Genomic DNA, 57671 nt, shown 5'->3' with positions numbered 1-57671 from the left:
TAACAGTGAATGCTATTGCACCTGGATTTATTCAGACAGATATGACAGATGAGCTGACAGTAGAGCAGCAACAAGCTATCATGTCGCAAGTTCCGATGGAACGATTAGGGCAAGCACAAGAAATTGCCAATGCAGTATTGTTTTTGGCCTCGGATTCAGCCGCTTACATCACAGGCGAAACATTGCATGTGAATGGCGGCATGTACATGGTTTAAGAGCGATAGGTAGGTAACTACCTTCATTTGAGTCAGTGTTAGTGATAATTCAATGTCATTTTTTGTGGTTAGACCACAAAATCTAAGCTTGCATTGTTATCTAATTCGAATAAACTACTCGCAATCTTACGCAAGTGCGTAATTTGAATAGGAAAGAAAACTAATGAGCAACATCGAAGAACGTGTAAAGAAAATCATCATCGAGCAACTTGGCGTTAAAGAAGAAGACGTTAAATCAGCTGCTTCTTTTGTAGACGATTTAGGCGCTGATTCTCTAGACACTGTTGAATTGGTTATGGCTCTAGAAGAAGAGTTTGATACCGAGATCCCTGACGAAGAAGCTGAAAAGATCACTACTGTTCAAGCAGCGATCGATTACGTTTCTAAGAATCAGTAATCAAGAATTCACAAAAACAGGCGGCATTTATGCCGCCTGTTTTTGTTTAAAGCATTTGTAAACGCTCGTTCCATTTAATTGCACTAGAACACCCTTCCTTATATCTCTTTAGCTTTATCGCAATAATGGCATCGTGGCAGATTTTATTTAAAGGTGAATATCATGTCTAAACGTCGTGTCGTCATCACAGGTCTCGGTCTTGTGACTCCTGTGGGTAATGATGTCGAATCTTCTTGGAATGCCTTATTGGCTGGTCACAGTGGTATTGCTCCTATTATTAAGTTTGATGCGAGTGAATATAGCACTCGTTTTAGCGGCTCAGTCAAAGATTTTGATATCGAAAAATACTTAACCAAAAAAGATGCCCGTAAAATGGATTTATTTATCCAGTACGGTATGGCTGCGGGTATTCAAGCGGTGCAAGATTCTGGCCTCGATATGAGCCAAGAGAATCCCGCTCGAATCGGTACCGCGATTGGTGCAGGTATGGGCGGCATGTGGTTAATTGAACAAGGTCATTCGGCTTTGCTCAATGGCGGACCGCGCAAAGTGTCACCATTTTTTGTCCCTAGTACCATTATCAACATGATAGCGGGTCATTTGTCGATTATGTATGGCATGACAGGTCCTAACTTTGCAGTGACAACGGCTTGTACTACGGGTGTACACAATATCGGTTTTGCCGCACGTACTATTGCTTATGGTGATGCCGATGTAATGGTTGCCGGTGGCGCTGAAGATGTGACTAGTCCATTAGGTGTTGCAGGTTTTAGTGCAGCTAAAGCATTGTCTACTCGTAATGACGATCCCAAAGCAGCCAGTCGTCCTTGGGACAAAGACCGTGACGGCTTTGTTATTGGTGATGGTGCCGGTGTCATTGTGATGGAAGAATATGAACGAGCTAAAGCCCGCGGAGCTAAAATTTACGGCGAGTTAGTTGGTTTTGGTATGAGTGGTGATGCATTCCACATGACATCGCCACCTAGTGATGGTGCGGGTGCTGCGGCGGCAATGGTTAATGCCATTAATGATGCTCAAATTGAAAAAGAGCAAGTGGGCTATATTAATGCCCATGGCACATCTACCAATGCGGGTGATAAAGCTGAAGCTGCAGCTGTAAAGTCGGTATTTGGCCCTTATGCTTATGAGGTGCTGGTGAGTTCGACTAAATCAATGACCGGACATTTATTAGGTGCCGCGGGGGCGGTAGAGGCCATTTTCACTTTGCTTGCGCTGCGCGATCAACATGTTCCACCAACGATTAATTTAGACAATCCAGATGAAGGTTGCGACTTAGATTTTGTTGCCCATACATCTCGTCGCCATCAATTTGATTATGCTTTATGTAACTCATTTGGTTTCGGCGGCACCAATGGTTCTTTATTATTCAAAAAAATCGATTAGTTTCGTTAAGCTAAAAAAAGCGCCTCTGGCGCTTTTTTTGTAATAACACAAAGTGTATCGTTATTTATAGGTACATCTTGCGATCATCAGGAGGTTTTATGGCCGGTAAAGATAGACAACTTACACTACGTTTTTTGGCTGAGCCTGCAGATGTCAATTTTGGTGGAAAGGTGCACGGCGGTGCGGTTATGAAATGGATCGATTTAGCCGCTTATGCCGCAGCCGCAGGATGGAGTGGTAAATACTGTATTACGGTTTACGCTGGTGGTATTCGCTTTGTTAAACCTATTCACGTAGGTAATATTGTTGAAGTGACTGGTAAAGTGATTTATACCGGTACTACTTCGATGCATATCGCTATTGACGTTAAAGCCGGTGACCCTAAAGAGTCAGAACGTCATTTAACCACCCATTGTATTGTCATTATGGTTGCTGTAGATGATGACGGTAATCCTATCTCAGTTCCAGAATGGATCCCCACTACCGCTGATGATATTCGTTTGCGTGATAGTGCTATGCGATTAATGGATATGCGTAAACGTATTGGGGCTGAAATGGAAGCCCACGTTAAACCTTCAGTTGTTTAAATAAAGAGGATGATATGGCCAAAGTAGCATTTATTGGTTTAGGCGTTATGGGATACCCTATGGCGGGACATTTAGTTAAGCAAGGGCATGATGTTACTGTGTACAACCGCACTGCCAGTAAAGCTCAACAATGGGTTGAACAGCATGGTGGTAAGGCTGCAGATACGCCAAAAGATGCAGCTAAAGGTCAAGATATTGTTTTTACCTGTGTGGGTAATGATGATGACTTACGCCAGGTCGTCTTAGGTGAACATGGTGTCGTTCATGGCATGCATGCGGGGGCCATTTTAGTTGACCATACTACGGCTTCTGCCGATGTTGCCCGTGAAATTGCTGCATATATTGAGCCGCTAAGTATCGCTTTTTTAGATGCGCCTGTTTCTGGTGGTCAAGCGGGTGCCGAGAATGGTGTATTAACGGTAATGATGGGTGGCGAGCAAGCGCATTTTGATACAGTTAAGCCTGTTATTGAAGCGTATAGTCGTTGCGCTGAGCTATTGGGGCCTGTCGGTGCGGGACAATTAACCAAAATGGTTAACCAAATCTGTATTGCTGGTGTGGTGCAAGGTTTAGCGGAAGGACTTCATTTTGCTAAAAGTGCCGGTTTAGATGGCTTGAAAGTGATTGAGGTCATCAGCAAAGGTGCAGCGCAAAGTTGGCAGATGGAAAACCGCTATCAAACCATGTGGCAAGGTAAATACGATTTTGGTTTTGCTATTGATTGGATGCGTAAAGATTTAGGCATTGCCCTCGATGAAGCTCGTCGCAATGGCAGCCATTTACCCGTAGCTGCGTTAGTTGATCAGTTTTACTCAGAGGTTCAGGCCATGAAAGGTAACCGCTGGGATACCTCTAGTTTACTTGCTCGTCTGGAAAAATCGCGTGATTAGTATTCTTAATTTGTTGTAATAAAGTGCTATTACAGTAAAAAGCTCCGATTTTTATCGGGGCTTTTTTATTGACGATAAATAAGTAAATCGTCATTTATCTGCGTTCGTCTTTTTAATGCTAGTAAATTTATTGAATAAAAACCATCGAGTTACATGATGTAGCGCACATATTCAAAGTATTAACGCTGCTATTATCATTCCATCTAAATTAATTTTGCTTAAAGTGGATTGATTAACTAAGTTTATATTGCCCATCAATTTTAGACTATTTTATAAGTTGTTTAATAAATCGTTGGTAAATCATTTATAAACTAGGTTGTTGAGTAAGCCATAAGTAAAGTGTTGTGCTGCAGTGTGATGACCCGCGTCAGATAAAAAGAATGTGGGCATACGCTAAATTGGAGGAATGAATAGTGAACAATAAACTACTAAGCACATTGTTTGCGGCTGGTTTTGCGGTAATGATGATGTCTTCTGCATCATTTGCTGCTGATCAGACGCTCGCAGAGTTTCACGTTGAGATGGGTGGTTGTGAAAACTGTCATGCTAATGAAGAACCGTCTGCTGATGGTGCTTATGAATTTGAACAATGTCAAAGTTGTCATGGCACACTAGCCGAAATGGACGAAAATCATAAACCACATGATGGTGTCTTAATGTGCGCAGATTGTCATGCACCACATGAAGCCAAAGTAGGTGATAAACCAACATGTGATACATGCCATGATGATGGTCGTACAGCAAAATAAGCTATCTTTGATGGCAAAAAATACCGACATTTTGTCGGTATTTTTGTTTCTATTAGACGAATGTTACCGTGTTATTGTTGCTAGAAATATCTTCTTGTCACTGAATAAAGAGTATCCAATCAAGTTACGCTTATCAAAAGTGGTCCTGGCATAGACCTTTTCTGCTCATTAACCATCATCTAGATAAGTAATCTCAATAACGTTTTTATATGACTTAGCCGTGTCAATTTGACTGGGCTAGTGGAGATAATGGCTCAAAACTGTCACGTCATTTTTATTTTATTAGCTTAAAGTTAGGCATTCTTCAATCAAGTTAACTAGAATGAGATAACGTCAATAATCAATCGCCAATCAGTACTAAGCACTAGTATTAAGGTCTATTTTTGATTGTTTTCATTATTCTTTTGACTGATATGCAGACGAGGCCATGGTTGTTAGTATTACCTTGTTTGAATATAGGTTTAGCATTGAAGGCTGTTGATTTAATCACATGGAGTGTATCAAATGTTTAAAGTCGTAAATTGGATGATAGTATCGAGGTCTGAGTTATTAGTCGATTTGCTCGATTGCCGATGGCCACAAGAGTTTTTGGTTAAATTAACTAAAACCCAGCCTAGCAATATGGCTAAAATGTTAGCAGTTGAACCGATTGTGATAGTTTTTTTTGACCTATCAACCATCGATTTACAACAAGCCTATCAATTACAACGCCTGATTGAACGTGAATATTGCTCCATTCATACTGTGTTTATCAATTTCCCTAAGCAGCTTGATACCCGATTCCTTATTCATCCTTTAACGATAGGGGTGTTTTATACTGATAGCAGCCTTGCAGAAATTAGCATTGGTTTAAATGACATAATGAAAGGTCGAAGAGTCATACCTCAGGATTTATTACGTTCAATGGTGGACGATGATAATCATGATGATAATGAGCAGTTAACAATCCGCGAACGTGAAGTGCTACAAACTTTGCTAACTGGCAGTACCAATTTAGACATAGCTAACCAATTATTTGTAAGTGAATCAACCATCAAAACGCATTTATATCGCGCCTTTAGAAAAATCGGTGTGTCTAGTCGTGGCCAAGCAATTGCTTGGGCGCAAACTCACATGCATGAAGTAAGGTTATAAGCACTTGCTTGTCGGTTCATCATATGGCGAAAAAACACAAGATAAAAAGAGGTATTCAGAGATACCTCTTTTTATTTTTGAGTGATTAACCAAGCCACAATGATATTTTAGATGCATCTTTGATGCTAAGGGAAATAGTATCTAAAGCGGCTTCACTAATTGGCAAGGTTCCTTGCATCAGTTCATCACGTCTAAACCAGTGTAGGCTGATTTGCTCACCAACAGTCAAGCTTTGCAATTGCTGTTCAAATTGTGCTGTAACTTGTAAATTATCTGCTGCAATTAATAAATCACCCGCACTAAGACCCGCTTGATGGGCCGGACTGTGTTGGATGACGCTCAACACTTTTAAGCCCAATGATTCCGTTTTTGTTCTAGCACCAAAGCCAATGTTAAAGCCTTTAGCATCACCGCCACCTAAATCTGTGTTACCTTCGCTTGCTCGAAGCGTCATAGACACCCCAACCTGAGCCAGTAAGGCTTCAAGCGGTATATCATCACAGCTATTGAGGTAAGCAAATACATCATCACATGGACGTTTTAGGATGGTTTCAACAATCCGTTGATGGCTGAGCGGATCGGTACCGACACCGGTTAAGCCGTATTGTTGCCAAAGCTGACGCATAACATCGTCTAAACTTTTTTGCCCCTGGGTTTCAATGCGAAGGGTTAAATCTAAAAATAACCCAAATAGTGCCCCTTTGGTGTAATAGCTGACAATGGCATTAGCGGCATTTTCATCTTGCTTATAAAACTTGGTCCAAGCATTAAAACTTGACTGTTTTAGGGTTTGCTTAAAACGACCTTGACCTCTATATACTCGGGTCATAATTTGGCTAAGCAAGGTAAGGTAAGCGGCTTGATCAATACATTGAGATTTAAAGGTAATTAAATCATCATAGTACGAAGTAATCCCCTCATATGCCCATAGTTGCTCTGTGTAAGACTCTTGCGATAAATCAAATGGGCTAAATTCAGCCGGTTTAATTCGTTTCACATTCCATGAGTGAAAGTATTCATGGCTGCACAGTGACAAATAAGTGCGGTAACCTTTATCGACTGGTGCTTCTAATGACTGAGGTAAATCATTACGTGAACACATTAGTGCAGTTGAGGCTTTATGCTCTAAGCCACCAAAACCATTGTCTAAAACAGTGGTCATAAATACATAGCGTTCAAAAGGAGCTGGCGTGCCAAATAAATTGATTTGGTATTCGCATATGGCTTTAAGGTCTTTGGCTAAGCGAGCCATGTTGGCTCTATGCTTACCACTTAATACGATATCGTGAGGCACGCCGGCTACATAAAATGTCTCTATGGTTAGCTCGCCCATTTCAACCGGATGATCGATTAAGTCGTCATAGTTTTCCGCGCTAAAATCACCAAAGCCGAATTGCTCGCCAGTGGTTCGAGTCATGCTGGTGGCCAAGGTCCAATGGGATAATTCAGCTAGTGCTGGTGTTGCAATTGTGACTCTATGAGATTGAGATTCCAGCCCTTTGGCGGCTAAAAACACACTACTGCCATTGAAGAAGCCATGATTAGTGTCCAAATGTGCAGTGCGGACAGACAAGTCCCAAGCATAAATTTGGTAGCATAAGGTAATATGGCTACCCTGATTATTTAACTGCCAGGTTTGTTTGTCTAATTGAGTAACGGATAGCGGTTGTTGATTTTCTTTAGCATCAATGTCAATTATGTTTTTAGCAAAATCGCGGATCATGTAGCTACCGGGTAGCCAAGCGGGTAAACAAAAAACTTGTGATGGAGATGCTTCAGAGACAGTTAACGTGACTTCAAATAAGTGTGCTTTTGGATCGATCGCATGGATATGGTAATGCATAAAGAATTCCGAATAAGTAGGCGAGTCACAATCAAAACGATTGAGCTATAATCGACAATGCTGCCAAAAATGCCGACGTTAAGCAAACGAATCCCATTTTGAGCAAAAGATTATCCATAATGAGCGGTTTTACTGGAGTGATAGTTCAAAGAATTGATAGTATTATCAAAAGCAACAATGCAGTTATTTAATGAGGGCCCCAAAATGGCTGAAGAAACCATATTTAGCAAAATTATTCGTCGTGAAATTCCAGCGGATATTTTATATCAAGATGATTTAGTTACTGCATTTAGGGATATTGCACCGCAAGCTCCTACCCATATTTTGATTATTCCTAACCATCTAATCGCCACGACTAATGACGTTAAGGCCTCTGATGAACAAGCATTAGGCCGGATGATGACGGTCGCGGCTAAACTTGCTGATGAAGCCGGTATTGCACAAGACGGTTATCGATTAATTATGAATTGTAATAAACACGCTGGCCAAGAGGTTTATCATATCCATATACATCTTTTGGGCGGTAAGCCGTTAGGCCCAATGCTGAGTCGTGACTAATGAAAATCAACAGCGATTTTTTTCCGTTAACCGAAGTGGCCAGTCGATTTGTTAATCAGTTAGCTCAATGCCGCCGTTTAGGGCTTACTGTCCAAGAGGCCAGTGAGCATCACGTGCTTATTGAGTTACCTTACAGCCAAGACATCATTGGTTATCCTGACACCGGGGTGATCCATGGCGGGGTGATTACCACCCTAATAGACACCGCCTGTGGCACGGCAGTGGTATGTGCAATATTAAAAAAATATCAATCGTTAGAATTGTCACCGACACTGGATTTACGGGTCGATTACATGAAACCTGCTGAGCCGCATAAATCGGTTTATGGGTTTGCAGAATGCTATCGATTATCGCCAAGCGTGGCTTTTACCCGCGCGATAGCTTACCAAGACAGTATTGATGAACCTATTGCTCACGCTGTGGGATCGTTTATGCGCATTAGCCCAGAAATGGTTGGTGAATCGTTTCGGCAAGCATTAATGGGTAATTTGCCGGAGACGAAATCATGAGTGAACCAAGCAATATCAGTACGCAAACGGGTTTAGATGTTCAAGATGTGGTCAAACGGGCCATAGAGTTAAATGATTATAGTTATCTTCTTGAAAAAGTACCTTACTCACAATTTATAGGTATGTCTGTGGCGCGTTTTGGCGATGAAATGGTATTTAAATTACCCGCTAAAGATGACAATATTGGTAATCCTATATTACCTGCTATTCACGGTGGTGTGCTTGCTGGGTTTATGGAAATGTCAGCTATTGTGCAGTTAATGGTGTTTATGCAAGCTAAGAAAGTGCCTAAAATTGTCGATTTTTCAATTGATTATTTACGCGCAGGTTTGCATCAAGACACCTTTGCTGAATGCAAAATTACTCGCCAAGGTCGTAGAGTAGCAAACGTCAGCATGAACTGTTGGCAAACCAACCGCAAGCAGCTGATTGCGACAGCACGAGCACATTTTCTACTGGATTAGTCATGATGTGCTGCTGTGTTAGAGACAAGTTCAATTGCATCTATTTATTAAGGGAATATTGTATGAAAACATCATTACTATGTCTTATCGCTTCTGCGCTGTTACTTTCGGCTTGTGCGCATAATACTGCGGGTATCTCTGCTAATTCTAGTGGCCAACTTAGGGTTGATAATACCTCATTTGCTCGTGACGTTAACGTGACCGATGTTTCATCACTTATGGTCGCGGACTTAATCAAAGCGTCAGCATTGATTCAAAGCCAATCGAGTACTGATTTGCGTATTCAATACAAATTCACTTGGTTCGATGCGAGTGGATTTACCGTTGAAGATGAAGCAAGCAGCTGGAAATCAGTTAAGTTACATGGCAAGCAGCAGTTACAAGTCGGTGCGGTTGCGCCCAATTCGCAAGTCACCCGATTTGAGGTCTATGTGAGGCAAGCATTCTCCAATTAGACTCCATTATCATTAGCTTTAAGCTTATTTATGACAATAATCGATGTGATTTAGTGTGAGGGTTAATTAATTGCATTGTTGAGTTATCAAATTGTGTCACTGCTCGTGTATTCATATTGAAGTTAGTTTATAATCGAGACCGCCAAGGGGTGTTCAGTAAAACCTGAACTGAGATGTCTGTATGACGAACCCTTAGAACCTGATCCGGCTTATACCGGCGTAGGAATGGGCCACACTATAACTCGGTGCACCTCTTATTCGCTACTCTTGCCGGATCTCAAAATTACTATTTGAGGTCCTATGTTCACGAAAAATTCTATTAGATTACATCACACCCCCATTGCCTTAGCGGTGATTACAGCCATAAGCTCACCTATTGCTATGGCTAAAACCGCTGATGTTGAACGCGTAACACCTGAATATGAAAAAATGGAAGTCATTGTCGTTAATGCTGATTTTAGTAATATCAGCCTTGAGAAAATGCCCTCCAGTGTCACCGTTATTGATGCGCAACAATTAGAAGATGAAGGCGCACAGCATTTTGAAGATGTGCTCAATTCGATTGCTAACTTTAATTGGTCTGGTGGTAGCTCTCGACCTAAATACTTCCAAATTCGAGGTGTTGGTGAGCAAGAGCAATATCAAGGTGCACCTAACTCATCAGTTGGTTTTGTGGTCGATGACATCGATCTATCAGGCCTTGGCATGGTATCGAGTATGTACGACATGCAACAGGTTGAAGTGTTGCGTGGTCCACAGGGGACTCAGTATGGTGCCAACGCATTAGCCGGATTAATTTACCTAAAAAGTAACGATCCTACAGAGTCGTTTGAGCATGGCGCAAAAGTCAGCTTAGGTGACGATAACCTGCGCACTCTGTCAGGATTCAGCTCCGGCCCGCTTAATGATTCAGGCAAACTACTCTACCGGGTATCGTTAGAGCAACATAACCAAAATGGTTATCGTGACAATCTTTATCTTAATCGCGACGATACCAATGAGCGTGACGAATTGACTGCCAGAGCGAAGTTACGTTGGTATGCGACTGACGATTTGCAAGTTGATTTAACCTTGTTACATGCAAACTTTGATAATGGCTACGATGTGTGGACATTAGACAATAATCCCAGCAATACTTTAACTGACCAACCTGGCGTTGATACGCAAAAAACCTCCGGTGCTGGGATTAAATTTATTTATTCTGGTATACCAACATTTGATTTCACGTCGTTAACCTCGTTTGCGCAAACCGACCACCATAATGGTTATGATGGCGATTGGGCTAATCCAGAATATTGGGCAAGCAAACAATGTGCAGCTTATGATGACTCTGGTGCCGTTAATGGCAGCGAACCTTGTGTTTACGATTATACCTGGGATAAAAAGGGCGACCGTAAAACCTTTACCCAAGAATTTCGTCTATCGTCAAAAACCGCTGGGCGTATTTTCGCCGGCAGCACCGACTGGTTAGTTGGCGTGTATGCGATGAATTTACAAGAAGATAATGACTTGTATTCAGAGTACAACACTTATCCAGATGAAGTGCTGCAGTCCAGTTACGATGCGACCAATTATGCGGTATTTGCTCAATTAGACAGCCATTTAGGTGATGAATATTTATTGTCTACAGGACTTCGACTTGAACGTCGTGACAGTGATTATAGTGACAGTAATGAAGATAATTTCGCCCCATCAGAAGATATGTGGGGCGGGCATATTGCGTTATCAAAAGCCATTAATGCTGACCACAATGCCTATGTACGTATTGCCCGCGGTTATAAAGCGGGTGGTTTTAATATGACATTACCAGCTCAATTATCAGACAAAAAAGAGTTCGATACTGAGATCCTATATAACTATGAATTGGGCTTAAAATCGAGCTGGTTTGACGGTGAAGTCGATTCTACATTTGCGTTATTTTATATGGATCGCCAAGATCAACAAGTCGCCGCGTCGTTACAAGATCCCGATAGCCCCCAACGGTTTATTCTATTTACTGAAAATGCAGGTAGCTCGAATAACTATGGTGCAGAACTCGATGCTAAATGGTATTTAACCGAGAATATTGAGTTTTATGGCAGCTTTGGTTGGTTAGAAACCGAATATGGTCAATATCAATACAGCGATAAATATGGCTCAACTGTCGATTTGTCTGGCCGTGAACTGGCTCATTCACCTAACGTTACCTACAGTGCCGGTATGACCTATGTTGCTGACTCTGGTTGGTTTGCCAACGTGAATGCCAGTGGTAAAAGTCAGTTTTATTACTCAGACAGCAACGAGTCCAAGTCAGATGCTTATACCATTTATAATGCCCGTGTAGGTTATGAAACGCCAACTTGGTCGGCTTATTTATGGGGCCGTAATGTGTTTGATGAGCAGTATGGCGTGCGTGGTTTTTACTTTGGCAACGAGCCAGATCAAGGCTGGGTAGATAAACAATATATTCGTTACGGTGACCCTCGCCAGTTAGGTGTGACCTTAGAAGTCCAATTTATGTAATTAAACAAGGCCGCTGTAACTTAATTTACAGCGGTGTTAATTAAGGAATTAACATGAAATTAACAGCAGAAATCAGCATGTATCCGTTGAATGAAAATTATCTTGATCCGATTAAGTGGTTTATCGGCAGACTAGATAGTTATAGCAGTATTGAACGAGTCACTAATGCGATGGCAACACAGGTGTGTGGCGAGTATGCGGATGTAATGTCGATGCTAGCCATTGAAATGCAAGCGGCTCATCAGAAATGGGGCAAGGCTGTGTTCGTGTGTAAATTTATCGGTGGTGAACTTGACCTTGCACATAGCGAATAACATTCATGAATGATTTATTGTTAACGCTGCAACAAGCCTTGAGTGAGGCGTCATTAATGACGTTTTGGGAGGCGATTGCGGTTATGTTAGCCTTGGCTTACTTAATTCTGGCGATGAAGACCAATATTTGGTGCTGGTCTGCCGCATTCGTTAGCACTGCGATTTACACGGTATTATTTTGGAATGTTTCCTTGTTGATGGAATCGGTGCTCAATATCTATTACATGGGGATGGCGGTATACGGTTATTGGTTGTGGTTACATGTACCAGACTTGCAGCATAGAAATTCCCACAATATTGATTCACATAATAATACTCATCACACCATAGATACTCACCAGCTGAATATAACCAGTTGGTCTTGGAGTGCTCATGCCGTTGTGATTAGCGTAACATCATTGGTTTCTATGCTGGTGGGGTATGTTATGGCCAATTATACCTCGGCAGCATTTCCCTATGTTGACGCGGCAACCACGTGTTTTGCGGTAGTAACAACCTACTTAGTCGCCAAAAAAGTGTTGGAGAACTGGCTTTATTGGGTAGTCATTGATTTTGTGTCTATCTATTTGTACTTCCAAAAAGGCTTGATGTTGACCTCTGGGCTGTTTGTTTTATATGTCGCGATGGCCTTGGGTGGCTACATCATGTGGCGCAAGAAATATCGTCACAATATAATACAGCAACAGAATACCATCCAAGAAGTGGTTGGCGCATAGCCAACCACTTTCCCTTTTTAATAGAGTAAATATCAGATGCCACAAGCCTTGTTATCTCTGCCTAATGAGATACTTGATATGATTGAGCAAACGATGCCAGTCCCATTGTTTCAGCAACTTGCTGCACAATGTACGGCGGTAATGGTTTTTAATACAGGCATGAGCAATATTAATATTAAGCTCTGTTGTAACGATGGCGATAAGGTATTAAGAGTCAATCAAGCTCACAGTAATTGGTGTGATAGAAAGCTTGAAGTGGCCTGTTGGCAAGTCGCGATGGCAGCTAACATTGCACCGGCCCTGATTTGGGTCAGTGATAATAATCAAATATATTTAAGTGAGTTTATTGATCAGCAAAACATGGATTGGTCGATCTTGTTTACAATGCGTGGTCAGGCATCGATTCGACAAGCAACAAAGACGCAGATTACAGCAGTGGATGCGGTGCCTTTATTAAGCGAATTATTTCGAACGCTCAGTGGATTACCCATACCGAATAAAAGTATGACTGTGAGCACTCAGTGGCAACAATACGCACATCAATTAGACTCATTAAGTGCATCTCAAACCAATTTGCAGTGGCAACACGCTTGGCAGCAATTATTGCGCTTAAATGGCCTTGTTCGACAGTGGTTATCGCAGCTGGAGGCTTGTGTGTTGCTGCCTGCTTTTTGTCATCGAGATTTGACCCCGCATAATTTACTACTCAGCGGTCATCAATCGCAGCGCTTATTATGCATTGATTATGAATACGCGGTGGCCAGTCATCCGTTATTTGATTTAGCCAGTGTGATCGCCACACATGAGTTATCATCAAGGCAAGTAAATCAATTAGTTGATAGCGTTATCTTGCAGTATTGCCAAACCTCTAATCTTACAGATGTTGCTGCAGCTAAAGCGGCATTACCAGCAGCCATCAATTGTTTTTGGCTATTTTCAGCGATGTGGGCATTATTAATGGCCGCCAAAGAACCACAAAAATCCACACAATACATACATTACTTTACAAAATATTTTACATTAATGACTTGCTAATATGCCCTGATAACGTACAAATAAGATAAGTTTTGCAAAGGGAATCATTTGTGTCTAAAAAATTAATTATCCTGCTGTTAAGTAGTTTATTTTTTGTTGGCTGCTCAACTAAAGTAAGTTACTTCTTTTTGGATTGGGCGATTGAGTGGGAAGTTGAAGAATACGTAGACTTAACCTCAGAGCAACAAGACAAATTTGATCTCATTGTTGAGTCTTTTCTCGTCTGGCATCGCCAGCAAGAGTTGCCACGTTATCGTGATCAACTGTCATTATTATCAAGCTTAACCAATCAGCAGACCATGACGCCAGAGTTATGGCTTGAACAAGTCTCAATGGCAAAAGCTCATTGGTATCGTATTTTCGATTTTGTTATGCCAGATCTGTTACCTCTTATTGCGAGTCTAAGCGATGAACAAGTGGAGCAGATTTTAGTGCAGCTGAAAAAAGAACAGCGAGAGTTAATTGAAGAATATGCAGGTAAAGATCAAGCCGAATTGATAACCGACTCAGACAAAAGAATCGTGAAGCAATTATCTGAATGGACAGGGAATGTGACAGATGAGCAAAAAGGTATTATTCACCAAGCCAATACTGAACGTTTAGCAACATTAGATATGTGGTTAGAGTATCGCCATGAGTGGTTGAGCCAATTTGAACAAGCACTGAAACGCCGCCAGCAAACAGAATATTTTACTCAACAAATGACGTTGTTGATGGTTTCACCTGACGAGCTAAAATCTCAAGTCTATCGAGATAATGTAACTGAAAATACCCGAAAATTCGGTTCAATGTTGATTACTTTAAATCGCACTTTTAGTCCAAAACAACGTAAGCATTTCGATAAAAAACTAACAGAGTTAGTGGATGATTTAACTGAGCTTCATTTAGACAAATAAACAAGCATCTAATGAGTATCATAGCCTCAGCTGAAATCTTTTCTATTCTTCGCGGGTCTCTTGAAGTAATAACGAGATCAGTAGGGATGATTATGCAAATGCTTAGCGGGTTATATCAACAGTTTTTAAATGTCATTAAACACATTCAAGGTTTTGCGCCATTAGCGTTGAGAATTTATTTAGCACCTGTGTTAATGCAAGCCGGTTATAACAAATTATCACATTTTGAAGACTCCGCCGCTTGGTTTGGTAATCCAGATTGGGGATTGGGTTTGCCTATGCCTGAAGTCATGGTAGCAATGGCAGCAGGTACAGAATTGTTTGGTGGTTTTTTACTGCTAATCGGACTTGCTACTCGCATGGTTGCAATGCCTATGATGATGACCATGTGCGTAGCCGCTTTTGCGGTGCACTTACCTAATGGTTGGTTAGCCATTGCCGATCCCAGTTCGTGGTTAGCAAATGAGCAAGTATTAGCATCAGCGGAAAAGTTGGCTGCGGCCAAGTCTATTTTACAACAGCATGGTAACTATGAATGGCTTACCAGCTCAGGTAACTTGGTTATCCTTAATAATGGTATTGAGTTTGCTATGACCTATCTCATCATGTTGTTTGCTCTCTTTGTACTAGGGGGCGGGCGCTACACCAGTGTTGATTATGTTATCGCTCAGCGTTTTTTAAAAAATGCCTGACTAGGATCTGTTTTAATTGAGTCCAAAAAGATCAACCCTGTTTTGAATATATCCCACCCAATAGGTGGGATATTTGTTAATATCGGTACCTGAATTCATTCCAAAGGAGCGTATCTTGGACGCAACACAACTACTCCTGACTCGCCAGTCTACACCACGCCTAATTGCCCCAGCACCAAATGCTGAGCAACTTACATTATTGCTCAATGCCGCTGCAAGAGTGCCTGATCATGGATCATTGAACCCATGGGAATTTATTATCGCAATTGATGATGGTTTAGCTAAATTGGCAGACATTTTCGTTGACGCCGCTAAAATAACGGGAGCCGATGAAGCATTTCTCGCCAAAGTGGCCAATATGCCTTATCGCGCCCCCATGGTCATTACTGTGGTTGCAAAAACACAAGTACACGATAAAGTCCCCATTTTGGAACAGCAAATTGCAGCTGGTTGCGCCACAATGGCAATGCAACAAGCCGCTTTTGCCATTGGACTCGGTGCAGTATGGCGCACTGGTGATTTTGCTTTTGATGCTAATGTACACCAACAATTAGGCTTGTCTAAGCAAGACCAAATTGTCGGTTTTTTATATGTGGGAACACCTGCGGTAACTGCGCCAATAAAACCACTAAAAGAAGGTCAGCAATTCGCTCGCTATTTATAAGCTAAGCCAATACAAGATATGAGCCTTACTTTAACGAATATAAAATGAGGCTCGTTTTGGCGATTCAATAAGCTAATAAAAGCATTTATGTCAATGGCTATTCGTAGAACTCAAGTGGGATCATGTTCTGATAAACATAATAACCTAACGGCCCCATTAACAAACTGAGTGAAGACCACACAATCCGTTGGGCATTTTTGATATGTGCTTTCGACGTTAAGGCTCGATAGCAAAAGTGAATATGTAAAATCAATAATGCAATAAGCATTAAGACTAACGTAATGTCCATATTATCCATGTCATGTTCCTTTGCGTTCCAGCAATGACTTAGTTAAGTATAAGTTTACAATTGAAATCTGTAGTTAAAAGAATAAAAATCCATTTTCTTTAACTGCTATTCATTGTTTATGTTATTTAATTTACTTGAAAAATAAACCAATTCATAGCCTGTAAACCATTAAATATTCATAATTTTTTAATTTTTGCACTAAGGTATGACGCGTCCATCATCATTCGTTGAATGTTTGAACTGGATCTTATTTTGTTGTGGTAACCACAATGGATATTTGTACATCGCCAGAATAAATAATCGGCTATTGACTAGCGTGGCCAACCAAGTATGGACTTTAGGGTAGGGCATGCCGTTAAACCATGCAGGTTCAACATTAGCAAATTGCCTAATAAAGGGAAAAATAGCAAAATCGGCTAAAGTAGGCGTGTCGGTACACAAATACAGGTGTTTTTGTAACTGATTTTCCAGTAACTGAATAAACTGCTCAGCGTGTTGTCGGTAGTATAGTTGACTGTATTCAGGGTACCTGTCTGCATACTTGTATTTATCTAGCCAAGGCTTAAAGTCACAATCGTTAGTATTTATGAGCCTTGTCGTTGTGGGCTTATCTAACCATGACAATAGCGATTGATACTCGCCAGGCGTTAAGTGATGGGTTGCAATATCAGGATACTCAGTTAATGCATAGCGCATGATATCAATGCTTTCACTGATCACTTGGTTGTCCTGTGTGACTAATACGGGCACAGTACCTTTGGCTGATATCGCTAACATCTCCCTAGGTTTATGTTTAAGTTCAATTTCACGTACTAGTGGGTTTAGCTGGCTTAAATGTATCCCCATACGGGCGCGCATTGCATATGGGCAGCGACGAAAGCTATATAAAATGGCACAATTCATTAGATGTCATATAAAATTAAGTCTTACTAATAGAGTAACGCTTTAGAGATAAAAATCCCAAAATAAAATGCAAATCACAGTGAAAACCGTGGTTGGAATTGTTTTAGTATTTTTTTTAGTGTGATTTAGGTATACTTTCGGCCGTTTTTTTGAGTCTGCACACTGTGTGCGGACCTTATTATATGCACTGGAAATTAAGTTCCAGCTAGCGGAGACGCCACTGTTATGCAAGACACTCATCAACACCTTACTCAACACTCTCAGCCAGAGACATTGCAACCCAGCTCTAAAGTTGCGGTGTGCGCATTATATAAATTTGTTGCCTTACCTCATTTTGAAGCTATTCGTCAGCCATTGCTGACTGTGATGGAACAACATGATATCAAAGGAACCTTATTACTGGCCCAAGAAGGGATCAATGGCACCGTTGCTGGACCCCAAGCTGCGATTGAAGATTTATTGACTTGGTTAGACACACAACCAGGTCTTGATAACATTGTCACCAAGTGGTCTTTTGACGATGAAATGCCATTTTACCGCACCAAAGTAAAGCTTAAAAAAGAAATCGTCACTATGGGCGTTGAAGGTATCGACCCGCGTAAAGTGGTAGGTACCTATGTTAAGCCGAAAGACTGGAATGCCCTGATTTCAGATCCTGATGTGGTGCTGGTTGATACTCGTAATGATTACGAAGTGAAGATAGGCACATTTAAAAATGCCGTCAATCCTGTTACCGAGACGTTTCGTGAGTTCCCTGAGTACGTTAAACAAAATCTCGATCCTGCTAAGCATAAAAAAGTGGCGATGTTTTGTACCGGTGGTATTCGTTGTGAAAAATCGACGGCTTATTTAAAAGAGCAGGGCTTTGATGAGGTGTATCATCTTGAAGGTGGCATTTTAAAATATCTTGAAGAAGTCGAGCAAGAACAAAGCCTATGGGAAGGTGAGTGTTTTGTATTTGATAACCGCGTGGCGGTGAATCACAGCCTTGAAAAAGGTCAATACGATCAGTGTAATGCTTGTCGTATGCCGATAACTGAAGCCGAAAAGCAAACTGATGCTTATGTTCAAGGCGTGAGTTGCCCGCATTGCATCGATAAGGTACCCGCTGAGCAGCGTCAGAGATTTATTGAGCGTGAGCGTCAAGTTCAATTAGCCAAACAACGTGGCGAAGTTCATATTGGCAGTGATGTAAAGCAAGTCATTGATGCACGCCGTCAGCACAAAGAAGCTCAGCGTAAAGCCCAAGAAAATGTAAACAGTAAAGGTTAACCGTTAAACTACAGAGTGAACTAAACAGTTAAAGCCCATCATTGCCGATGGGCTTTTTTGTGGCAGAGCGCCGTTATCATCGAAGCTCACTAAGTTGTCACTGATTGACTAAAAATACATTACAGCGAACCCATTCCTTGATTAACGCTAGATAAATAGCATCAAACTTTTCTTGTAGATGAATCACCTTATCTTGTATTTTTCGCCATTACTGGATAATAAAATTGCGCGCCGTACAGAGGCAACACGAGCCTTAAAAAACTCTCCATGCTACTCGAAAAATACCTAACAACCGTACACGTTCAGTTAATAGACCATGTTTATCGTAGGCTTCTTGCAACACTCAGGCATTAAAGGATAACCAGGATAACTCTTAGTTAATTGAGCAATTTTTAAGCCGAAGATGCAATGAGACCTGTTAGAAGATTGATATGCAACATATTGAATTATCTGTATCTAACTAAAAGTACTAATGGAGAAATACTCTGTGGCACTTAGTTTATGAGGTTTTATGACAGATTTATTGATGGGCTGAGCTTTTCCTTGGTACAAAACCGCATAAATGGTTTAGCAAAGCCGATTATTATGCTATTTTGAGCGCTTTTTTTATTTGAATGACTAAAGGTAGGCCGATGTTTGTTGGATTCGATTATGGCAGTGCTAACTGCGCGATTGGGGTAATGATTGATAATGCAGTGGCGTTATTGCCATTATCAGCGGACTCAGATTTCATGCCGTCAACATTATATGCGATGGACCGCGAGCTAATAGCCGAAGCTGTATATTGGGGCTTACCTGAACATTTAAAAGCGCAGTATTCTCATTTACGCAGTTCGCAATTGATGCGGGCAAAACAAATGCGCCATGAGCTAGATCTGTCACCAAACGAGCAAGCCGTGTTTGTTGGACAAGCTGCAATAGATGCCTATTTGGAGATGCCTGAAGAAGGTTTTTATGTGCGTTCACCAAAATCTTTTTTAGGTGCTAATGGCCTGCGTGTTGAGCAAATTGCCTTATTTGAAGACATTGTCACCTTGATGATGCAGCACGTTAAATCCCTAGCCGATAAGGCATTAAATGCCAAATCACTGACATCAGCGAGCCATGCGGTGATCGGCCGACCAGTTAACTTCCAAGGCATTGGTGGCGAAGAAAGTAATCTGCAGGCCGAAGCTATTTTACGTCTAGCGGCGACGCGTTCGGGCTTTACTGATGTAACGTTTTTATTTGAGCCCTTAGCGGCGGGGATGGATTTTGAGTCAAATCTTAACGATGACAATACCGTGCTTGTCGTTGACGTTGGCGGTGGTACCACTGATTGCTCTGTAGTAAAAATGGGCCCGTCACATATTCATCAACAAGACCGAACGTCGGACTGCTTTGGCCATTCAGGCCAACGTATCGGCGGTAATGATTTAGATATCGCACTAGCAATGACAGGCTTAATGCCAAGTTTTGGTGCTGACACCTTAATGATTAACGGTAAACCTATGCCAAGAACGCCTTTTTGGAACTCGGTTGCGGTAAATGACATCAGTGCTCAACGTGATTTTGTTAGTTTACAGTCGCGCAAATTAGTTGAGCAGTTAATTAAGGAAGCTCAGCAACCTGAGCGATTAGTTCGTTTACAAAAAGTACAAAAAAATCAAATGAGCTATCAAGTTGTCCGTCAAGCTGAAGCGGCTAAGATTAGTTTGTCTGATCATGACACGATTCAATGTCCATTGGATTTTATTGAAAAAGGCTTGTTTGTCCCTCTAAGTGCAGCGCAGTTTGCGCAAGCCATCAATGATCCTCTCGCTAAAGTTGAGGCGTTAATGAAACAAGCAATGCAAACGGCTATCACTAAAGCAGAACAACAAGATTGCGACATGCCAACCACTCCTGATATCGTGTATGTCACAGGCGGTACAGCCCGAAGCCCAGCGATATACGATAGAATTGCGAGTGTGTATCCAAATGCCAAAGTCGTGGTGGGTGATCATTTTGGTTCGGTAACAGCAGGTTTAACTCGTTGTGCTCAAAGCGCATTTTAACGAGATTACATTTAACAGATAAAGGCTCGTTATTATGCGAACAAATAGCCTGTAGGTTAGCAACCTTGTCAGCCAAGGGCTCGACCTTATGAAGCCCTTAATTAAGTGTAATGGGGCGGTGCGAAGATATAGGCAAGCTCTTTTGACGATAATTACTGTCCAATTTTATAAGGTTTACTGATGAAAAAAATACTTACCGCGATATGTTTAGCTACACTTGTTACTGCGTGCTCTGATAACGAAGTTGGTGATGTTTCACTGGGAATGTTTACTACGCAAGATATAAAACTAAATATTTTAAAAGATGAAATTGTCTCTGGTGTAACTTGTCATATCGCCTCAATCGAAGCCAATCTGAGTTTTTCAGACCCAAGTGATAGCTCCATCTCTTGCAGACAAACTGGTGAGATCACTGCGGATATGATTGCACAAATAGATAAGAGTAAATCAGGTGAAGTGGTATTTAAAAAATCAAAAAGTATTTTTTTCAAATCAATGAAAATTAGAAGGATCTTCGATGCTGAAAATCAAACCCTGATGTATGTTTCTTATTCCACTAAAGAAACATCAGGAAGTTTTAAGCATAGTCTTTCGACAGTGCCACTTTGGGGAACCAAAGCCTATGTTGAGCCAATTCAAGTTCAATAATCACCAGGTTAGCGCTAGCTTATGGCAGTCACATACCTTGGTTGACTATTGTTCGTAGCCATTAGATATAACTGCTTGTGAGTTCAATAAGTCGCTATTCACAGATCCTCGATATTGTTTAACATATAAAAAATGCCTGTTAGGGTTACTAACAGGCATTGTTACTTGATTTCGTTTACTTTATGCGTGAATTAACATTCGACGATATTCACCGCAAGACCGCCTTTGGCCGTTTCTTTATATTTGCTGCGCATATCTTTACCGGTTTCCATCATGGTTTTAATCACTTTATCCAGTGAGACTTTATGATTACCGTCGCCGCGCAGCGCCATACGTGAAGCATTAATCGCTTTTACCGCTCCCATGGCATTACGTTCAATACAAGGCACTTGCACTAAGCCGCCAACAGGATCGCAGGTTAAGCCTAGGTTATGTTCCATGCCAATTTCAGCGGCATTCTCAACCTGCTCTACAGTTCCGCCCATAATTTCAGTTAACGCACCGGCTGCCATTGAACAGGCTACGCCTACTTCGCCTTGGCAACCGACTTCGGCGCCAGAAATGGAGGCATTTTTCTTGTACAAAATACCAATGGCAGCAGCGGTTAACAGATAGCGACTACATACATCGATATCCACTTCTTGAACAAACATGTCGTAGTAACACAATACCGCAGGAATAATCCCCGCAGCACCGTTTGTTGGTGCGGTTACGACGCGATCGCCTGCTGCATTTTGCTCATTAACCGATAAAGCAAACAAATCAACCCAGTCCATGGCGGTCAATGGGTCAGTGTTATTGCGTCCTTCTGCTTTTAAGCGGCGGTAGAGCGCGGGAGCACGTCGGCGTAACTTTAAACCGCCTGGCAATATGCCTTCCTTTTGATAACCGCGTTCAACGCAGTTTTTCATGGTTTGCCAAATTTTCCACAAACCTTGCTTGATTTCATCTTCACTGGCAATGCTAAGTTCATTGGCCATCATTAATGATGAAATGCTTAAGCCATTATCACAACACAGTTGCAGCAATTGCAGGGCACTATTGAAGTCATAAGGTGCTTGTTCAATTGGCGTTGCTGGAGATGCATTTTGTTGAGTGATTTCATCTTCATCGAGAATAAAACCACCACCAACAGAATAATAAGTACGTTGATATATGCATTCGCCTTTAGACAAAGCATATAAGGTCATGGCATTAGCATGCGCAGGTAAGGTTTTACGTCTGTGGTAGGTAACACCGTCTTCGCGAGTAAATTTAACCTGACGACCGTCTGCCAAGGTAAGCTTTTGGCTGGTAGACACAGTCTCTAAAATGGCATCAATGGCATCGGTATCGACGGTTTCTGGGTCTTCACCCATTAGGCCTAAAATAACCGCTTTACCTGTGCCGTGGCCTTTGCCTGTTTGACCTAACGATCCAAATAATTCTGTTTGTAACTCGTCGGTATTCGCTAATAAGTTATTATCAGCGACATGCTGTATAAAAATTTTACCAGCTTTCATAGGACCCACAGTATGAGAACTAGAAGGACCGATACCAATTTTGAACATGTCAAATACACTAATCATGTTGTTTAACCCTTGCTGAGTCGTTTATTGTTTTCGTTATAAGTGAGTATAATCGTCACATGTAATGTTGGCGGTTTATCTCTTATTCTTGCTAGAGTATCCCACACATTAATCAATGTTAGTTCATTAGATTTTTTGATGCATTATTTTCACATTAGCCAGTCTTATACTTAATGGGTTATTTGACGTGGTTAACCTGACAAAGTCGTCAGCTTTATAGATAGGAGAAAGGTTTGAGCTATTTAATGATGGATCTTGCAGGTTTAGCAGTCTCTGTGCTTGAAACCGAGCAATTACGGCACCCTCAGGTGGGTGGTATTATATTATTTAGTCGTAACTTTGAAAGTAAAAGTCAACTAATTGAACTGGTTAAGCAAGTTCGTCTAATTCGTCCTGAATTATTAATTGCCGTTGATCACGAAGGTGGTCGAGTTCAACGTTTTCGTGAAGGCTTTAGTTTAATTCCTGCTATGGGTGATATTTTACCTGCTGCTAAAGGCGATTTAACATTAGCTAAACAATGGGCGAAGGAGTGTGGTTTTTTAATGGCTATTGAGCTTTTAGCCTGTGACATCGATTTAAGTTTTGCGCCCGTATTAGACGTAAATGGTATCAGTGAGGTGATTGGTAAACGCAGTTTTAGTGCTATTGCTGATGAAGTTAGCGTGTTAGCCCAACAATTTATTATTGGCATGAATGAGGCCGGGATGGCTGCCGTAGGTAAACATTTTCCTGGTCATGGCAGTGTCGCTGCCGATTCACATATTGCGATGCCTGTTGATCCGCGCAGTAAAGAACAGCTGGAAAATGTCGACATGTTGCCGTTTACCCAACTGATTGGATCACAGCAGTTGCAAGGTGTTATGCCTGCACATGTTGTTTATTCTAATATTGATCCTAATCCTGCGGGGTTTTCACCTTATTGGTTACAGACCATTTTACGTCAACAATTAGGCTTTAATGGGGTTATTTTTTCTGACGATTTAGGCATGAAAGGCGCGAGTTTTGCCGGTGATTATCTTGGGCGGGCTAAAGCGGCATTAGATGCGGGTTGTGACATGATTTTGGTATGTAACGACCCCGTTGGTGTAAAGGCTTTATTAACCGAGTTTGATTGGCCCGCTGCAGAGCCTATGCATACCGCTCTAACGTTAAAAGGCGATGCAGAGCAAACACTAAAGGCACTTGAGCAGCAAACTCGGTGGCAGGCAGCGCAACAATTGGCATCCGATATCACAGCCATGGCGCAGTCGTTATAAACAGTTTCGATAGTAAATGAGCTTGGTATTAAGCAAAAAAACCGGATCAATTGATCCGGTTTTTAATTATCTGCTTGTCAGATACTCAGCTATTAACCTGTATATGGCACAGCTTGATTAGTGGTAGAACGTTCTGTTAAATCAATCGGTTTCACATTAGTGGGTTGAGCCATTTTACGAATTTGCATCACAATACCCAGTTGTGGGTGATCAAAATAATGGATTTCACCACTGCGAACCCGTCGATTTTGGATCAGTGGGATACTTTCTAAGTAAGGCGCCAATTGTTTTTTACCTTCAATGTCTAACGCTGAATATTCGTTAAACTCCAAAGGACTCGATTCCACCATTTTTTGAGTCGGTTTACGCAAGGCCAAATTATTTTCAATATAAAGATAATGACTGAGGTAAATGTTAATTGAGCCGTCTAATTCCCAGACCGGGTTAATCTTCGGCGCTTCATAAACATCACCTAATGCACCAAACTCTGTACCTGGTTTTGTTTCTGCTGGATTTGGCTTTTTAACACTTAAACCATGATATTCAAAACTCTTTGAAAAATCCTTACCACCAAAAATACGGATAGGCTTAGCTCGTCGACGAGATTGCATATTTTGCTGCCAAGTTAAATGCACTAGCCCTTTAACATACGGTTCGCGGCTAATGGTTCTAATTAAGTCACTAAATTGACCTTGGCTATTAGCCAGTAACAGTGGCCCTTGACTTAAGTATGCCTGTTGCGGCGAGCTAGCTCCGATATTAAATGGAACTTGGCTTGGATAGGTGATGGTAGTATTGCTGACAATTGGAGCATTACAGTTGCTAGCACCATTGGTCCAGTCGGTTGAAGTACAACCATTTAAGCCAACGGCCACTCCGGTGATGTCGGTACTGATCACTGGGGTAATAATATCTACCGTATCGTTACTCAGTTTGGGAGGTGCGGCATTTAACCACTTTTCAACAGAGGGTTGTTGGCGTTCAAATACAAACACTTCAACTTCAAACCATGATTCTGCATGGGCTGAAAAGCTGTGGGATAGCGCTGTGATAGCGGCGATAGTAATCGCAAGTTTACGAAGCACTATTTGTCTCCAAAATTTGATGTTTAGCGAACTGTTCAAGCAAGGTACTGATGAGCTCAAGACGCTCTTTGCTTGTTTCAGCAGGAATATTGAACTTTAACTTATTTGGCCCGTCCATTCGATAGATTTGTGGCTGGTTTTGCAACAAACCAATAATAAACATTGGATCGACGTGATTTTCTTGACCAAATTCAACACTGCCGCCTTTAGCGTGCATTTCTATTTTGGCAATACCCAATGCCGTTGCCTGGTGTTTGTATAGCGTGAGCGCCATTAGATTTCGCGTTGGTTGAGGTAACATACCAAAACGGTCGATAAATTCGACTTTAAGCTCATCAAGCATGCTATCTGTTTCGCAGTTAGCAATACGTTTGTAAAGTGACAAACGCATGTTAACGTCACTGACGTAGTCTTCAGGTAATAACGCTGGAATACGTAAATCAATTTCTGCTTTGGCGCTCATCATATAGGCTAAAGAAGGCTCTTTTCCTTCTTTGAGGGCCTTTACGGCAGATTCCAGCATCTCCATGTATAAACTAAAGCCAATTTTTGAAATATGGCCACTTTGTTCATCGCCGAGCAATTCACCTGCACCACGAATTTCTAAATCTTGAGTCGCCAGTAAAAAACCGGCTCCAAGATCTTCCAAGGCTTCAATCGCTTCAAGACGTTTACGCGCATCTGGGGTCATGCGTTTAGGATGCGGGGTCATCATGTAAGCATAAGCTTGGTGATGCGAGCGCCCAACGCGACCACGGAGCTGATGCAGTTGCGCTAAACCAAACATATCTGCTCGGTCAATCATAATGGTGTTGGCACTGGGCACGTCGATGCCGGTTTCAATAATGGTGGTACACACCAGTACGTTAAAGCGTTGATGATAAAAATCAGACATCACTTTCTCAAGATCGCGCTCACGCATTTGACCGTGGGCAGTTATCACGCGCGCTTCTGGCAACAAATCGCGAATGTTTTGTGCGGTTTTCTCGATAGTCTCAACATTATTGTGCAGATAATACACTTGGCCACCACGTAAAATTTCACGCAATATGGCTTCCCGTGTAGTGGCTTTATCATATTCGCGCACAAAGGTTTTAACCGCTAAACGTTTAGCCGGAGGCGTAGCGATAATCGATAAATCTCGCATACCCGACATGGCCATGTTCAATGTCCGCGGAATAGGGGTGGCTGTGAGAGTAAGAATGTCGACGTTGGCTCTAAGTGCTTTAATTTTTTCTTTTTGACGCACGCCAAAGCGGTGTTCTTCATCGATAATCAGTAAGCCAAGATTTTCAAAATTAGCTTCTGATGACAGTAATTTATGAGTGCCGATAACAATATCGACTTTGCCTTCAGATAATTGTTCAACCACATTGCTTTGCTCTTTGGCCGTTCTAAAGCGCGACATGACTTCAATCACTATGGGCCAATCGGCGAAACGGTCGGTAAAGTTTTCATAATGTTGCTGCGCCAGCAAGGTTGTTGGCACTAATACCACTACTTGTTTACCGGCATTCACCGCGACAAATGCTGCGCGCATGGCTACTTCAGTTTTACCAAAGCCTACGTCACCACAGACTAAACGGTCCATAGCTAATGGCGCTTGCATGTCTTCAAGTACCGCAAGAATGGCGCTTTCTTGATCAACCGTTTCTTCAAAGGGGAAACCTTGGCTGAATTGAGCGTATTCTTGTTCATCTATACTCATCGCTTCGCCCGGACGAGCTTGGCGACGGGCATACACATCAAGTAATTCAGCTGCCACATCTCGAATGCGTTCAATGGCTTTTTTCTTGGCTTTTGCCCAGGTTTCGTTACCTAACTTATTAAGATGAGTACTGCCGTCGGCACTGGCATTGTAGCGGCTAATAAGGTGCAGTGATGACACGGGCACATACAGTTTATCGCCACCAGAATATTCCAGTTTTAAATATTCGGCGACTAAGCCGCCGGTATCAAGGGTTTCTAACCCCTGGTATAAGGCCACGCCATGTTCAAGATGCACTATTGGTTGACCGACTTTAAGTTCGGCTAAGTTTTTAACTAATACTTCTGAACTAACTTGTTTTTGTTTTTCGCGGCGACGTTGCTGCGAGATACGTTGACCAAATAACTCGGTTTCACAAATGATGCTCACGGCACCTTTTGTTGTGTCGGTTAGTACACACCCACGCGAGAGAGGGGACACGATTAAACCAATACGGTCTTCGGCGGCTAAGTAATCATTAAGATGATCAAACTGTTTAGGTTTGATGCCAATTTTAGCAAATAGCTCTAATAAGGCCTCACGGCGACCTTCTGATTCTGCACTAAATACCAAGGCTGGGTGCTGTTGACAATATTTTTGTAACGCAATCAGCGGTTGCTTGAGTTTATGATTGGCATTGATGTCGGGCAGTTTTTCAACGTTGGCGACCAGAGTGTGTTTAGGCAGTGCAACTTCGGCCAACGGCTCGCCAGCATTGTTAGTATCGCTAGCAATATACTGCTGTAATAACTGCGTGCGGTTATAGGACTTAAATGCCGAAAATAACTCATCATTAAGCAAGTAAAGTTCTTGTGGTGCCAGTAATGGCCGCAGAGGATCGACTCGTCGGTCTTCGTAACGGACATTCACTTCATGTAAGTGGGCTAAGCTGGCTTTTTCAATATCGCCTAAAGTGATAAGTTGACTATCTTGTGGCAAGTAATCAAATAGTGTGGCGATATCATCGAAAAACAGTGGTAAGTAGTTTTCAATACCGGCAGGCATTAAATTACGACTAACTTGTTGATAAACCGACTCTGCCTCTTTTGAGATCACCTCAAAGCGACGACGATAACGTTGTCTAAAACCTTCAATGGCATTGCTGTCAGTGGGAAACTCTTTCGCGGGTAGCATGCGAATGGCATCACGCGCCATGCCTGAACGCTGGGTATCAACATCAAAAAAGCGGATCGATTCCACTTCATCATCAAACAGTTCTATGCGTAACGGTTGTTTCGATCCGGTAGGGAAAATATCAATAATAGAACCACGAATAGCGAACTCACCGTGCTCATAGACTTGATCAACTAAATGGTAGCCGGTGTCGGTAAGGTGCTGTCTGGCTTGCTGTAAACTGTAAGTATCACCTTTATTAAGCACCATGACATTAGCGGTCATAAATGATTTAGGCGGTAAGCGAACCATTAAAGTGTTTACTGGCACTATCACCACATTATGCTGACTCTGGCCAATATTGGCCAAGGTTTCAAGACGCTGTGAAATCAGGTCTTGATGTGGCGAAAAACTATCGTAAGGCAAGGTTTCACGGTCGGGAAACAAACACACATTGATATTGATGTGATTTAATAAATAACTCAGCTCAACCTCAAGTGACAGCGCACTGGGCGTGTCATGGGTGACAATAATACTGGTACCAGCATGGTTATTAATTAAGTTAGCAAGGGTGATGGCTTGTGAAACCCCACCTAACGTTGCCAAAGTTTGCGTTTGTTGGCCTTTTTTTACACTCGGCGGCGTGAGTACACTAAATAGGTTCATTAAAATCTTTGTCAGTTCCGTTTGCGATCAAGTCGTATTGAATGAGGCGATGCTTCAGCTGCGCTGCCTATCGATAGTCTGTTTGCGTTTTTTGAGCATTTTTTGTTGTACATTCAGGCTTGCTTTAACTAATTGCTCAATATCATCCTCAAGTATTTGACTAAACTCAAGGTCACAGCGCCAATATGGGGTTTCTATGGCATCATCTGTTGCTAAAGGGGTACAGGTTTTTATTTGGCAAATACACAATATGGCAACTAATTCCGTGTGCAGATAAATGTGGGTTTTAACGTGATCATTGATATCCAATGGACGTGATGAAATGATACTCACGCCACTGCCACCAAACTGATCGCCTGTAAATAACTCGCCATCTTGCACTTCTTTTTCAAGCACATGTTGTAATACTAAATCGACTTTGCGTGATTGTAGCTTTAAAAAATCGACCACAGCTTTAGCATCATTGTCTAAATTTCGCAGCTGCAGTAAACAATTGGCTTCAAGACTTTTCACTTCTGTTAGTAGTTTTAACCCAACAGATTGCATGTCTCTAAGCTCATCATCTGTGGGTAAAGCACGCTTTGGATCCCACAAAGTGAGATACACATTAAAGTGGTGAGGCACACTAAAATAAGAATTGCTGTCAGGTATCAAGGTTTGCCTCTTTATTTATCACACTAATAGCCCTATTATCGTGCCCAACTTAATGATTTAGCAAGTCATACACGCTGGCTTGTTGTTTTCATGTCATCATTTAGCCCGATTGTCTGACTAATACGCCTAAACTGGCGCACAGGATTAGTATTTTTTTATGAATTTAGGATTTTCATTTTTTATTGGCTACCGTTACTGGCGAGCCCGAAAAGCGAATGCTTTTGCCTCTTTTATTACCTTTTTTGCAGTGTCGGGTATTTTTTTAGGTGTGGCAGCATTGATCGTGGTGAGTTCGGTGATGAATGGCTTAGAAGGTCAACTCAAAAATCGTATTTTAGGTGCTGTGCCACAGATGACCTTGATCAGTGATATGGGATTTCGTGATTGGCAACAAAGCACCCAGAGTCTGTTGGCTGATAAAGATTTATTACAAAAAATTCGCGGCATTGTGCCTAGTGCAACCACTCAAGCTATGATCCAATCGAGCAGTAATATCCATGCGATTCAGATGTATGGGGTGTATCCAGAACTTGAACAATCCCTGTCGAGCATTGCTTCACATACTTATTCCGATGCCTTTTCAACCTTAAAGGCCGACAAGTATTTAATTGTCCTTGGTGCTGATCTTGCCCGTAAATTAGATGTAAAAACGGGTGACAGGGTCAGGGTGCTAAGTGGTGATGGCGTGGTGTACTCTCCAATGGGCCCAGTACCTAGTCAGCGTAAATTTACCGTTGCGGGTATTTTTGAAATGGGCTCGCAAGTCGATTCGAGCGTGGCCTATGTGCATTACAAGGATGCGCGTAAGTTGATGCGTCAAGACAGTAATACCATAAATGAGCTGCGAGTATATTTGAAAGATCCTTTCTCGGCCCCGACACTAGCATCGAAAGTGGTTGCCGGATTTGCCAAGCAAAATATTGACATTCAAACCCGTGATTGGCGCCAAGACTTCGGTCATTTATTTTCGGCGGTAAAGATGGAAAAAAATATGATGTCATTGATGCTCAGTTTAATTGTGGCTGTGGCTGCATTTAATATTGTGTCAGCATTGGTGATGATGGTCGTGGATAAAACTACCGATGTTGCGGTGTTAAAAACCCAAGGGTTAACGACTACTTCGGTAATGACGATTTTTATTGTCCAGGGCTCCCTTAATGCATTGTTAGGGCTAATGCTTGGTACTATTGCTGGCATAGTGTTAACCCTCAATTTAAATGAAATATTAACCTCGCTTGGCATTTCTATTTTAGGCTTAGGTCAGACTCTGCCGGTGCAATTTTCATTAGCGCAATTGAGTCTTATCATTTTGGGCACATTATTTATGACCTTATTTGCCACCCTTTATCCTGCGTTGTCCGCCGCAAGGGTTCAACCCGCTACCGCTTTGAGATACGAATAATGAGTCAGACACAACAAGTATTACTTCAGGTTCAACACGTCAGTAAGCATTATCATGATGGTGAAGTGACCACTCAGGTATTATCTGGGGTTGATTTAACCGTTTATAAAGGTGAACAGTTGGCTATTGTCGGCAGTTCAGGATCGGGTAAAAGTACGCTTTTACACATTATGGGTACCTTAGATACACCCACATCGGGTAACGTCATGCTAGACGGCGAAGACTTATATCAATTGTCTAGTGCCCGTCAGGCGATAATACGTAATCAAGATTTGGGCTTTATTTATCAATTTCACCATTTGTTGCCAGAGTTTTCCGCATTAGAGAATGTTGCTATGCCGGCATTCATTCAAGGTAGAGATAAAAAGCAAGCTTTGGTAGATGCGCAAAACTTACTCGAGCGTGTTGGCTTAGGCCATCGTTTGCATCATATTCCGGCACAGTTGTCTGGTGGTGAACGCCAACGTGTAGCGATTGCTCGTGCATTAATCAATAAACCTAAGTTGGTATTAGCCGACGAGCCAACCGGTAATTTAGATGCCAGCAGTGGTAACAATGTTTATGCGATGATCCGCGAGTTAGCCCAGCAGTTTGGCACTGCATTTGTGGTGGTGACTCATGATCACAGCTTGGCCGCTAAAATGGATCGTCAACTCACTATGAAAGATGGTGTGCTTCAAGTTACTGCCAATCCACCCGCTGTAGGGTTAGCAGAATGAGTAAGTGGCTGCCGTTAACCATTGGCTGGCGTTTTTTTCGCGCGCGACAGTCTAATGGCTTTATTGGGTTTATTTCTTTTGCGTCGACCGCTGGTATTGCTTTAGGCGTTGGCGTATTGATTGTCGTATTATCGGCCATGAATGGTTTTGAAAAAGAGTTGCAAGAGCGTTTATTAGGCGTGGTGTCACACGGTGAACTTGTTGGTGTTAATCAACCCATTACCGATTGGCATGTTATCGCGAAGAGTGCCTCAAACATGCCGCAAATTACTGGCGTAGCTCCATTTATTCGTTTACAAGGTTTAGTGCAAAAGCCTGGCGGTTTTCAAGGACTAACGGTAAATGGAATTGATATTAAGCATGAGTCAGATGTGTCGAGTATTGCTGATTATATGCCTAATGATGCGTGGCAATCATTGGCGGGTGATAACAACCATATTGTGCTTGGTCGCAGTTTATTGACAAAATTAGGCTTAAAAGTTGGTGATACTTTAGCTATGTATACCCCTGACACGAATAGTAGTCAGTTAACGTCAGCTAAGAGTCATCGCTTTGTGGTATCCGGTGTATACGATTTGGGCGGCGAAATCGAGTCAACCCAAGCGTATGTGTCGCTTAATTACTTAGCAGATTTACTTGAGTTAGGAACCGGCGTTTCTGGTGTGCGAATTCAAGTCAATAATGTCTTTAATGCGGCGAGTATTACCCGTGATTTAGGCTTTGCTCAAGAGCAATATTTATATATTAATGATTGGACTCGCAGTCAAGGGCATTTGTACCAAGATATTCAATTAGTCCGCTTAGTCATGTATCTGGTACTCGCTTTAGTGATTGCTGTGGCTTGCTTTAATATCGTGTCGACACTTGTAATGGCGGTGCGCGATAAAGCGTCTGAAATTGCAATTTTAATGACTATGGGGCTCTCTCGTGGTGCGATTATGACCATATTCATTCTGCAAGGTGCGCTTAATGGAGTTATGGGCTGTGTTATTGGGGGCGTGTTAGGCGTCAGCTTAGCGTATAACTTAAGTGCCATTGCGAGCAGCATTGAACACCTTTTAGGGGTGCAGTTATTGGCTTCTGATATTTATTTTATTGATTTCCTACCATCAGAATTACATTATCAAGATGTGGCAGTGGTGCTATTAATGGGCCTATTTATGAGCCTTATCGCAACCATTTATCCGGCATGGAAAGCGACTAAAATTTCTCCGGCTACCGCATTGGCCGGCAGATAAGCCCTATAAACCAACGAGGTTGATATGGACAGTAATGCTAATGTGCGTCCACTAAAGTGTCCAACGTTAACCTCGGGTAGCTTAATCATCCGGCCATTGACCTTAGATGATTTAATTGCATTTACCGCTTATAGAGCAGATCCTAATGTTGCTCGATATCAGAGTTGGACGGATTATCACTATCAAGACGCACTAAGCTTATTGAATTTAACCAACTACCAAGATTTTGCTAAAGCAGGGCAGTGGTATCAATTAGCCATTAGTGATCAGCATGAGCTGTTAATGGGCGATCTGGCGGTACATTTTATTGATGACACCCAAGTTGAAGTGGGTTTTACTGTCGCTCCAGCATTTCAAGGACAGGGAATTGCAGCACAAGCGTTAACTTGTTTATTGCAATATTTGTTTGTGGAATTATCTCGTCATCGAGTTATTGCTCAAACTGATTGCCTCAATCTAGCTAGTGTAGCGCTTTTAGAAAAGTTGCAGTTTCGTCGTGAAGGTCATTTTATTAACAATGTGTTTTTTAAAGGCGCATGGGGTGATGAGTATCTGTATGCCATGTTGGCGAGTGAGTTTAATACTCAATATTCTGAGCATAAATGATAAAGAAAGCTGTTATGTCTTGTAACCAATGTACTGATTCCGTTTTCAAACAAAAAATTGGTCGCTGTAAACGCTGCATGTGGCAATTGACGTTACTGAGCGCAATTACATGGCCACTTTGGTGGTATTGTTATGCAGATACCCCTAAGAGCGTGGAATCTATCGCGCTACTTTTCTTTGCAGTTAGTTTTAGCGGGTTACTTACGCTGCACTTGGTTGTGTGGACCTACCGCAACCTAACTAGTCCCCGCCGTTAATCTAAATGGTGTTTAATCAGTCCTTTGAACGACTGATTTGATTGTGTTTATTTGTAATACATAAACTATCGACGCTGCGAGTCACAAGAACGTACGCTTTGTTGTGTAAAACAAATTCCCCCTCATAAATCACAGCCTTGCTTAACTAAGCAACAATCACGACAACATCTGTATCTGTTTTTGTTTACCGAACGAGTCTGCATCAGTATTTCGCTTCAGTACCCCGTAGCACTGATCCACCACCAAATCTTCGCTCAGTTGGCCATGCTCAGGATCAAACTCCCTAATGGTGTATGAGTGCTTAATTGCAGCATTAGGATTTGTTAATGTTATATTTACGAAAGTGGATTAACAGACCAAAAAATTGCACGTTTAGCATAGCGGATGGCACAAAACTTAAATCAACAGCTTTAGTTATAAAAAAGACCGCTATTGCGGCCTTAGTGATTTCAGTTGATCAATATATTCAAAGCTTACTGGCCTTTACGCTTTTGCCATTTAAATAAAATTGAATAGCGCCACATACTTTTAATGACAATATAACCGATTAACGCTGACACAATGCCTAATACTAAGCAACCCACCAAAAAGGGAGGACCTATGGTTGACAACGAGGCCTCAATCCATGCCCAAGTGGCTTCAAACTGAAATGCCTGCGCTCTATGTCCGATGATTTTAGCACCTAACAAATAGGCGCCATAAAACATGATAGGCATGGTCAGTGGATTAGTTATCCATACCAGTGCGACAGCAACGGGGAGGTTGACGTTAAATAAAATCGCAAACCCTGCAGCAACCACCATTTGAAATGGCATGGGGATCCAAGCCACAAATAGTCCGACCGCAAAGGCACCAGGAGCTGATTTGCGATTTAATGCCCACAAATTAGGTTTGTGTAATAGTTTGCCAAACACCCGTAAATACTTATGATCACGGAGTGTTTCTGGTTTGGGCATAAATCTTTGTATTAATTTTTTTGGCATATTTGTCGATTAATGTCTTAACTAATTCATTATGAATCGATTTATCTATGGCTTTTGCGCCTGTTCTTTATCAGCGATGTTATGGCCTTCGCTGGCACCTTTATGGTGTTTACCTATTCTATTTTTGGCTATGCTACTTTGCCTTCGCAAAGGGCCACTTATGGCTGGCTGTTTATTCGCCGTCATTTGGCTGAGCCTGTTGTTTCATTGTCTATATATGCATCAATATGCTGAAAAGTCGCAACAAATTGAGTTTAAGGCGCAGATAGTATCACTAGTTAGCCAAAACAGCGACTGGATTAGTTTTGATGTGCGCGTTATTTCTGAAGCTGATCAAGACGCCTTTTTTGATTCTTGGGCGCTTAACAATGTGCAGCGATATTACCGATTAACATGGCAAAAGCCAGATAAAATTGTTGTCGGTCAAATATGGCAATTTAGTGCAAAGTTGAAAGGGATCTCGAGCATACAAAATCAAGGAGGCTTTAATCAACAAAAGTACTTCATTACTCGGCATATTATTGCCAAAGGCCGCGTTAAACAAGCTGAGTTAATTCGTTATGGTGGGTCTTTACGCCAAGATGTTACGCAGAAACTAGCCCCTATATTGGCACAACTTGCTCAGGGCGATATTTTACAAGCGTTAATTTTGGGTGATAAAAGTGCTTTAACCACAGCGCGATGGCAGCAATTGCGTCAAACAGGGGCAGGGCATTTAGTCGCTATTTCTGGGTTACATTTATCGGTCGTTTTTGGCTTGTTTTATGGCATTTTTCTCGGTATAAGCCGTTATGCATTTTCTTGGCAGCATTTAGGTAAAATGCAATTCGCCATGATATTAGCGGGCATATTTACCTTTGGGTATGGCTATTTATCGGGTTTTGCAATTGCTACGCAGCGTGCTTTATTGATGTTATTTCTGTTGCTCATTTTTAGTTTTATTAAGCAGTTTAGCCACCATTGGGATCGATTGGTGTATGCCTTGTTTTTTGTGTTGCTGGTGGATCCTTTTGCATCACTTGGTGCCGGATTATGGTTATCGTTTGGCGCATTGGCCATTATTTTGTTGTCGGTGCAAGCCAATACGGTTGAGCAGCAGGCAGAGATAGGCACTGATTATGTAGCTAAAAGTATTTCTGCATCTTCCTCTAATATGGCTGAGCGATGCGTACAAAAAATCCTAAAACTTAAAGGTAAGCTGCTTCATGGACTCAGTGTGTTGTGGTCAATTCAATGGCGATTAGCGCTGCTATTGGGTGTACTGCAAGGCATTTTATTTGGCAGCATTTCACCTCATAGCATATGGCTCAATATGCTGCTCGTGCCTTGGTTTAGTCTGGTTGTGATCCCATTAACGATACTCAGTTTTTACATTTGGTTAGTGGTGTTGTGCATTTTTTTGTTATTGGGTATCGATAGCGACTCGCAACAACACTTAGGTACGATGATCTTTCAATGGGCGAATATGAGCCTTGAGCCATTTGCCTGGTTGTTACAGCTGAGCGATCATTTGCCAGTAAATCAGTTGCTATTAACTGAACAACAACTGGCTGGATTGGTATTTTCTATTTTTGCGATGATGTTGTTGAGCATTCGTCGTCATGTGGCTAAAAAGCAAAAGAGAATTTACCTTTTTTTCGTTACCATATTGCTGCTGCCAATCGTCATCAATAAGTTAGTGACTCAAGAGATATTGCCTGCGCCATCATCTTCATTAGGCTCAACACCATGGCAGCTTCATGTTATTGATGTGGCTCAAGGCATGGCAGTCGTTTTACAGCAAGGTCGACACGGGATTATTTACGATACTGGTGCCGCTTATGGGGATTTTAGCTATGCACAACGGGCAATAGTGCCTTTTCTTGCCAGCCAAGGTATCCGTTTCATTGATTATATTATTATAAGTCATGATGATAATGACCATGCTGGTGGTGTGCATGTGTTGCGTGAACAATTTCCACTGGCGAGGTTAATTGCTGACTTTACCATAACCTCCAAAGCTTTATCGCTGTCACCAGCAGTTGCACAAGCTTGTAAAGGGCAAATACTCTGGCGCGGTATGCAATTAAACTTCATTGGTAATCCGTTAACGGCCTCGAATGATAATAACAACTCATGTGTGGTTAAATTGTCTGATGGCCTGTCTTCAGTATTGTTAACTGGAGACATTGAAGCCGACAGAGAGCAGACATTAATTACTGCACAGGCTGATATTCGAGCCGATATTTTATTGGTGCCGCATCATGGTAGCCGAACATCGTCTACCCCAGCATTTATCGATAGCGTTAATCCGCAATTAGCCATTTTTACCGCTGGTTTTTCTAATCAGTATGGTTTCCCTAAACCTGAGGTTGTTGCGAGGTATCAACAGCAGGGCTGCAAAATATTACAAACGGGTCATGCCGGCCAAATTAGTATCACTTTTGATCAAGGCGAATATAAAATCGCCACTTACCGCCAACAAATGGCTCCATTTTGGTATAACCGTTTGTTTAGATTTGGTGAGTCACTTAAAGCAGAGTAGAATATCATTTATGTTTGTTAGTTAAGTATTGGATTCAATGTCAGCATCACCTAAAAATGAAATGTGGATCGTTTTCAAACGTTTGATGACCTATGTCGTGCCAATGAAAGCCATGTTTATTATGGCTGTACTCGGCCTTATTACCTATGGCGCTGTCGATGCAGCGTTTATCGCATTTATTAAACCTTTTATTGATGAAGGTTTTAGTCAAACGCCAGCCATAGTGGCAGGAGTCGACTTACCTACTCATGGTGGGTTTAATGCCAATAAAGACATTATGTTAATGGCGCCGATTGCGGTTATTTTAATGTTCAGCTTACGTGGTTTGGCTAACTTTGTGTCGACCTATTGTGTGTCGTTTATGAGTGCACAGCTCATTATGGATATGCGCCAACAAGTGTTTGAGCATTATCTGCGTTTGCCTGTAAGTTATATCGACCGCGAAAATAGCGGTAATTTGATTTCGCGCGTCACCTTTGATACTGAACAAATTGCCCGAGCATCTGGCAGTGCGTTAATTTCAATTGTTCGCGATAGCATGACCGCCATCGGCATGTTAGGCATTATGTTCTACTATTCGTGGAAATTATCCTTATGCATACTAGTGATAGGCCCAATTATGGGCGTTGTCATCAGTATTGTGAGTAAGCGCTTTCGTAAGGTGTCTAAGCAGATCCAGTCTGCTATGGGCGGCGTAACGGCAACGACTGAACAGATGATTAAGGGCCATAAAAACGTATTAGTCTTTGGTGGTCAAAAAACAGAGGTTGATCGTTTCTATCAAGTTAACGACCAGAACCGTTACCAGAATATGAAGCTAGCGGTAGCTCAATCTGTTAGTCAGCCATTGATCATGGTTATTGGATCTTTCGCACTGGCGTTTGTGTTGTATGCCGCCACTTGGGATAGCATGAAAACCGATCTGACCGCAGGTACGTTTGCGGCTATTTTAGGTGCCATGTTAGCCATGCTACAACCGATTAAGAACTTAACCCGAGTTAATGCGGAGTTTCAACGCGGTATTGCAGCTTGTACTACTGTATTTGAATTATTAGATACTCCGCCTGAGCCTGATAATGGCCCGTTCACTATTGATCGCGTTCAAGGCAAACTGACATTTGAAAATGTGACCTTTTCTTATCCTGGGCAAGATAAACCCGCTTTGAACGGCATTGATTTTGAAGTTAAACCCGGTAAAACCATCGCTTTAGTAGGGCGATCTGGCTCTGGTAAGTCCACTATCGCGAGTTTGATTACGCGTTTTTATGGTGGATTATCAAGCGGTGATATTCGCCTTGATGACACCAGCATTTACGATTACCAATTAAAATCATTGCGTAATCAAGTGGCGTTAGTGTCGCAGCAAGTGACCTTATTTAACGACACCATAGCGAATAATATTGCCTATGCTTACCCAGGCGAAGTTACCCGCGAGCAAATAGTTCGCGCTGCTGAGCTTGCTTATGCGATGGAGTTTATCGAGACATTGCCAAAAGGGCTCGATACCCAAGTGGGCGAAAATGGCGTGTTGCTTTCTGGTGGTCAACGTCAACGTATTGCGATTGCTCGCGCTATGTTACGTGATGCCCCAGTATTGATTTTAGATGAAGCCACATCGGCTTTAGATACTGAGTCTGAAAAAGCGATTCAAAAAGGCCTAGATAATCTGCGTCATAACCGTACCTCAATTGTTATCGCTCATCGTTTATCGACAATTGAAAGTGCTGATGAAATCTTGGTTATCGATCAAGGTCGAGTTGTTGAGCGCGGTAATCACAGTGAGTTAATTGCTCAAGCTGGTATTTACGCCAATCTTTATCAGATGCAGTTCAGTCAATAATGATTAGGTGTTTGTAATGCAACAGTTTATTCATCGGATTTGGTATCAAGGTCATCAAGCCAAATGGTTATTACTGCCATTGTCCGGTTTATTTTGGCTCATATCTACTATTCGCCGTGGACTGTTTCGTTTTGGGCTTAAACAGGCACAAGTTTTACCCGTGCCTGTGATAGTGGTCGGTAATATTACCGCTGGTGGCAGTGGTAAAACCCCCACAGTGATTTATTTAATTGAGTTATTACGACAACATGGTTATAAACCTGGGGTGATAAGCCGAGGTTATGGGGTGAATATTGATGGCGTAATGGCTGTTAATCATCATGCCAAAGCCTGTGAGGTTGGTGATGAACCGGCCATGATAGTGGCTCGTACTCAAGTGCCTATGGTTGTTGGCGCCAGTAGAGTTAGTGCCGCTCAGGCTTTACTCTCTGAGTTTGATGTTGATGTCATCATTAGTGACGATGGTTTACAGCATTATGCTTTGGAGCGTGATATTGAAATAGCCTTGGTCGATGGTGAACGCCGTTATGGTAATCATTGTCTATTACCCGCAGGTCCGTTACGAGAAGGTTTGTGGCGTGTAAATTCGGTTGATTTTATCATTAACAATGGCGGTCCGGCTTATGACGGTGAAGTGTTGATGACTTTGGAGCCAGCGCCGCTTTGCCAGATCAACAGTCTTCTGCACCATGAATTTAGTCAGCAGGACAGTGTGGTGGCTATGGCTGGTATAGGTAATCCACAACGTTTTTTTAGTAGTATTAGCCAGTTAGGCTATAAAGTAGTACAAACCGTTGAGTTTGCAGATCATCAGGCTTTTGACGCAAAGCAATTAAATGCGTTATCTGTGCAACATTCATTATTAATGACTGAAAAAGATGCGGTTAAATGTCGCGATTTTGCACAATCAAACTGGTGGTATTTACCTGTAAATGCGAAGCTTAACTCAGAATTTGATCACGCATTGTTGAGCCGACTACAGCAAGTGGCTCAAATTAAAAAAGGATTGTCTCATGGCATTTGATAAAAAATTACTCGAAATTGTGGCTTGCCCAGTGTGCAAAGGCAAGCTTGAATACGGCAAAGAGTCACAACAGCTTATCTGCAAGTTTGATAAGTTAGCTTACCCTATTACCGAAGGTATTCCGGTTTTGCTGGAAAATCGTGCTACAACCTTAGTTTCTGAATAACCCTAGTTACTAAATACCCTTAGTTATTTAATAACGTTAAAACAGTAACTCTGGGTATAATATGATTAAGCGTCCGTTGGACGCTTTTTTTATATTTATTAGGCAAACACATCTAATACTACCTTAATGGCTAATTTACTTTTAGGGCTTTACAGCATAAAAAAAGCTTGCCGATAAAGGCAAGCTCATTAACCTCTGGAGACCATCACATCAGATTAATTATATGACGCGACAAGATTTACCTTGATAAACCGTCAACGATACTAAGGTTACCTTTGGGTGGATAAATCTTGATATAAAGTTTCAATCCATTTATCTGCAGAGATAAATTCCCAACTCCAATCAGCGTATTTTTCTGGTACACCTTGTTTTTTGATGCTGGCTAAATCGTGCCCTAGTTCAATTTCACCGCGCATCCAATTAATGCTGTCATCTAGCATATGCTTAAATTTAAACAGTGCATTTTTATCGGCTAAATCGCCATGGCCTGGGATCACTTTGGTCTTGTTGTCTAAACGATCCAATATCAAGCTGACGTTTTCACGATAACCCGTCACCGATCCTCCGGCATCTAAATCAATGTATGGGAAACGATCTTTGAAATATAAATCACCCATATGAATAATATTAGCCTTTTGCCATATCACTACGCTGTCACCATCAGTGTGTCCGGGACCTAGGTGGATAATCTCTAAAGTATCTTGGTTAAAATGAATGGATATATTGTCTCCATAAGTGATAACAGGCAGGGCTGAGGAGGCGATTTTATTTTGTGCTTGAAGACGCTTGAGAACATTATGATGAGCTAAGATTGTACCTTGTTCACCAAAGTGAGCATTGCCGCCAGTATGGTCTGCATGGTAATGAGTGTTGACTATGTACTTGGGAGCACCTGGTTGAATTTGATTCAGTGCCGCGGTAATTTTATCGGCTAAGGGGGCATATTGGTCGTCAATGATCAATATGCCATCACTGCCAGCAGAAACTCCAATGTTGCCTCCAGCACCAATAAACATGTAAGTATTATTATCGAGTTTTTTCGACTTAATGGTCACATCATTAAATTTATCATCAGCCATGGCAGCTGTTTGAGTGAGTGCTAGCAAAGCGAGTGCACTGAGTCCGATGATATGACGTTGAAATCTTAATTTCATTATTATTCCCCATTGCTGTCTTAACAATTGTTTTATTGTTACTAGTACTGCCTAGGTTAACAATTTGATCACATATACAGCAATGATAAATCATACAAAGGTCTAAAGTATCGGTTCGCTAGCTTACACTGGTTCAGAGCACTTAACGCTAAGTATTAAGTGCTCTGATGTCTTAATTCGAGAGGGCTATTTTGGCCAAATGGGTTTAATGCCTAAAACTTATTGCGGCTTAATGCCCGATAGCATGCACTAATCGCTTTAGATTAAAGCACCTAGAAACTACTTGGTCCACGGGAGTATTTTTTGGGCAAATGTATTCGATACTCCTAATCTTATCGCGGCTTTATGGCGCATGAGATACAAGGCTTGGTAACATAATGGTACTAAATATAAGCTAGTTACCGTTGAAAAGGTTAACCCACCAATAATGGCAATTGCCATAGGGGAATAGGGTGGTCCACCGCCGCCAATCTGTGTATCTCCCATAGCTAAGGGAACTAACCCCAGTACCGTGGTGGCCACTGTCATTAGTACCGGCCGAAGACGTGTAATACACACACTGATAATCGTGTGACTTAGTTTATCTAAATCAGGTGTCATTTGATTGATTTGATCAACCAATACAATACCGTTATTCACCACAATGCCCATCAAAATAAGAATTCCAATCATCGACATTACCGACATGGGGGTGCCGGTTAACCACAATGCCCAAAATACTCCCGTTATTGAGAACAGAATTGAGGTGATAATAGCGGTAGGTAACAATAATGACTCAAACAAGGCTGCCATGACGATATAGATCATCGCAATCGCCAAAATCATATTGACGACCATAATTGACTGGTCTTCATCTTGGCGTTCAAACCCACCCCGCAGTGAGTAGCCGTATCCATAAGGGAAGTTGACCGAGTCCATGACTTGAGTGATTTTAGTTTGGGCTTCTTCGGTTGTCATATCCTCAAGGTTTGCGCCAATGGATAATGCTGTTTGGCGATTAAAATGACGAATAGTGTCAAATCTAGGAACTACAGTGGCTTCGGCTAAACTGTCAAGGGTGTAGACTCGGTCACCTTGGCGAATAATAGGTAACTGTTTAAGTTTTTCAAGCGAGTTTTGCCAGCTTTTGTCATAGGCCAGTTCAATGCGAAGCTCGCCGCTAGGATCATGGCGAAATGAACGTAACTGCGAGCCTCTTAACGCGATCGCAATATTTGAAGCAATATCACTTAAGGTTAAATCCAGTCTGGCTGCCATTTCGCGGTTTATTACCACAACCACTTCTTGCTGAGCGCCATTCACTTCCGAGCGCACATCAACCAAACCCTCAATATTATCGAGTAATGGCATCACCTGCTCACTGATCCGAATGAGCTCAGTTGTCGAGCGTCCGGTTAAGGTCACACGGATACCGTTATTTTCATTGCCCCAGCCAAACTGAGGTGTGGCAATGGAAAACTTAGGAAAGCCTTCGCGGATCATTTTCTTTAGTTCGCCAATATCTATCGGGATGTCTTTTTGCAATAAAATGGTCGATTGCGCATCTTGCGGCGCGTAATAACTGTAAACCGCATCAATGTAAAACTTTTCTTTATTGCTATATAAGTAGCTTTCCATGCTGTTAATCATGGCTTCGGTAACCGCTAAATTATGCCGACCCTCTAATTGATAATTAATGTACAAACGGTCATTACCTTCCCCGTCACCCTGATCTTGTTTCACCATGCTTAACGGCAATGCGGTTGACACTAATATTGCTAAGGCAATGACTCCAGAACGTTTTGGTCGGGTTAAAATCCAAGTGAGACTGCGCTCATAAAATCGTCCCAAACGGTTATTGTCTGTAGTGGTTTCGACATCAAAATGAAAGTGATTGAGCATCAATGGGATCAGGGTTTTAGCGACCAACAATGATGCTGCAAGCGAAATACAAATCGCTACAGCAACATGTTCTAAAAAGATGGTTAGCTGCACTTTAACGCCAAAAATATTCGGTAAAAACACGATGGCAGTGGTTAAGGTTCCCGCCAGAACGGCTAAAGAGACTTTATCCACGCCAGTTAACACGGCTTGTTGGTTCGCTTTTCTCTGACAAGTATCGTCAATGTGTGCGGCTTGTTTTTCTTGCAGCACGCTTTCGGTGACAACCACTGCATTATCAATCAGCATGCCGACGGCTAATAACAATCCCATCATAGATAAAATATTTAAGCTGTAGCCTAAAAAGTACATACCGGCCAATGTCATACATAGAGAAATCGGTACAGATGAAATAACCACTAAGGTCATTTTAAGGTTATGTAAAAATAGATACAGCACCCCAAATGATAATACTGCTCCCATCAAACCAGACAACAGTAAGTCTTTTAACGATGATTTAACCCCATAGGCTTGATCTTCCATAATGAATAGCTTGATGCCATTAAATTGCTGATCTTGCTTAACCAGCTCGATGACCTTGAGTACCCGATCAGATACTTCAACTAAATTGGCGCCTGACTCTTTAAATACATCAATTCCCACAGCATATTTTTGGTCTAAATGTCGGCCTTCAATTTTTTCTGGCAGGGCATAGCTCACCATAGCAATATCTTGCAGGCGAATACCCGGTACAATAACCAGATTATTAATGTCATCAAGACTGGTAAACTCACCTTTTGGCGAGACTTGGTACACTCTCGAGTCTTCTCTTAACGTACCGGCACTAATGACAAAGTTTTCAGCGAGTAAACGCGAGCGTAAATCGAGACTGTTGAGGCTTGATGCCACTAATTTATCGGCATCAAGGCGGATTTCAATCTGCTTTTGTTCAACACCATAAAGAGTGACTTTCGACACGCCATCAACGCGTTCAAGTGGCTTACGTAACTGTTTATCCAATAAATCAAAGGCATTTGATAGTTCGCGCTCGCTTGATATGCGGATAGTGAGCACTGGCATGTCGGCAGTTGAGAACTGTTGGATCATCACCCGCTCGACATCTTTGGGAAGTAAATGTTGTACCGAGTCTATTTTCTCACGCGCTTCAAGGCTCTTAGTGGCAACATCTTCACCCCATTTCATGTTGAGCTGTATAAAAGCCCCATCTTGAGTCGAGTCGGATCGCACCTCTTCAATGCCGCTCATGGTGGCAAGTGACTCTTCCAGAACTTTGGTTATATCGCGTTCAACTTCTGCTGGGCTAGAGCCTTTATACGGGACTTGCACCACAATTTGTGGAATATCAATCCCTGGAAACATTTCTAATGGCAGCATTCTACTGGCCGCCATGCCAAATAACATGATGGCTAAGAAGAACATACAGGTGGTTACGGGGCGCTTTATGGCTAGCTGAGTGATATTCATGCTGGCGTCTCCGCAGTGTTCAGCTCTTCATCATTTTGGGTGTATTGTTTGCGGTCAAATAGCGCATATAAGGCAGGAATAACCAGCAATGTGAGCAAGGTAGACATGCTTAAACCAAAAATCACTGTAATCGCCATGGGCGCGCGGACCTCACTGCCATCGCCAATCCCTATTGCCATAGGCAATAAACCTAACGTTGTGGTTAACGTGGTCATCATGATAGGACGCAAGCGAGATTGTGCAGCTTGATTAATTGCCGTGAGCTTATCCATGCCTTCTTGGCGCAGTTGATTGATGCGATCCACCAATACAATGGCATTATTGACCACAATCCCTGCCAGCATAATTAAACCAATAAACACCACGACACTTAAATGAGTACCGGTAATAAATAAACCAATAATGCTGCCTGCTACGGCCATGGGCACAGCAATCAAAATTAATAATGGGTGTAACAAGGATTCAAACTGGCTGGCCATCACTAAGTACACTAAAAAGATAGCCAAAACGAGGGCAATTTTTAATGAGTCAAATGATTGTTCCATTTCTTCATTTTGGCCACCAAATCTGGCTTGAATAGAGCTTGGGAATTGCTGTTGAGTCAATATTTGTTGTGCTTGAAGTACGGCTTCACTTAAATCGCCGTAGGCCAAATTCGATGACACGATAGCCACGCGTTGTTGGCTAATACGGTTAATCGCTGATGGACCAATTTGTAAGTCAATGGTAGCGATGGCACTTAACGGAATAGGCTGGGCGCTATTGGGGTTAATGATTAATGATTCAATGTCGCTTATCTGATCGCGCTCATTTAATTCACTGCGCACCAAAATATCCACTTTACGATCACGCACGGTGAATTGGCTGGCAATAGTGCCACCGACACGTTGAGCAATACGGTTAGCGACAGTGGGTGCATCCATACCTAACGCAGCAAGGCGAGCATGATCAAAGCGAATGCTGATCTCTGGCTGCCCGTCACGTAGGGTGGTATTGATGTCACTAAAGCGATCTGATTCAGACAAGGCTTTTACCAGCTGATCAGCACTTTGCTTAAGTTGCACTAAATCATAACCTGATAACTCAATTTCAAGCGGGGTTTTGAAACTGAATAATTCAGGATGCTCAATCTGCGCTTCGAGTTCGGGGATATTTCTAGCTGTATTGCGCAGTACCTGACTAACCGTAGTAAAGGCTAAAGGATCATTTAGTACCACTTGTAATCTGCCCCAGTTTTCACCGCCTCGAGCAGTATCAGATGTCATTAATCCGCCGCTGCCTGCTTGACTATAGGCATGCTTAACATCCTCACGGTCTTTAATCGATAAGGCTAATTGTTGTAATACCGCATCCGTTTCACTGACTTCTGTGCCAGGTGGTAATAAAATTTCGACATAAAACTCACCTTGATTCATTGGTGGAATCAGCTCAACACCGAGCTTAGGCAATAGACTAGTTGATGCCAGAGTTATCACTAGCGCAATGATAAGGGTGAAGACTTGGTGGCGCAGGACATGGTGAAGGACTCGGTAATAAAATGATTCCACTATGCGGTAGATGACATTAAATCCAGCGCAAATAGGTTTTAGTAATAGGCCAAAAACGCTACTTACAAAACGACTAATAACGATAATAGCGGTTAACAATCCAGCGGGTAAGTAGCTAAATAGTAGCTTAAAGGGAAAGCTCAACACGGCTAATAAGTAATAGCCAATTTTACCTTTACGGCTAGTCGGTTTTGGTTTTATCGCGACTTCTAGCGGTTGCGGCAGACTGGTAAAACCTTGGCGTGAAGCCAGCATAGGAATCGCTGTTAAGGCGACAAACAATGAGGCGAGCAGGGCAAAGGTGACAGTGAGTGCTTGGTCGGCAAATAAAGCGCCTGCGATACCATCAACAAACACTAAAGGCACAAATACTGCCAGAGTGGTCAGGGTTGAAGCAAAAATGGCCCCAGAGACTTCTTTACAACCCGTGACCGCAGCCTCAATCTTACTCATGCCTTGAGATTTATAACGGTCAATATTTTCTAATACCACAATCGCATTGTCGACCAGTAAACCAATGGCTAATGCAATGCCACCTAACGACATAATATTTAAGCTAATATCAGCAAAATACATCATATTGAATGTCGCAATAACTGAAAAGGGAATTGAGATTGAGATGATAAGTGTGGCAATAATATCACGTAGAAACAAGTAGATAACTAACATCGCCAGTAAACTGCCAAATAACGCAGCTGAGGTCACTTCATTCACGGCACTTTCAATAAATTCAGATTGGTCGTAAATAATCTTTAACTGATTCTGCTCACTTGCTTGGTTAATTTTATCGAGTTCTGTACGTATTTTTTGCGCTACCGCAACAGTATTGGCGTCACCTTCTTTGTAGATCGCCAATTCAATCGATTCTACTTCGCCGATGCGGGTAATGTCGCTGCGTTCTTTATAGGCATCACTGATATCAGCAACATCAGATAATCTGACTAAGGTTTGACCATCGCGATAAACGATGACTTGGCCTAATTCTTCAAGAGAGTTAAATTGATTTAAGGTTCTGACTAAGTATTCTTTATCACCTTGGATCACTTTACCTGCCGATAGGTTGATGTTCTCTTCATTAATTCGGCGCTTAATTTGGTCGGCATTCAGATTGAGTTGGCTTAATTTTTGTTGATTTAATTCAATGTGAACTTCTTGTTCTAATCCTCCCGACAACCTAACTGCAGCAACCCCCGATAAGGCTTCTAAGCGGCGTTTTAATTCTTCATCTGCAAAGGTACGCATTTGCTTTAGTTGCTCAGCATCGGCATCAGGCAATGAAAAAGCTAAGCGCATGATGGGGTCAAGATTGGGGTTAAAACGCAATAATAATGGCTTATTAATGTCTAATGGCAGCTCGATAGTGTCGATTTTTTCGCGGACTTCAAGGCTCGCCATGTCCATATTTGTGCCCCATTCGAACTCGAGTACTACATCAGACATACCGGAGCGCGAAATTGAGCTGATTTTGCGTAACCCTTTAACCACGCCAACAGCTTCTTCAATCGGTTTTGAAACCAGCTGTTCAATTTCAACTGGCGCCGCGCCATCATAGGCCGTTCGGATAGTGACACTGGGATAGCTTAAATCGGGTAATAATTTTACCGCAAGGCGAGAAAACCCAACCATACCAAAAAGCATCACAGCTAGCATGAACATCCACACAGTAACCGGGCGGTTAACAGACGTATTGATTATCGACATTATCCCGCTCCGTTATCGAATAGCAGCGAAGCTAAGTGGGGTAATTACTTCTACCAAGGCTTGGTCTTTAAGATTTTGCTGACCGCGGATGACGATTTGTTCGCCCGCTTCTACGCCTGATAAAATTTCTACTGTGTTATTTTCACGAAAGCCCAAACTCACTTCTCGTCGCTGGGCCTTAGCGTCTTTAATCACATACAAAGCTTGAGTGTTGTCTTGGTTGATTAAAGCGTTATAAGGTACTGTAAGTACATCTAAGTGGGTGTCGTATTTAAGCTCAACCCGTGTAAACATGCCTGCTTTTAATGTTGCATCTTCATTAGGTACGGCTAATGTCACTTTAAAGGTGCCGCTTTGCGCATCTACAACAGGGCTAATTCGCAGTACCTTAGCATCGATAATATTAGATGTTGTCCCTTGATGTTGTTGAATAATACTGGCTTGTTGCCCAATACGTAAGCTAGCAAGTTGCTGCTCTGGCAAATGCAATATACCGTAAAGCTGGTCCTGGTTTACCACATAAAACAGTTCTTGAAACTCTTTAGCCATATTGCCGGCTTTGACATAACGTTCGGCAATAACGCCATTAATGGGCGAGACAATTTGGCTTTCCTTAACTTGTAATTCGGCTAAGTCACGTTGCGCTTTCGCTGCCTGTAAATTGAATTCGAGTTTAGCCATTTGATCTTGGCTAATAAACTCTTTGTTATTCATTTTATTTAAACGATTTAGTTCTTGTTGAATAATTTGCACTTCGGCTTCAGATCGATTGAAATCATAACGCTGACGTTTGGCATCAATTACCGCAAGTATTTGCCCCTTAGTCACTCTGTCGCCTTCTTCAACATTTATAGTTTCAATAATACCTGCAATACGGCTCATCACATGGGATTCCTGTGGTGCCTCCAGTGTTGCTGTCGTGCTGTAAAAAGAAGAAACATTGCCTGTGGCGACGAGTGCTGTTTCGACTGGAATAGCAAATTTTTGTTCTTCTTTTACTTGCTCTTCTTCGCCAGTGCAACCGCTAAGCGCAGCAATACAAAGTAAAGGGAATGCTATTTTTTTCACGTTGATGAACCTATCCATGTGGTACCTGCCAGTATTCTATATGTAGTTAAATGACGTGAGTCAGCTTATGTTATGCCTAAGTAAGTAAACGTCACGTGTTATTTGTTATCAATGTTAATTAACAAACAGTTAAGCACTAAATGTGCCATATTTTATTATCCATATATAACAGTAGTTTACATTTTTTATTCGATGAGGTTAGTCATATTGAGAATGTTAAATTGGTGAAAATAATTAATTGTTGGTCTAATAGATTAATTGGGATTCATCACTATTGAGTTCATCAGTTACTGTGGTTGGTTCTTGGTCTAAAAGTGAGTGCATCCGTATCTAACCGTAAGTAAGGGCGAGGTATTACTGATTAAAGGAATCGCTATTTTTTCTTATTAGTATTGCTATAAACGGGATGGCTTAAATGATGAAGTAAAGCTAAAAATTTTATGTGCTAAGTGTAAAAAGTTAAATGTGAATAATCAATAATCAATAATCAATAATCAATAATCAATAATCAATAATCAATAATCTTTTCAGTCGTAGCGTAAAATGGATAATTAATAGTGCAATCCAGAAATAGTGGCGGTAATTAAAGATAATGAAATTTCATGGGACACTGTGTAAGCAAAATTTATTGTTAAAGTGTCACACGATAAAACATCCTTGATGATGCAGTATTGTTTCTTCTAGATTTTTATGAGGAAAATTATATTTATAAAGTTAACTAAGCTGAAGTAATAATATTTTTATAATTATAATTATAACTATAACTATAACTATAACTATAACTATAACTATAACTATAACTATAACTATAACTATGGCTGAGAATGATAATGGCTTTAAGATTGAATGGTTAAGGTGGCGGGTGACGTTAAAGGGCTGTAATAATTAAAGTTCAGCTTAACAGTAAGCTGAACCTTAATTATGAGAATAATGTTAACTTAATATTATTTCAAATCACTCAAATAAAATTTAAGAAGATTTGTCAGTAATGATAAAGTCAACTCGACGAGTTTTTGAACGCTCAGAGCTGGTTAGTCTAACACCATTATCTTCAATAATTTTAGTGCTAGAAACTAACTGATCGTATGACGCACCTAAAGAAACTAAGTACTCTACGATTCCATCAGCACGACGTTGTGCCAGTGCTTTATTGTACTTTATAGTACCTTTATCGTCGGTTAAACCTTGAATGTTAAGTTCTTTATCGACGTGGTTAGCTAAATAAGTAGCAACGCAAGACATGTGCGCATCAAGCTTACTGTATGACTTATCGCTATTCAGTTCGAAATACACAGGTCTAAATCCTACAATCATTTCATCATCTGTTTGTAAGGTATATTCAATACACTCTGGAGAAATTGAAAATGTTTTGATGGGTTCTGATACAGTAACGGGTGCTGATTGACAGCCCGTAAGTGCTAATAACACAACACCTGCTAATGAAAGATTGATCGGTCTCATATTTGACTTAATCCTTTAAAACTGTGGTCCATTAAAAAGAAGACGTAAATTACCGATTATGTTTTATTGGGTCAATAGGAAAACGATATTTTTGATGATTTGATATTTATTTATCTTAATAAGACATACTTTTTAATGTGTTTTTATTTCAATACATACTAATGGGTAGTTAATTTAAACTGATTTATATAAAATTTATTTTGCTGGTTTTTAAATGTTGTTTTTTGAGTTTGCTTGCTGCAACATATTGTGGTTATTTTGATTCACTAGGACGTTAGTTTACATACTTTAGGATAATATCAAGGGATTAACCTGTACTTATGGATAAGAGTAAAACACCAAATAACTTAGCTGAAGACAAAACTGTCATAGCAGGATTAGACAATTCTGAAAATAATGCTAACAAAGTTAATTTGATTGGCAAATGTTTCAAAAATCGATATTTAATTGAATCAAAAATTGGTCATGGAGGTATGAGTGATATATACCGTGCCAAAGACCTGTACTTAGAGTCGTTAAATGTCAGTGAGCCATTTGTTGCAATAAAGGTATTATTGCCTCAGTTATCTGATATACCCGAAGCTCAACAAGTCCTGATTAAAGAGTCGGTGCAAACCCAAAAACTCTCTCATCCAAATATCATCCGAGTGTATGATGTTGATACTGATGATGGCTTTCACTTTATGGTCATGGAGTGGTTAGACGGTGAATCATTAGACCAAGTCATTAAACGTTCCAAACCGATGGGGATTAATTTCAAAGGATCAATGAAAATCATTGATCAGATAGCTTCAGCCTTATCGTATGCGCATCATCAAGGTATTGTTCATACAGATTTAAAACCATCGAATATTTTCCTGACTCGCCAAGGTAATATTAAAGTCTTCGATTTTGGTGTTGCAAAAAACTTGCAACAAAGAGAAGACCGCTACGCACTTGCTGAGGTAGATCAAGACTCATCATTAACAGGTTACACTCCAGCATATGCTAGCTTTGAACAGCTAACTGGCGAAGATGCTTGTGCGGAAGATGATATTTTTGCTTTTTCATGCATTAGCTATGAACTGCTTACAAGTAAACATCCCTATCAGCGTGTCGCAGCAAATGAAGTTGACGTTACCAAGAATAAATTGGTCAAGCCTAAGCATATCAGCATGTCTTTGTGGCCTACACTCAAAAAAGGCTTGGCACTCAAAAAGGCGCAACGAGCATCATCAATTGATCAGATAATCAGCACTTTACACCGTAAAACTTGGCCGATTTTAACTGCCATTGCAGCAGGTACTATTTTGGTTATTGGGGGATTTCAAATTCAACAATACTATCAAGTGCAATTAGATAACTTGAATAATAAAGTGGCGATAACAAATAAGGCAAAAAGTGAAGTTCAAGCATTTGAGTTTATCCCAGCTTCAGACTTATTAGCCCGAATTGACAGTATTCCTGAATCTAAAAGCATCATTAAAAATGGTCTATTAAAAACACATCAATCAGAAGTGTTGGATATCGTTGAACAACGTATTGCTTCCTTACCTAAAAGTGATAATGGCCTCTATCAGGATTATGTAAAAATAGCTGAAGTTATTAATGATATAGAGCGTTTTTATCCTGATTCAGTTCGTTTGCTGCAAATGAAAAATCAAGCTGAACGAAGTAAACAATTGGTTGTTGATGCTCTGTCTGAACGTTTGAGTCTTTTATTATCTCAAGCTCGTTATAACGAGCAAGGGACCAATAATATTAAGGCTATTGTTGATGGACTAAGCTTTGTTGAGCCTAATTATGTATATCTTGCTAGTAATGAAGAATATACGCTCTATGCAAGCACCTTTGATAGTGCATTAAAAAAACACGATATTAATCAAATTAGCGAACTTATCACTACGGGTGAAAATGTGTTTGCAAACTATCCTGAAGCTAAGTCTTTAATTGCCTATGGTGCACAATTAAAAGTTGCCGTAAAAGCATTGAATGAGTATCACAATGCGACGGCAAAAGGCAAAACTGTTGATTATCCGTATGACGCCGCTGAGGTTTATTATCGGGATACATTTGAGCAATTAACCGCAAGACTAAAAGCGATTGATGATCCCAAAGATCTACATGAATTTGATAAAGAAGTAAGAGATCTTGCCACAAATTTACCTGATGATTTTGATCCCCTACTGACGCTTGATAAACGTCTCGCGGCGTCATTTTTACGCCAGGCAAACGTGTATCTAGAAAAGCAATATCTGAAAACTGCCAGAGAGTTATTTGCTCGGGGTAATGAAATGTATGAACGTCTTAATGGTGTTCAACGTTTATAGCTCTGTAGTGATTGATCAATCGTTGTATGTTGATGAAGGAAGATGTAATAAAAATGGAATTATCGCTAGAGATTTTGAGCTATCACAGGTTATCTCCTGAGCAAATTATAACAAAAACAGTTATTAATACTTTGACGCTAGGTCGCTCAGATACGTGTGATTGGCATTTACCCGATCCTGAAAAGGTGGTTTCTGGTACTCATGCTCGGATCACTAAGCGCAGTGACGGTTTTTACATTGAAGACTTATCAACTAATGGTTTATACGTTAATCGTGCCGTTGAAGCCTTGGGCAGCAATCGTGAACATAAAATTGAGGTCGATGATTTATTCACTTTTGGTGATTATGAAATCAGTGCTAAATTGCAGAGTTTACCTACCTCTGAACACACTCATCAGCAACCCAGTGTACAACATGCTCCTGTTGCAACAACCTTGGATGATCATCATGCGTTATCGACTTCATCCTCATCAATTCTTGATACTGGGTTTGAGTCTGATTTAGCTGGATTTGATTCTGCAATGTTGCTCAAGCAATCTCGGCAACAATCAGCAGGTCTATCGCAAATGAACGCTGATTTACAAGACCACTTTCAACCACCTTTATCTATCCCTGAAGAATGGGATAAGGATATTTTTGGCCAACATTCTCAAGCACGTCCTAGCTCTACTGTTGCGCCAGAACCCAAAGTGGAAGTTGCTCAAGCGCCTGTGATACCTGTTGTCGAGACTAAAATAGCAAAAGCAGACGTTAAAAAAGATGCTCCTGTGATACCTGAATCAAAGCCCTCGATAAACACTCAAATTACTTCAGCATCAGTGTTAAGTAAGGCTTTTTTTCAAGGTATGGGAGTAAATCAACAAGACTATGAAAAGGTGCTAAGCGAAGAATTGATGTTTGAATTGGGTAAGAGCATGCAATCTATGTTAACCGGACTCATGGATTCTTTACGCCAACGTTCAAAGCTTAAAACTGAGTTTCGAATTAATCAAACTACTTTTCAGCAACAGGAAAATAACCCATTAAAATTCTCAGCCAATATTGATGATGTTTTCCAAAATTTATTTTTAAGAAAAAGTGCCAGCTTTTTATCATCACAACAAGCTATTTCCGAGGCATTTAATGATGGCCGAAAACATGATGCTGCATTAACGGCTGGGACGTTAGGCGCTATCCGAGGGTTATTAAATCAATTAGATCCTGAGTCTATTGAATCTAAAACACAAAGCCAATCTCTGGCAGACATGTTAGTACCAGGACAGAAACAAATGCGTCATTGGAAGCTATATAAAAGCTTACACTCAGATTTGAAACACGAATTTATGCAAGACAGTGCTGCAGCATTATCAGATGATTTTGTTAAAGCATACGACAATAAAATCAAAACGTTATAATTTACTAAGGGCTATTAAATGACATTAAAGTTAGGTCTATACCGAATCATATTAGTAAGCTTTTTATTACTTAACTCTGGTTGTAAAACAATTAATGCAGTTGTTCCTCCATCAACAGACGTTACGTTTAATGCCAGTGCTGACATTAATCCAGACATTAATAATCGACCATCACCTGTGGTGGTTAAAATATTTGAACTATCTTCACGGACTATCTTTGACACGCAAGATTTTTTTACCCTTGATGAGTCTGCTGAAAGCGTTCTTGGTCCCGATCTTATCCGTAAAGATGAGTTGGAATTACAACCATCAGAAACCCGTGAATATGCGATGACATTGGGACAAAACACACGGTTTGTTGGGGTGATAGTCGCCTATAGAGATATCGATTCCTCTCGATGGCGATCGGTCGTCGCCGTCGATCCTACTGGCTATGATGATGTCACTATCAACATAGAAAAAATAGCAGTGTACAACTCTGAAAAGTAATCGTTGTGAATAAATAGGGAAATTATGAGCGATTTTAGCCCAATAGCATGGACAGAGGGCATGTTTCTTCGTCCACAACATATGCAGCAGCAAGAGCGTTTTCTGCAGCATCAGCAAGCGCGTATGGCCAAAAATAATAATCCACTGGCCTGGGGGATTGTAAGCTACGAAGTCAATTATGGCTTGCTTCCGTTAGGGCAGTTTGGTTTAGACCGTATTGATTGCGTATTTCCGGATAATACTCTGGTTTGCTTACCAGAGCAGAGCCTATTGCCGACATCTATTACAGTCCCAGCAGGAACAATTGATCAATTGGTCTATCTCGTGCTGCCTGTTGCCAAAAGTAATGGTGTCAATATTTCATCTTCTGAGCAGAATCAAATTACCCGTTACATCTATGAGGATCATAACATTGTTGATACCAGTGTTGGCTCAGATGCAATGGAAGTGCTACAAGTGGCAAAATTGGACTGCCGTTTCAAGTTACAGAGTGAAGATCGTTCTGGATATGTGTCTATTGCCATCGCTCGTGTTATTGACGTATCAGAGGAAGGCGTAATTCGGTTAGATAAAAAGTTTATTCCTGCATGCACAGGCATCGAACACATTAAAACCTTGATGAATATGACCACTGAAGTTACGGGCATGATTAATCAGCGTGCCGAAGCGATTGCGGCTCGATTAAGTCAATCTCAAGGGACTTCAAGTTCGATTGCCGATTTTTTAATGTTGCAGCTTTTGAACAAATATCAGCCTATTTTTGAACATTACGCAGTCGTTAATCATATCCATCCGGAATTGTTATACCGCACATTAATCAGTTTCTCAGGTGAACTGTCAACATTTAGCAGTCCTAATAAGCGTCCGCCTAAATTCCCGACTTATCAGCATGATAATTTGACCTATGTTTTTAGCAATACAATGGTCATTGTCAATCATGGCTTAAGCAGTGTATTAGAACAAAGTGCTACGGAACTCATTCTTGAGAAGACCAAATTTGGGGTATATTTCTCGACTATTGCAGACAAGAGCATGCTTGATAATGCTGAGTTCATTCTTGCTGTTAAAGCTAATGTGCCGCATGACGAGCTACGTCAGCGTTTGCCTTCGCAAATCAAAATAGGCTCAGTTGAAACAATCCGTGAACTGGTTAATAACCAATTAGCAGGCATTGGCATTTCAAATTTACCCGTTGCGCCAAGACAAGTGCCATATCACGCTGGTTATCACTATTTCCAATTAGATAAAAATAATAGCCATTGGATAAAGCTCAAATCGAGTGGCGGTGTTGCTATGCATATTTCTGGCGCATATCCAGAGTTACAACTTGAACTTTGGGCTGTGAGTATTTAAACGCCAAAACATTAAGGATAATTTTGTGAACGATAAAACCATCGTTAAACCTCGTCCAGGGAAAGGGGCGGGTATGGCTGGCAATAAAACAAAAGTCGATGATGATAGTCAAAAAACTCTGATCCAAGAACAGCGTAATGATAATCGGGATAATCGCTCGCAACTTAGTCTATCGCAAAATCCGTTAGTTGATTTTGCGGGCACGCTATTATCGATCTGTACTCAATTACGAAACAGTACCCAGCATGATGACGTGAACACATTACGGGTACATTGCGTTGAGTTGATCAAGCATTATGAACAGCAGCTTCGTAATGCAAACTTAGCATCTGATGACATTAAATCTGCCCGATATTGCCTGTGTTGTTTTATCGACGAAGTTGTACTCAATACGCCTTGGGGAGAACAAAGCTATTGGGCATCTGACAGCTTACTGTCGACTTTTCATCATGAAACCTTAGGCGGTGAGTATTTCTATACTTTACTTGATGCATCGCTGCGTCATCCTGCAGAAAAATGTAATTTGCTTGAACTCATGTATTTATGTTTAACCCTAGGTTTTGTCGGCAAAATGAGAGTTGAACCTCAAGGCGATCAAAAACTTGAAGCATTACGGGAAAAAACCTACTTAGCGATTCAATCCTGTAAAGGCGACTTCCACCGTGAATTATCTCCTGGGTGGCGACAGAATATTGTGCCAAATTTAACCTTTCAACAGCCATTTCCTTTATGGGTGATTGGGGCATTATTTGGCGTGGTCATATTATTTATTTACATGGGCTTTAGTTATAGCATTAACCATTATTCATCAGTCGCTTACAAAGAATTAACCTCAATAGTTCCATGGGAAAAAACCGTCGAAGCGCAGCAACAAATAAGCCGTGATGAAGCCTTATTGCTGCAACAACTGTTACAAACCGAAATAGGCAAAAATCTCCTCGAAGTAGAGCAATTAAGTGACCGAGTGAGGATCCGCATTGGTGCTACTGAATTATTTGCGTCAGGTAGCACCCAACCTCGTTCAGATTTTGAAGCCATTCTCGCTAAAATTGCCCGCACACTTGAGAGTACTGATGGCAAAATATTGATCACGGGTCATACCGATGATGAACCAATTTTTACCTCTAAATATCCATCAAATTGGCATCTTTCGCTGGCTAGAGCCACATCAATTGCAAATGTTCTCGCTAATAACGCATCGTTAAGTGGTCGTCTATGGCCTGAGGGGCGAGGGGAGTCTGAGCCTCGTGTTGTTAACGATAGCGAACAAAATCGCGCGTTAAACCGTCGAATCGAAATCGACTTATTGTTTTAATGTGACATAAAGGAATAACATAAATGTCTTTGAAATCAATTGGCAAGGGAATTGTCGATACACTTAAATCTAAATGGACTATTACCATTATAGGTTTTCTGTGCTTAGCATTACTCATTTGGTTTGGCGGCCCATTGGTGGCAATCGCCGGCTATGAGCCATTAGCCACCGCAGCTTCGCGGATTATTCTATTACTTGTTATTGTTATCATCTTTGGGGCAATCCATTTTTCTCGGCAGTTGAAGAGCAAAAAGCAAAGCGAGAAAATGGTTGATAGCTTAATTAATGGTGAAGACGATAATAGCGCGTCGGGAGATGATTCTGCGAAAGGTGAAATCACTGTTTTACAGAATAAAATGACCCAAGCGTTAGATATTCTCAAAAATACCAAGCTCACTAAAAATAAAAGTATTTACGAATTACCCTGGTATATCATGATTGGTCCACCAGGAAGCGGAAAAACGACTGCAATTCAGCATTCTGGTTTGGAATACCCATTAAAAGAAAAAATG

The 57671-nt window shown here is 41.3% G+C and carries 50 protein-coding genes and 1 riboswitch (2 of these 51 running past the window's edge); of the genes, 37 read left to right on the top strand and 13 right to left on the bottom strand.

The annotated features are described in order from the left end of the window. The 7 genes from fabG to GW828_RS02005 all read left to right on the top strand — a co-directional run. On the top strand, nt 1-215 hold the final stretch of the coding sequence (fabG, locus tag GW828_RS02035; RefSeq protein WP_011636971.1) for a 3-oxoacyl-ACP reductase FabG. Its footprint begins 532 nt before the window's first position; the window shows 215 of its 747 coding nt (coding positions 533-747); its start codon lies beyond the left edge, outside the window; the stop codon is at nt 213-215. A 163-nt stretch (nt 216-378) separates the two neighbouring features. After that, nucleotides 379-612, top strand: a complete 234-nt coding sequence (acpP, locus tag GW828_RS02030; RefSeq protein WP_011496723.1) for an acyl carrier protein — start codon at nt 379-381, stop codon at nt 610-612. 162 nt (nt 613-774) lie between these two features. Continuing rightward, the gene (gene fabF, locus GW828_RS02025; protein ID WP_273056953.1) at nt 775-2016 is read left to right on the top strand and encodes a beta-ketoacyl-ACP synthase II; all 1242 of its coding nucleotides are present in this window, start codon (nt 775-777) and stop codon (nt 2014-2016) included. A 98-nt stretch (nt 2017-2114) separates the two neighbouring features. Then, complete coding sequence (locus GW828_RS02020; protein WP_124015738.1) at nt 2115-2603, top strand: acyl-CoA thioesterase; 489 nt, start codon at nt 2115-2117, stop codon at nt 2601-2603. 14 nt (nt 2604-2617) lie between these two features. Further along, entirely contained in the window at nt 2618-3493 is an 876-nt protein-coding gene (locus tag GW828_RS02015; RefSeq protein ID WP_182722256.1) for an NAD(P)-dependent oxidoreductase, read from the top strand. A gap of 413 nt (nt 3494-3906) precedes the next feature. Next, nucleotides 3907-4242 (top strand): tetraheme c-type cytochrome CctA, encoded by a 336-nt coding sequence (gene cctA / locus GW828_RS02010; protein ID WP_273056956.1) that lies wholly within the window; start codon nt 3907-3909, stop codon nt 4240-4242. Nucleotides 4243-4746: 504 nt separating this feature from the next. Next, nucleotides 4747-5376 (top strand): LuxR C-terminal-related transcriptional regulator, encoded by a 630-nt coding sequence (locus tag GW828_RS02005; RefSeq protein WP_124015741.1) that lies wholly within the window; start codon nt 4747-4749, stop codon nt 5374-5376. Between the two features lie 85 nt (nt 5377-5461). Here the strand turns inward: GW828_RS02005 and GW828_RS02000 are convergent, their stop codons facing one another. Next, nucleotides 5462-7219, bottom strand: a complete 1758-nt coding sequence (locus GW828_RS02000) for a M61 family metallopeptidase (RefSeq protein WP_273056958.1) — start codon at nt 7217-7219, stop codon at nt 5462-5464. Nucleotides 7220-7423: 204 nt separating this feature from the next. Here GW828_RS02000 and hinT point away from each other — a divergent pair, with 204 nt between their 5' ends. The 11 genes from hinT to GW828_RS01945 all read left to right on the top strand — a co-directional run bounded on the left by hinT (nt 7424) and on the right by GW828_RS01945 (nt 16024). Next, nucleotides 7424-7777, top strand: coding sequence for a purine nucleoside phosphoramidase (hinT, locus tag GW828_RS01995; RefSeq protein ID WP_124015743.1), 354 nt, complete (start codon nt 7424-7426; stop codon nt 7775-7777). Next, nucleotides 7777-8286: a PaaI family thioesterase gene (locus tag GW828_RS01990; RefSeq protein ID WP_124015744.1), complete on the top strand. Its 510-nt coding sequence runs from the start codon at nt 7777-7779 to the stop codon at nt 8284-8286. Before hinT ends, GW828_RS01990 begins: the two co-directional genes overlap by 1 nt. Continuing rightward, on the top strand, nt 8283-8750 hold the full coding sequence (locus GW828_RS01985) for a PaaI family thioesterase (protein ID WP_124015745.1): 468 nt from the start codon (nt 8283-8285) through the stop codon (nt 8748-8750). Before GW828_RS01990 ends, GW828_RS01985 begins: the two co-directional genes overlap by 4 nt. A gap of 62 nt (nt 8751-8812) precedes the next feature. After that, a complete protein-coding gene (locus tag GW828_RS01980) occupies nt 8813-9205 on the top strand; it encodes a YcfL family putative periplasmic lipoprotein (protein ID WP_124015746.1) in 393 nt (130 codons plus the stop codon). Between the two features lie 135 nt (nt 9206-9340). Beyond that, a riboswitch (TPP riboswitch) is annotated at nt 9341-9448 on the top strand. Between the two features lie 57 nt (nt 9449-9505). Further along, nucleotides 9506-11707 carry a TonB-dependent receptor gene (locus GW828_RS01975; RefSeq protein ID WP_273056962.1) on the top strand — a complete coding sequence of 734 codons (2202 nt, stop codon included), beginning with the start codon at nt 9506-9508 and terminating at the stop codon, nt 11705-11707. A 53-nt stretch (nt 11708-11760) separates the two neighbouring features. Then, entirely contained in the window at nt 11761-12021 is a 261-nt protein-coding gene (locus GW828_RS01970) for a hypothetical protein (protein WP_182696932.1), read from the top strand. A gap of 5 nt (nt 12022-12026) precedes the next feature. Continuing rightward, entirely contained in the window at nt 12027-12737 is a 711-nt protein-coding gene (gene pnuC, locus GW828_RS01965) for a nicotinamide riboside transporter PnuC (protein WP_124015749.1), read from the top strand. Nucleotides 12738-12815: 78 nt separating this feature from the next. Then, on the top strand, nt 12816-13772 hold the full coding sequence (locus tag GW828_RS01960) for a phosphotransferase (protein ID WP_182696931.1): 957 nt from the start codon (nt 12816-12818) through the stop codon (nt 13770-13772). 50 nt (nt 13773-13822) lie between these two features. Next, nucleotides 13823-14668, top strand: coding sequence for a DUF6279 family lipoprotein (locus tag GW828_RS01955; protein ID WP_273056966.1), 846 nt, complete (start codon nt 13823-13825; stop codon nt 14666-14668). 92 nt (nt 14669-14760) lie between these two features. Beyond that, nucleotides 14761-15360 carry an HvfX family Cu-binding RiPP maturation protein gene (locus GW828_RS01950; protein ID WP_124015752.1) on the top strand — a complete coding sequence of 200 codons (600 nt, stop codon included), beginning with the start codon at nt 14761-14763 and terminating at the stop codon, nt 15358-15360. Between the two features lie 115 nt (nt 15361-15475). Then, nucleotides 15476-16024 carry an NAD(P)H nitroreductase gene (locus tag GW828_RS01945; RefSeq protein WP_273056967.1) on the top strand — a complete coding sequence of 183 codons (549 nt, stop codon included), beginning with the start codon at nt 15476-15478 and terminating at the stop codon, nt 16022-16024. A gap of 97 nt (nt 16025-16121) precedes the next feature. On the opposite strand, the gene GW828_RS01940 is transcribed toward GW828_RS01945, so the two are convergent. Then, complete coding sequence (locus tag GW828_RS01940) at nt 16122-16322, bottom strand: hypothetical protein (RefSeq protein WP_124015754.1); 201 nt, start codon at nt 16320-16322, stop codon at nt 16122-16124. Between the two features lie 189 nt (nt 16323-16511). Then, nucleotides 16512-17216 carry a glutathione S-transferase gene (locus GW828_RS01935; RefSeq protein ID WP_273056969.1) on the bottom strand — a complete coding sequence of 235 codons (705 nt, stop codon included), beginning with the start codon at nt 17214-17216 and terminating at the stop codon, nt 16512-16514. 225 nt (nt 17217-17441) lie between these two features. Between GW828_RS01935 and trhO the strand changes: the two genes are divergently transcribed. From trhO to GW828_RS01920, 3 genes are all read left to right on the top strand, one after another. After that, nucleotides 17442-18488, top strand: a complete 1047-nt coding sequence (gene trhO / locus GW828_RS01930; protein ID WP_273056970.1) for an oxygen-dependent tRNA uridine(34) hydroxylase TrhO — start codon at nt 17442-17444, stop codon at nt 18486-18488. A gap of 632 nt (nt 18489-19120) precedes the next feature. Beyond that, entirely contained in the window at nt 19121-20524 is a 1404-nt protein-coding gene (gene yegD / locus GW828_RS01925) for a molecular chaperone (protein ID WP_182757129.1), read from the top strand. 180 nt (nt 20525-20704) lie between these two features. Beyond that, nucleotides 20705-21172, top strand: coding sequence for a CreA family protein (locus GW828_RS01920; RefSeq protein ID WP_273056973.1), 468 nt, complete (start codon nt 20705-20707; stop codon nt 21170-21172). Between the two features lie 191 nt (nt 21173-21363). Here GW828_RS01920 and GW828_RS01915 read toward each other — a convergent pair whose 3' ends face one another. Next, nucleotides 21364-22740, bottom strand: coding sequence for an L-serine ammonia-lyase (locus GW828_RS01915; RefSeq protein WP_124015758.1), 1377 nt, complete (start codon nt 22738-22740; stop codon nt 21364-21366). 233 nt (nt 22741-22973) lie between these two features. Here GW828_RS01915 and nagZ point away from each other — a divergent pair, with 233 nt between their 5' ends. Continuing rightward, nucleotides 22974-23999, top strand: coding sequence for a beta-N-acetylhexosaminidase (nagZ, locus tag GW828_RS01910; RefSeq protein WP_182696925.1), 1026 nt, complete (start codon nt 22974-22976; stop codon nt 23997-23999). A 92-nt stretch (nt 24000-24091) separates the two neighbouring features. Here the strand turns inward: nagZ and GW828_RS01905 are convergent, their stop codons facing one another. Genes GW828_RS01905 through GW828_RS01895 form a run of 3 tightly spaced genes read right to left on the bottom strand, consistent with a single transcriptional unit; the run spans nt 24092 to nt 29264 of the window. Next, the gene (locus tag GW828_RS01905; RefSeq protein WP_273056975.1) at nt 24092-25084 is read right to left on the bottom strand and encodes a peptidoglycan binding protein CsiV; all 993 of its coding nucleotides are present in this window, start codon (nt 25082-25084) and stop codon (nt 24092-24094) included. Further along, the gene (gene mfd, locus GW828_RS01900) at nt 25074-28610 is read right to left on the bottom strand and encodes a transcription-repair coupling factor (RefSeq protein WP_273056977.1); all 3537 of its coding nucleotides are present in this window, start codon (nt 28608-28610) and stop codon (nt 25074-25076) included. The genes GW828_RS01905 and mfd overlap by 11 nt, the downstream gene beginning before the upstream one ends. 54 nt (nt 28611-28664) lie before the next feature. Then, nucleotides 28665-29264 (bottom strand): hypothetical protein, encoded by a 600-nt coding sequence (locus GW828_RS01895; RefSeq protein WP_124015762.1) that lies wholly within the window; start codon nt 29262-29264, stop codon nt 28665-28667. Between the two features lie 157 nt (nt 29265-29421). Here GW828_RS01895 and GW828_RS01890 point away from each other — a divergent pair, with 157 nt between their 5' ends. From GW828_RS01890 to GW828_RS01870, 5 genes are read left to right on the top strand one after another with little or no spacing between them, the layout of a single operon-like run. Then, nucleotides 29422-30666, top strand: a complete 1245-nt coding sequence (locus GW828_RS01890; protein ID WP_124015763.1) for a lipoprotein-releasing ABC transporter permease subunit — start codon at nt 29422-29424, stop codon at nt 30664-30666. Next, nucleotides 30666-31385, top strand: a complete 720-nt coding sequence (gene lolD / locus GW828_RS01885; RefSeq protein ID WP_182696922.1) for a lipoprotein-releasing ABC transporter ATP-binding protein LolD — start codon at nt 30666-30668, stop codon at nt 31383-31385. Before GW828_RS01890 ends, lolD begins: the two co-directional genes overlap by 1 nt. Next, nucleotides 31382-32623, top strand: coding sequence for a lipoprotein-releasing ABC transporter permease subunit LolE (gene lolE / locus GW828_RS01880; protein WP_182722269.1), 1242 nt, complete (start codon nt 31382-31384; stop codon nt 32621-32623). Before lolD ends, lolE begins: the two co-directional genes overlap by 4 nt. Nucleotides 32624-32647: 24 nt before the next feature. After that, nucleotides 32648-33229, top strand: coding sequence for a GNAT family N-acetyltransferase (locus tag GW828_RS01875; protein WP_273056981.1), 582 nt, complete (start codon nt 32648-32650; stop codon nt 33227-33229). Nucleotides 33230-33243: 14 nt separating this feature from the next. Continuing rightward, nucleotides 33244-33486, top strand: a complete 243-nt coding sequence (locus GW828_RS01870) for a DUF3624 domain-containing protein (protein WP_182697076.1) — start codon at nt 33244-33246, stop codon at nt 33484-33486. A 473-nt stretch (nt 33487-33959) separates the two neighbouring features. On the opposite strand, the gene GW828_RS01865 is transcribed toward GW828_RS01870, so the two are convergent. After that, the gene (locus GW828_RS01865) at nt 33960-34469 is read right to left on the bottom strand and encodes a DUF2062 domain-containing protein (protein ID WP_182696919.1); all 510 of its coding nucleotides are present in this window, start codon (nt 34467-34469) and stop codon (nt 33960-33962) included. Nucleotides 34470-34500: 31 nt separating this feature from the next. On the opposite strand from GW828_RS01865, the gene GW828_RS01860 reads away from it, so the two are divergent. The 4 genes from GW828_RS01860 to GW828_RS01845 are packed head-to-tail and all read left to right on the top strand — an operon-like array spanning nt 34501 to nt 40023. Beyond that, nucleotides 34501-36993 (top strand): DNA internalization-related competence protein ComEC/Rec2, encoded by a 2493-nt coding sequence (locus GW828_RS01860; protein ID WP_337957243.1) that lies wholly within the window; start codon nt 34501-34503, stop codon nt 36991-36993. A gap of 37 nt (nt 36994-37030) precedes the next feature. Next, nucleotides 37031-38833: a lipid A export permease/ATP-binding protein MsbA gene (msbA, locus tag GW828_RS01855; protein ID WP_124015770.1), complete on the top strand. Its 1803-nt coding sequence runs from the start codon at nt 37031-37033 to the stop codon at nt 38831-38833. 16 nt (nt 38834-38849) lie between these two features. After that, nucleotides 38850-39857, top strand: coding sequence for a tetraacyldisaccharide 4'-kinase (gene lpxK / locus GW828_RS01850; RefSeq protein ID WP_273056987.1), 1008 nt, complete (start codon nt 38850-38852; stop codon nt 39855-39857). After that, on the top strand, nt 39847-40023 hold the full coding sequence (locus GW828_RS01845; RefSeq protein ID WP_273056989.1) for a Trm112 family protein: 177 nt from the start codon (nt 39847-39849) through the stop codon (nt 40021-40023). Before lpxK ends, GW828_RS01845 begins: the two co-directional genes overlap by 11 nt. A gap of 269 nt (nt 40024-40292) precedes the next feature. On the opposite strand, the gene GW828_RS01840 is transcribed toward GW828_RS01845, so the two are convergent. From GW828_RS01840 to GW828_RS01820, 5 genes are all read right to left on the bottom strand, one after another. Further along, on the bottom strand, nt 40293-41177 hold the full coding sequence (locus GW828_RS01840; protein ID WP_182742928.1) for an MBL fold metallo-hydrolase: 885 nt from the start codon (nt 41175-41177) through the stop codon (nt 40293-40295). 279 nt (nt 41178-41456) lie between these two features. Then, complete coding sequence (locus GW828_RS01835) at nt 41457-44522, bottom strand: efflux RND transporter permease subunit (protein WP_273056993.1); 3066 nt, start codon at nt 44520-44522, stop codon at nt 41457-41459. Further along, nucleotides 44519-47770 carry an efflux RND transporter permease subunit gene (locus GW828_RS01830; protein WP_273056995.1) on the bottom strand — a complete coding sequence of 1084 codons (3252 nt, stop codon included), beginning with the start codon at nt 47768-47770 and terminating at the stop codon, nt 44519-44521. The genes GW828_RS01835 and GW828_RS01830 overlap by 4 nt, the downstream gene beginning before the upstream one ends. Nucleotides 47771-47782: 12 nt before the next feature. Further along, nucleotides 47783-48856, bottom strand: a complete 1074-nt coding sequence (locus tag GW828_RS01825; RefSeq protein ID WP_182757121.1) for an efflux RND transporter periplasmic adaptor subunit — start codon at nt 48854-48856, stop codon at nt 47783-47785. A gap of 951 nt (nt 48857-49807) precedes the next feature. After that, entirely contained in the window at nt 49808-50299 is a 492-nt protein-coding gene (locus GW828_RS01820; RefSeq protein ID WP_182697086.1) for an OmpA family protein, read from the bottom strand. Between the two features lie 320 nt (nt 50300-50619). On the opposite strand from GW828_RS01820, the gene GW828_RS01815 reads away from it, so the two are divergent. The 6 genes in view from GW828_RS01815 to tssM are tightly spaced (at most 53 nt apart) and all read left to right on the top strand, a layout consistent with a single transcriptional unit that may run on beyond the window. Then, a complete protein-coding gene (locus GW828_RS01815; RefSeq protein WP_273056999.1) occupies nt 50620-52608 on the top strand; it encodes a serine/threonine-protein kinase in 1989 nt (662 codons plus the stop codon). A 53-nt stretch (nt 52609-52661) separates the two neighbouring features. Next, nucleotides 52662-54002, top strand: a complete 1341-nt coding sequence (gene tagH / locus GW828_RS01810; protein ID WP_273057001.1) for a type VI secretion system-associated FHA domain protein TagH — start codon at nt 52662-52664, stop codon at nt 54000-54002. An 18-nt stretch (nt 54003-54020) separates the two neighbouring features. Further along, on the top strand, nt 54021-54491 hold the full coding sequence (gene tssJ / locus GW828_RS01805) for a type VI secretion system lipoprotein TssJ (RefSeq protein ID WP_124015780.1): 471 nt from the start codon (nt 54021-54023) through the stop codon (nt 54489-54491). 24 nt (nt 54492-54515) lie between these two features. Further along, the gene (gene tssK, locus GW828_RS01800) at nt 54516-55844 is read left to right on the top strand and encodes a type VI secretion system baseplate subunit TssK (protein ID WP_273057003.1); all 1329 of its coding nucleotides are present in this window, start codon (nt 54516-54518) and stop codon (nt 55842-55844) included. 25 nt (nt 55845-55869) lie between these two features. Continuing rightward, entirely contained in the window at nt 55870-57159 is a 1290-nt protein-coding gene (gene tssL / locus GW828_RS01795) for a type VI secretion system protein TssL, long form (RefSeq protein WP_273057005.1), read from the top strand. A 23-nt stretch (nt 57160-57182) separates the two neighbouring features. Next, on the top strand, nt 57183-57671 hold the 5' portion of the coding sequence (gene tssM, locus GW828_RS01790; RefSeq protein WP_182757118.1) for a type VI secretion system membrane subunit TssM. 3060 nt of this gene lie beyond the right edge of the window; the window shows 489 of its 3549 coding nt (coding positions 1-489); it begins with the start codon at nt 57183-57185; its stop codon lies off the right edge, out of view.

It is taken from the genome of Shewanella vesiculosa, assembly GCF_009994065.1.
Classification (GTDB): Bacteria; Pseudomonadota; Gammaproteobacteria; order Enterobacterales; family Shewanellaceae; genus Shewanella; species Shewanella vesiculosa.
Note: the sequence above shows the minus strand (reverse complement) of the source record. Positions and strands in the feature narration are given on the sequence as shown.

Coding starts and splice junctions, on each gene's coding strand:
- acpP (WP_011496723.1), top strand. CDS start 379: ATGAGCAACATCGAAGAACGTGTAAAGAAAATCATCATCGAGCAACTT.
- fabF (WP_273056953.1), top strand. CDS start 775: ATGTCTAAACGTCGTGTCGTCATCACAGGTCTCGGTCTTGTGACTCCT.
- GW828_RS02020 (WP_124015738.1), top strand. CDS start 2,115: ATGGCCGGTAAAGATAGACAACTTACACTACGTTTTTTGGCTGAGCCT.
- GW828_RS02015 (WP_182722256.1), top strand. CDS start 2,618: ATGGCCAAAGTAGCATTTATTGGTTTAGGCGTTATGGGATACCCTATG.
- GW828_RS02005 (WP_124015741.1), top strand. CDS start 4,747: ATGTTTAAAGTCGTAAATTGGATGATAGTATCGAGGTCTGAGTTATTA.
- GW828_RS02000 (WP_273056958.1), bottom strand. CDS start 7,219: ATGCATTACCATATCCATGCGATCGATCCAAAAGCACACTTATTTGAA.
- hinT (WP_124015743.1), top strand. CDS start 7,424: ATGGCTGAAGAAACCATATTTAGCAAAATTATTCGTCGTGAAATTCCA.
- GW828_RS01990 (WP_124015744.1), top strand. CDS start 7,777: ATGAAAATCAACAGCGATTTTTTTCCGTTAACCGAAGTGGCCAGTCGA.
- GW828_RS01985 (WP_124015745.1), top strand. CDS start 8,283: ATGAGTGAACCAAGCAATATCAGTACGCAAACGGGTTTAGATGTTCAA.
- GW828_RS01980 (WP_124015746.1), top strand. CDS start 8,813: ATGAAAACATCATTACTATGTCTTATCGCTTCTGCGCTGTTACTTTCG.
- GW828_RS01975 (WP_273056962.1), top strand. CDS start 9,506: ATGTTCACGAAAAATTCTATTAGATTACATCACACCCCCATTGCCTTA.
- GW828_RS01970 (WP_182696932.1), top strand. CDS start 11,761: ATGAAATTAACAGCAGAAATCAGCATGTATCCGTTGAATGAAAATTAT.
- pnuC (WP_124015749.1), top strand. CDS start 12,027: ATGAATGATTTATTGTTAACGCTGCAACAAGCCTTGAGTGAGGCGTCA.
- GW828_RS01960 (WP_182696931.1), top strand. CDS start 12,816: ATGATTGAGCAAACGATGCCAGTCCCATTGTTTCAGCAACTTGCTGCA.
- GW828_RS01950 (WP_124015752.1), top strand. CDS start 14,761: ATGCAAATGCTTAGCGGGTTATATCAACAGTTTTTAAATGTCATTAAA.
- GW828_RS01940 (WP_124015754.1), bottom strand. CDS start 16,322: ATGGATAATATGGACATTACGTTAGTCTTAATGCTTATTGCATTATTG.
- GW828_RS01935 (WP_273056969.1), bottom strand. CDS start 17,216: ATGAATTGTGCCATTTTATATAGCTTTCGTCGCTGCCCATATGCAATG.
- trhO (WP_273056970.1), top strand. CDS start 17,442: ATGCAAGACACTCATCAACACCTTACTCAACACTCTCAGCCAGAGACA.
- yegD (WP_182757129.1), top strand. CDS start 19,121: ATGTTTGTTGGATTCGATTATGGCAGTGCTAACTGCGCGATTGGGGTA.
- GW828_RS01920 (WP_273056973.1), top strand. CDS start 20,705: ATGAAAAAAATACTTACCGCGATATGTTTAGCTACACTTGTTACTGCG.
- GW828_RS01915 (WP_124015758.1), bottom strand. CDS start 22,740: ATGATTAGTGTATTTGACATGTTCAAAATTGGTATCGGTCCTTCTAGT.
- mfd (WP_273056977.1), bottom strand. CDS start 28,610: ATGAACCTATTTAGTGTACTCACGCCGCCGAGTGTAAAAAAAGGCCAA.
- GW828_RS01890 (WP_124015763.1), top strand. CDS start 29,422: ATGAATTTAGGATTTTCATTTTTTATTGGCTACCGTTACTGGCGAGCC.
- lolD (WP_182696922.1), top strand. CDS start 30,666: ATGAGTCAGACACAACAAGTATTACTTCAGGTTCAACACGTCAGTAAG.
- lolE (WP_182722269.1), top strand. CDS start 31,382: ATGAGTAAGTGGCTGCCGTTAACCATTGGCTGGCGTTTTTTTCGCGCG.
- GW828_RS01875 (WP_273056981.1), top strand. CDS start 32,648: ATGGACAGTAATGCTAATGTGCGTCCACTAAAGTGTCCAACGTTAACC.
- GW828_RS01870 (WP_182697076.1), top strand. CDS start 33,244: ATGTCTTGTAACCAATGTACTGATTCCGTTTTCAAACAAAAAATTGGT.
- GW828_RS01865 (WP_182696919.1), bottom strand. CDS start 34,469: ATGCCAAAAAAATTAATACAAAGATTTATGCCCAAACCAGAAACACTC.
- GW828_RS01860 (WP_337957243.1), top strand. CDS start 34,501: ATGAATCGATTTATCTATGGCTTTTGCGCCTGTTCTTTATCAGCGATG.
- msbA (WP_124015770.1), top strand. CDS start 37,031: ATGTCAGCATCACCTAAAAATGAAATGTGGATCGTTTTCAAACGTTTG.
- lpxK (WP_273056987.1), top strand. CDS start 38,850: ATGCAACAGTTTATTCATCGGATTTGGTATCAAGGTCATCAAGCCAAA.
- GW828_RS01845 (WP_273056989.1), top strand. CDS start 39,847: ATGGCATTTGATAAAAAATTACTCGAAATTGTGGCTTGCCCAGTGTGC.
- GW828_RS01840 (WP_182742928.1), bottom strand. CDS start 41,177: ATGAAATTAAGATTTCAACGTCATATCATCGGACTCAGTGCACTCGCT.
- GW828_RS01835 (WP_273056993.1), bottom strand. CDS start 44,522: ATGAATATCACTCAGCTAGCCATAAAGCGCCCCGTAACCACCTGTATG.
- GW828_RS01830 (WP_273056995.1), bottom strand. CDS start 47,770: ATGTCGATAATCAATACGTCTGTTAACCGCCCGGTTACTGTGTGGATG.
- GW828_RS01825 (WP_182757121.1), bottom strand. CDS start 48,856: ATGGATAGGTTCATCAACGTGAAAAAAATAGCATTCCCTTTACTTTGT.
- GW828_RS01820 (WP_182697086.1), bottom strand. CDS start 50,299: ATGAGACCGATCAATCTTTCATTAGCAGGTGTTGTGTTATTAGCACTT.
- GW828_RS01815 (WP_273056999.1), top strand. CDS start 50,620: ATGGATAAGAGTAAAACACCAAATAACTTAGCTGAAGACAAAACTGTC.
- tagH (WP_273057001.1), top strand. CDS start 52,662: ATGGAATTATCGCTAGAGATTTTGAGCTATCACAGGTTATCTCCTGAG.
- tssJ (WP_124015780.1), top strand. CDS start 54,021: ATGACATTAAAGTTAGGTCTATACCGAATCATATTAGTAAGCTTTTTA.
- tssK (WP_273057003.1), top strand. CDS start 54,516: ATGAGCGATTTTAGCCCAATAGCATGGACAGAGGGCATGTTTCTTCGT.